Source organism: Moritella sp. 5, assembly GCF_018219455.1.
GTDB lineage: Bacteria > Pseudomonadota > Gammaproteobacteria > Enterobacterales > Moritellaceae > Moritella.
This window is the reverse complement of sequence record NZ_CP056122.1, coordinates 4,497,070-4,554,740: the sequence shown is the minus strand read 5'-3', so window position 1 is coordinate 4,554,740 and position 57,671 is coordinate 4,497,070. Positions and strand designations below refer to the sequence as shown.

Below are 57,671 nucleotides of genomic sequence, written 5' to 3'. Positions count from 1 at the left end.
TACTTTATTAATTGTCGCGGGATTAGGCTCATTATCAACACTGCCACGTACGGAGGATCCTAGGATCACGAACCGTAATGCCAGTGTGTTGACTATACTGCCTGGCGCGAGTGCTGAGCGTGTTGAAGCTATGGTAACTGAAAAAATTGAACAGAAGTTACGTAAACTTGCTGATATTAAGCATATTACGTCGACATCTAGAGCGGGAATTTCAATTGTACAGTTAGAATTACACGATACTAACTATGATCCTGTACCAGTGTGGTCTCGAGTTAGAGATCTGCTTAATGATGTAACAAGTGAGTTGCCGCCAGCAGCAATTGCACCACGTTTAGAAGACGATAGGGGTTATGCCTACACGCAGTTAATTGCAGTTAAATGGCAAGGAAATAGCGCTGTTGATTTAACTACATTAGGTCGTTACGGTAAAGAATTACAGAGTCAGTTAAAGGTTATTTCGGGTACTGATATTGTCAGTTTGTTTGGTCGTGGTGAAGAGCAAATATTGGTAGAAATAGATAAGCATTTAGCGGCTAATTTGTCCTTATCGACACAAGCTATTTCGAATATTATTTTAGCTGCTGATGCCAAGGTATCTGCGGGTAACATCATCAATGACTATAATCAAATGCAGATTGAAGTGGCTGGATCGTTTGACTCTGTCGATCGGATCCGTCACATCCCTCTGCTTAATGACAGTAAAGGTGGTGTGGTTCGTTTAGGTGATATTGCCAACGTTAGTAAAAAATTACAATGGCCAGCTCAAGAGGTTGCATTGGTTGATGGTCAATACGCCGTTGTTATATCGACTCGTATGTTACCTAACTTACGAATTGATAAGTGGAGTGAAAAAGTTGATGAGGTCGTAGCTGGATTTACTCAAAGACTGCCAACTTCATTAACTACTGAAGTGCTTTTTGATCAATCCACATATACAGAAGATAGGCTGCAAGACCTAGTGAGTAATATCCTCATTGGTTTTTCGATTATTGCTGTGGTGCTGTTAGTGACTTTAGGCTGGCGCGCAGCTTTAATTGTCACGTTATCTCTCCCTTTAACTGTATTGTTTACTTTGACCGTGATGAATTATTACGGATTACCTATTCATCAAATGTCTGTTACTGGCTTAGTTGTTGCTTTGGGCATTATGGTTGATAACGCGATTGTAATGGCTGATACCATCCAAAAACGTCGTCAACAGGGGTTGGCTGCCAGCGTTGCGGTGCAAGGTGCGATTAAGCATTTATGGTTACCTTTACTCGGCTCTACACTCACTACTATATTGGCTTTTATGCCAATTGTGATGATGCCTGGTCCTAGCGGTGAGTTTGTCGGTGGCATTGCCCTGAGTGTGATCTTTGCCTTAATCGGCTCGTATTTAGTTTCGCATACGATTGTAGCAGGACTCTCTGGTCGTTTCCTCGCGGGAAATTCACAAGGTAAATCAGCACGTACAGCGACGTGGTATAATAATGGCATTGAATTACCGGGTTTAGCACGGACTTTCCGCCAGTCACTAGTATTGGTATTGGCTAGACCTAAGCTCAGTATTGCTTTGGTATTTATCTTACCTTTGAGTGGTTTTATGTTGGCTAAACAGTTGGATGAACAGTTTTTTCCAGCTTCGGATCGTGACATGTTCCATATTGAATTATTTATGCCTGTACAAACCAGTATTGTTGCCACTGAAGCAGTGACTAAAACCATTAGCGAATTATTGGCAAAGCAACAAGGTATTAGTAAAGTACGTTGGTTTATTGGTAACAATGCCCCGTCTTTTTACTATAACTTGATGCCGAATAAAGATGGTGCGCAGTATTATGCCCAAGCTATGATTACTGGTGATAGTTTCCAACGTGTTAATGAGCTGATCCCTGAATTACAAATTTTGCTTGATGATGCGATCCCTGAAGCACAAATATTAGTGCGTAAATTAGAGCAAGGCCCTCCGTTTAAAGCCCCTATCGAATTACGCTTGTTTGGCCCTAATTTAGATACCTTGAAAGCCCTAGGGGATGAAGCAAGGCGGATCTTAATTGGTACTGAAAATGTGATCCATACGCGTGCAACAATCCAACCTGGGTTACCAAAAGTATGGTTAAAAATTAACGAAGATGTCAGTCAGCTAGCTGGTTTAACATTGACTGATGTGGCAACACAATTACAATCGACATTACATGGTACGGTAAATGGTTCTATTATCGAAGCAACGGAATCGATTCCAGTTCGCGTACGTATTGCCAATGATCAGCGCAGTAGCTTGTCTGACCTCGCTAACATTAGTCTTAGTTCTCCACAATCACACAGTAGCATCCCACTGGTGGCACTAACGGAGCTGGCATTAGAGCCGAGTCGTGGTGCTATTCCACATCGAGATGGTGTACGGGTTAATACTGTCGAGGGTTACTTAGTTGCGGGGACGCTTCCGTCGACTGTGCTCAATGAATTTTCGGACCGCTTAGCGAGTGAAAACTTTGTATTACCGCCGGGCTACAGTATGGAGTTTGGTGGCGAGTCAGCTAAACGTAATGAGGCTGTGGGTAAACTTTTAGCGAGTGTTGGCGTTATCATGATGTTACTTATTATTATTGTGGTACTGTCCTTTAACTCGTTCCGTTTGGGTGGTGTGATTGTATTATCCGCTATTCAATCGGTGGGACTGGGCTTACTCAGTGTGTACGTATTTAATTACCCGTTTGGTTTCACTGTTATTATTGGTTTACTTGGCTTGATGGGATTAGCGATTAATGCCGCAATTGTAATTTTGGCTGAATTAAAATCAGATCCGAAAGCGGTCGCTGGCGATACCGATGCCATTATTAAGGCCATCACCAGTTGTACTCGCCATATTACTTCAACGACGATCACTACGGTGGGGGGATTCTTACCATTAATCTTAGCGGGTGGTGGTTTCTGGCCGCCGTTTGCTATTGCCATCGCGGGTGGGACGGTATTAACGACTTTATTATCGTTTTATTTTGTACCTGCGATTTTCGTATTAATGAGTCGTAAAAGACCCTTTGAGGTAACGGCTGTCGCAGCTTAGTTGTAAAGGTAATTAAAGAATCGCCGTACAGGTTATTTGAGATATAAAAAATCCCCGTTACTGTATATGGCAGTAACGGGGATTTTTATTCAAACTGCTAACTTATTTAAATTGCTTTCGCGAAACGTTGTGCTGTGTATTTTGGATTCATTAAGTTTTCGATAGAGAAGATTTCATCTAACTCAGCTCCTGACAATAAGCCGCGCTCTAATACTACTTCACGTACACTCTTACCTGTTTCAGCACAGATTCGACCGATAGTATCGCCTTCATGATGACCAATGAATGGGTTTAAGTAAGTGATGATACCAATTGAATTGAGGACGAAGTCTTGGCATACCTTACGGTTAGCGGTAATGCCTTTGACACATTTATCTTGTAGTGAGAAACAGGCATTTTCTAATAATGTCAGTGATTCAAATAGGCATTGACCAATCACAGGTTCCATGACGTTTAATTGTAATTGACCGGCTTCTGCTGCCATAGTGATGGTAATGTCGTTACCACACACTTTAAATGCTACTTGGTTAACCACTTCTGGAATCACTGGGTTTACTTTTGCTGGCATGATTGAAGAACCTGCTTGCATTTCGGGTAGGTTAATTTCATTTAAACCAGTACGTGGGCCAGAAGACAGTAAACGTAGATCGTTACAAATCTTCGATAGTTTCACTGCGAAACGTTTTAATGCACTTGATAGCATCACATAAGCGCCACAGTCTGATGTTGCTTCCACTAAATCTTCTGCTGGCACAAATGGGTGACCGGTAATTTCAGCTAATTTTGCAATAGCTAACTCTGAATAACCTACAGGTGTATTTAAACCAGTACCAATTGCAGTCGCGCCTAGGTTAATTTCGAGCAGTAATTCTTGGCAACGTTTAATGCTTTTTATTTCTTCTCTGAGGGTAATGCCAAAAGCACGGAACTCTTGACCTAATGTCATCGGCACCGCGTCTTGTAATTGGGTACGACCCATTTTTAATACGTCATTAAACTCTTCTGCTTTGGTTAAGAAGGTTTCGCTTAATGAGGTTAGCGCAGCTAATACAGCGTTACTACGTTCAAACAAAGCAACGCGGAAACCAGTAGGATAGGCATCGTTGGTACTTTGACTTTTATTGACGTGATCATTTGGGTTGATGTGGCTATAAGCGCCCTTAGTATGCCCCATTTGCTCTAGTGCAATATTAGCTAATACTTCGTTGGTATTCATGTTTACCGATGTACCTGCGCCACCTTGGAATGCATCAATCGGGAATTGAGCGTAAAATTTATCAGTCGCCAGTAATGTGTCACAAGCATTCACAATTGCGTCACTAATGTGTGGTGGGATAGTGCCTAAGATACCATTGGCAAGTGCTGCTGCTTTCTTCGTTTTTACCATGCCACGTACAAATTCAGGACAGTCACCGATCTTCTCACTACTGATATGGAAGTTTTCCATCGCTCTTAATGTGTGAATACCGTAATAAGCTTTCGCGGGTATTTTTTTAACACCTAATAAGTCTGTTTCTAAACGGGTTTCTTGAGTAAAATCGGTTGCTAATACAGTCATTAGTACACTCTGCTATGTGATCAAAACGTAGGAAGGAAAATAAAAATCATGTGCGGATAATACGTTGTATTTTGTTAATAAAGTGGGCTTAGATCACCTTTTTCAACAAAGTTTTAAGAATGCTAAATATATTTTATTTTGGCCTAAGAAACAGCAAGTTTGTTGGATTATTAGTGAATATTCGTGCTGTAAATTTGGTGTTTATGGCTTGATTCATTAACACGGGAAAATTGGTGAACATGTATGCTGTTTAGCTGATTTCCATTGTCTCATTCACTGCGTTACTTTAGCTGAAATTCATTCTCTAATTTATCGCCTAATTCATTACGCAGCTCGATGCGTAATTGCTGGGCGTAATATAAAGCTAATAAACCGACTAAAACATTGGCGCTAGCGATACCAAAGAAAACACCTTTTTCACCATAATAAAAACCACCAAGACTCGATAGACTAATGATTAGCAGAGAGCGCAGCACGCTAAGACTCAGTGCTGGCATAGGTCGATTAAAGCCGTTTAAACTAGACGCGACCGCCATCATAATACCCTGCATAGCAAAAGTCGCAGGAATAATATAAAGGTATAACGATAAGTGGCTGATCACCGCCGCATCATCACTGAATAATGTCGCTATATAAGGGGCAGCTAAGGCAATGATTAGATAAATGCTTAATTGTGAAATTAGCGAGTAACGGATCGCCAGTTTGATCGCGGTTAAGCAACGCTGCGGATTCTTCGCTGACGAGTTTTGAGCGATGAAAGGCGAGAGCATCGAACTGACCGCAATCATGCCGATTAATAAAATCGCTTCCAGCCGTGTTCCTGCGCCATAAGCGGCCACAGCTGTGGTGCTAAACGCCGCTAATTGCCACATCACAAAGGCATTGTTTACTGGACTCAGCATATTGGTCAAAGAGGCTGGCAACCCTATCGCCGCAATCTTACGCCAATTTTTTAACATGTTGGCTAGGTTTGGTTTGGTTAATAGCAATAACTGTTCACGATAACGCAATAAGTAAATCGCCACTGCAAAGGTAATTAACCAGGATAAACCAGACGCAATAGCAGCGCCTTTTACACCGAGTTCAGGAAAAGGACCTATGCCAAAAATAAGTAATGGGTCGAGTATGCCATTCATAAAACCAGCAATGATCATGACTCTGCTTGGGGTTTTTGTATCACCAGTGGCGCGAATAGCGGCATTGCCAACCATAGGGATAACGAGGAAGGGGATCGCGACATACCAATAGAACATATAATCTTGAATGTAGACCATTAAAGTATCTGTCGCACCCAGCAACCGAAATAATGGTTCTATGCTGTTAATGCCAATAACAGCGACGGTTAATACAGTAGTAAGTGCTAACAATAGTCCGTCAGAGGTTAATCGCGCCGCATCTTGGTGCTGACCTTGACCTAATAAACGCGCTAAGCAAGCAGATAAACCCGTGCCTAAGCCCATGGCTAATGCGGAAACAAAAAAGGTGACAGGGAAAGTAAAACTGATCGCGGCTAAGGCTTGCGTACCCAGCAAGCTAACAAAGTAAGTGTCCACTAAGCTAAAGCCAAGTACAGCTAATAAACCATAGGCCATAGGTACTGCCATTTTTGTCATTACCTGAGAGACGGGTGCCGAGAGAAGGCCGTGTTTATCTTTCAATACTGATTACCTAAAATGTTCGCTAACGTGATGGCTAAAAAGTCACTGAGAAGGTTTATGGACTAAATTTAGTTCGGGTTATATTACGCGTTTCTTCGTCAACAAAAAGTTTTGTTTTATACTTTTACCTGACATTTACATTTATATTTATAGAAACAATCTAAATACGCTATGTTAGGTGTGAATTTATTAACTATTTTTCGCTTTTCCCTTGAGTTGGAAAGCAGTTGCCCCGATATATTACTCCATAGTCATGGTGTCGGTAAATAATCGGCCATTGATATTCGCAACATGTATTCTTTAGGAGATCTTTAAATGACAATTCGTCCACTACACGATCGCGTGATCGTTCGTCGCCAAGAACAAGAAACTAAATCAGCAGGCGGTATCGTACTTACTGGTGCATCTGCGACATTATCGACACGCGGTGAAGTTATTGCTGTTGGTAACGGCCGTTTATTAGATAGCGGTGAAGTACGCCCACTGGCTGTTAACGTTGGCGATACTGTTATTTTTAGTGAAGGCTATGGCGTTAAAACTGAAAAGCTAGAAGGCAAAGAAGTTTTAATCATGAGTGAAGCTGATATTTTAGCTATCGTTGAATAAATTTAAACATTTATTTTTGATAGACCTAATACCAAAAAATTAAAAGATTTTAAAAGGACAATTAAGATGGCTAAAGACGTAAAATTCGGCTTAGACGCACGCGATAAAATGCTTAACGGCGTAAACATTCTTGCGAATGCAGTAAAAGTAACATTAGGCCCTAAAGGTCGTAACGTTGTAATCGATAAAAGCTTCGGTGCACCACTGATCACTAAAGATGGTGTAACAGTAGCAAAAGAAATCGAGTTAGAAGACAAATTCGAAAATATGGGCGCACAAATGCTGAAAGAAGTTGCTTCTCAAGCAAATGAAGCGGCTGGTGACGGTACAACTACAGCAACAGTGCTTGCACAAGCAATCGTTAATGAAGGCCTAAAAGCCGTTGCTGCGGGCATGAACCCAATGGATCTGAAACGCGGTATTGACCAAGCGGTTAAAGCTGCAGTTACAGAACTAAAAGAACTGTCAGTACCTTGTTCAGATACGAAAGCAGTTGAACAAGTTGGTACTATCTCGGCAAACTCTGACGCAAGTGTAGGTAAAATCATTGCTGAAGCAATGGATCGTGTTGGTAAAGAAGGTGTTATTACGGTTGAAGACGGCCAAGCACTGGAAGACGAACTCGATGTTGTTGAAGGTATGCAGTTCGACCGTGGTTACCTATCACCTTACTTCGTAACAAACCAAGAAACGGGTAGCGTTGAATTAGAATCACCATTTATCTTATTAGTAGATAAGAAAGTGTCTAACATTCGTGAACTACTACCTGTACTTGAAGGCGTAGCTAAAGCATCTAAACCATTATTAATCATTGCTGAAGACCTTGAAGGCGAAGCACTGGCTACATTAGTAGTGAACAACATGCGTGGTATTGTTAAAGTTGCAGCTGTTAAAGCACCTGGCTTTGGCGACCGTCGTAAAGCAATGTTACAAGATATTGCAATGCTAACTGCTGGTACTGTTATCTCTGAAGAGATCGGTATGGAGCTAGAAAAAGCTACTGTTGCAGAACTTGGCCAAGCAAAGCGTATCATCATCACGAAAGATGAAACAACGATCATTGATGGTATCGGTGACGAAGCGACTATCCAAGGTCGTGTAGCTCAAATCCGTAAGCAAATCGAAGATTCGTCTTCAGATTACGATAAAGAGAAACTACAAGAGCGTGTTGCTAAACTTTCTGGCGGTGTTGCGGTAATTAAAGTTGGCGCAGCAACTGAAATCGAAATGAAAGAGAAAAAAGCCCGCGTTGATGATGCATTACATGCAACTCGCGCAGCGGTTGAAGAAGGCGTTGTAGCTGGTGGTGGTGTTGCACTTGTTCGCGCTGCTGCAGCAATCCAAGGTCTTGAAGGTGATAACCAAGATCAAACAGTCGGTATTAAAGTTGCACTAAGAGCAATGGAAGCACCATTACGTCAAATCGTGCAAAATGCTGGTGATGAAGCATCTGTTGTGGCAAACAACGTTCGTGAAGGCGAAGGTAGCTACGGTTACAACGCTGGTTCAGGTGAATATGGCGACATGATTGCGATGGGCATCTTAGATCCAACTAAAGTAACACGTTCAGCACTACAGTTTGCTGCATCTGTTGCGGGTCTTATGATCACGACTGAAGCAATGATCACTGACGTACCTGTTGATGCATCAGGACCATCTATGCCTGATATGGGCGGAATGGGTGGAATGGGCGGCATGATGTAATCGCAAATTAGCGACTACATCTCTGTCTTTAGTGGTTAAACGCTAAGCCTCAGAACAATGAAAAAGCCTTAACTTGATATTTTATATCGTGGTTAAGGCTTTTTTTGTGGCTGCAGTGCAAAGATTTTATTCGGCTTAGTTGTTATCATTCAACGCACTTAATCTTAATCCCTGACCGTAAAGGAATATCATGACGTTTTCAAAACCGTTTACCGCACGCTTAACCGCTGTTTCTGTCGCGTTATTATTAGCTGGCTGTGCTCAAACATCACAACCTGACGATGTATTTAACCTGACTGTTGCCCATATCAATGATACCCATTCCAACTTCGATCCTGTGAAGTCGAGTTTTACTGCGAATGGCGACAGGGTTTATAACGAATTTGGTGGTCATCCTCGTTTAAAAACCATGTCTGATGAGTATAAGCAGGAAGCAGAGCAAAATGATGAAAGCTTTTTGTTCTTACATGGCGGTGATGCGTGGCAGGGCAGTGCGTACTTCAAGTTAAATGAAGGCGCGATGAATGCAGACATCTTAAGTATGTTTGGTATCGATGCAATGGCATTAGGTAATCATGAATTCGATCTTAACAATGCGAAACTTAATCAATTCATCAGTGACATTAATTTTCCGGTATTAGCAGCAAATGTCGATACCAGTGAGGATGCAGATTTAAAAGACCAAACCAATTTACGTCCTTTCATGGTGTATGCGTTTGATGGTAATAAAAAGACGGCGTTGACGGATTTAGATAACCTACCTACAGATAAAGACTTGGTGGCGGTATTTGGTTTAGCACTGGATAACATGGCTAATATTGCACCGAATACGGGTGATGTTAAATTCTTAAATATGGTGACTTCTGCACAAGCGACCGTTGATATGTTGAAAGCGAAAGGCGTGAACAATATTATCGCCTTAACGCACATTGGCAATGCGGTAGACGTCGATGTAGCAAGTAAAGTAAACGGCATTGACTTGATAGTAGGTGGTCACTCACATACGTTGTTAGGTGATTTCACTAACCTTGGATTACACAATAACGGCACGTATGCGCAGATGGTGAAAAACCCAGATAATATGGGTCAAACCTGTGTGGTACAAGCGGGTGAATATGCACAAGCAATTGGTCGTTTACAAGTAAGTTTTAATCAACAAGGTGACATCGTTAACTGTAATGGCCATAACGTATTACTGAGCAATGATGAATTCTATTCACAGCCATCACGACAAGCGAGTGAAAAGTTTGATACAGCAGCGACGCAAGGTGTGGTTGAGTTTATTGATCAAGCAGACAACATCACAATCACCGCTGAAGAAGCGGCAATGCGTAAACGTATTGATGTGAACTACAAGCCAGCTGTTGATAACGCTTACGGTAAAACCATTGCTCAAGTACCAGTAGAATTAAAACATGAACGTCGTCCTGGCGATCGTGGCAGTGATAAACATGGTTCTGATGTAGCGCCTATTTTAGCTGAAGGCCAGTACTTCTGGGCAAATACAGCCGAAGTTCAAAAAGTAACAGGGATGAAAGTTGATTTTGCTTTAATCGGTGCTGGTGGTATTCGTACTAACATTGAAGCGGGTGAGTACCGTGCGGGCAACGTGTCGTTAGAAATGCTGCCATTTTCTAATTTTATGTCTGTAGTACCTGTGTCGGGTAAAGTGATTAAAACATTAATTAACGACACGGTCAGTGCAACACTTGCTGCTGGTTCACACGCAGGTAAATTCCCTTATGGCGGTCACATCCGTTATAGCTACACAGAAACAGTCGCTAACAAAGCGGGTAAAGTTGATTTTGTGGAAGTGATGAGTGGTACAACTGATGCGCCGTCATGGACTGCGATTGAAGATAGCAAAACTTATAATGTTGCGTTAAACAACTACAACGCGACGGGTAACGACGGTTGGACTCCGTTCTATGAAGCACAAAAGAACAGCTCTAAGCGTGTTGATTTGGCGTACGTTGATGGCAAGCTAACTGGTTTTAAAGTGAAGAATATTGCAAAGCTTGGTAAGAAATACAAAGTAAATTACCAAGGTGAAGCGCCAAACTGTAAAGCGGCGAACACTGTGTGTAATACCGATGCACAAGCGGTCATTGATTACATCAGTAGTGAACGTAATACATTAACGCCACTTAACTATGAAGTAGTGACGTTTAATCGCGCACAGTAGTGTACTAATCGCGACAGCTTAAGCAAACTGAATAGTCCTGCAAATTAATCGAATCCTCAGCCTTACTGACGAGACTGAGGATTTTTTTATCTTCAATGGTGCAATTAAAGAGTATCGAGAGTTGGATAGTCAGTGTAACCAAGTGTGTTACCACCAAACAGAGTCGCGCCGTCTAAGTCAGCGAGTTCATTGTTGTTCTTTAAACGTGAAACCAAGTCTGGATTTGACACGAATGGACGACCGAAGGCTACTAGGTCAGCGTAACCTTGGCTTAGTATTTCATTTGCACGTTCTTGCGTGTAGCTACCCGCGACAATGATGGTGTTAGTGAAAATTTGTCGCAACTCAATACGAAAGCTCTCAGGGATAACGGGTGCATCATCCCAATCTGCTTCTGATAAGTGCATGTAAGCGATATCACGCGCTTGTAATGCTTTTGATGCATTAAGGATTGTTGGAACGATATCTGGGCAGTCCATATCTTTAAATGTGATGAATGGAGCAAGGCGAACCCCCACCTTATCTGCACCGATTGCTTCAATTACAGCATCAACAACTTCAAGTAAGAAGCGGAGACGGTTCTCACGCGTGCCGCCATAGTTATCAGTACGCTTGTTTGAGTTTGTGCGAAGGAATTGGTCGATCAGGTAACCATTACCACCGTGGATCTCAACCCCATCAAAACCCGCTTCTACAGCGCGTTTTGCAGCGTAAGCAAAATCGCTAATAACGCGATTTATGTCGGCTTGATTCATCGCTCGGGGTTGAATGCAATCAACCATGTTGCCGTTACCTTGGTCATCAGAAATCCAAACTTTAGTTTCAACTGGTGCTAGGGCTGAAGGTGCGATAGGTAGTTCACCTTTCTGGAATGTAGGGTGAGAAACGCGACCCACATGCCATAGTTGGCAAAACATAGCGGCACCTTGGTCGTGTGCAGCTTTAGTTATTGGTTGCCAGCCTTTTACTTGTTCGTCGGTGTAAACACCTGGAGTGAATGAGTAACCCTGAGAATCATCTGAAATTTGAGTCGCTTCAGAAATGATTAAACCAGCAGTTGCACGTTGCTTGTAGTATGTTGCCATCATTTCATTTGGTATGTTACCTGGTTGACTTGTGCGAGCGCGGGTCATTGGAGCCATGACCACTCGGTTTTGTAAATCCAAATCTTTTAAGTTTGTTTTCTGAAATAATTTACTCATCGGTGTTTCCATGATTTTTCCTTAGTAAGTCGAAATGACTATTAATGATTAAGGCGAGTTAAGTTGGAGGACAGCGGCTGCAGCGTAAAGGAACATGCCTGGACCCGTATTGCTTCCGTTAATGATTGTTATTATATTCCTTCGTTTAATTTTGATAATTGGATAAAATGTGAAATCATTATTCGGATAAACTGAATAATAGGGGGGTAGATGGATAAATTTTCTGATATGACCATGTTTGTGAGCATTGTTAAACACCATGGGCTCGCTGCAGCGGGTCGTGATCTAGGTCTTTCTCCTGCGACAATGACTGCTAGACTTCAGGCTCTTGAAGAAAGGTATGGTGTGAAGCTACTTAACCGAAGCACAAGGCATGTGTCGTTGACGGATTCTGGTGAGCTTTATCATAAAGCCTGTATTGAGATATTAGAGAATGTAAGTGAAACCGAAAACCTTATCCTAAATGGTGTAAAAGAAGTGAAAGGTTCACTAAAAATCTCAGCGCCAAAGGACATAGGTAAGCAATACATTCTGCCTATATTGTCTGAGTTCTGTAAGCAATATCCAGATGTGGTGCCGTATCTATATCTGAACGATGATGTTTCTAATATTGCAGAATCGGGTATCGATATTGTTATTCGGTATGGAGAGCTTGCTGACAGTAGTTTGATATCTCGACGACTATCATCCAGTCAACGAGTGCTATGCGCATCGCCAGAATACCTCGCAAAGCACGGCACGCCATTAACGCCACAGGACTTGGTTAATCATGATTGTCTCGCAATGATCCGTAGTCATGAGGAACTGAAAACATGGCACTTTCAAGATCAAGACAAGAAGAACGCGATCACTGTTATCCCTAAGCGATTCTCAGATGATGGTGAAGTGATTCGATATTGGGCATTAGAGGGGGCGGGGATAGCGCTTAAATCTATTCTAGATGTGCAAGATGATATTCATAATTTACGCCTTGTTACCGTGCTTAATGGCTATATGACGAATTTTAATACATCAACTTCAGTATCAAGCGCAGATTTAAATGTGGTGTATATTAGTAAGAAGTACCAACCGAAACGAATTAGACTATTTTTGGACTTTTTGTTTGATAGATTCAGCGGTATGACTAAAAAGCAGTAGGTACGGATCCTACTGCTATGCCATGTTGATTTAATGACAAATTATTGTTGTAAATTAACCATTACACGACCGCGCACTTTACCTGCCATTAGATCATGCGCTGTTGCTACAGCTTCATCTAAGCTGATCTCTGTGCCAATAGACGTAAAGTCATCGTCTGTTAATAAATCGGCTAAACGTGCCCATGCTTCTTCTCTGTCTGCAAGTGGACGCATAACACTGTCGATCCCCGCTAACGTAATACCACGTAAAATAAAGGGTGCTACGCTTGCAGGAAAATCCATGCCTTGTGCTAAACCACAGGCTGTCACCACTCCACCGTACTTAAGACCTGCACATACATTGGTAAGTGTATGGCTACCAACAGAATCAACCGCAGCTGCCCAACGTTCTTTAACCATTGGACGGCCTGGTTCTGACAGTGTATTACGATCGATGATCTCAGCTGCGCCTAATGCCTTTAGGTAATCGGCTTCTTCTGGACGACCGGTCGATGCAATAACGCGATAACCCAGTTTTGCTAATAAGGTAATAGCAAAGCTACCAACACCACCATTTGCGCCTGTTACTAAAACATCGCCTTTTTCGGGGGTAATACCGTGACGCTCTAACGCAATCACAGATAACATGGCTGTATAACCTGCTGTTCCGATCGCCATTGCTTGCTTTGCAGATAGTCCTGCAGGCAGTTTGATTAACCAATCGCTATTGAGACGGGCTTTTTCGGCAAGGCCACCCCAATGCTTTTCGCCCACGCCAAAACCATTCAGTAATACTTGATCACCAGCTTGGAATTTGTCGCTATCGCTTTGGGTGACAGTACCGACTAAATCGATACCCGGTACCATAGGGAAGCTGCGCACGACAGGACCTTTACCTGTGATTGCTAAACCGTCTTTAAAGTTAAGTGTGCTGTAAGCCACATCAATACTCACATCACCTTCAGGCAGTTTTGATTCATCAATTGATTGTACTGACGCTGTATATTGGTCGTTATTTTTTTCGATTAAGATACCTTTAAACATGGTCCACTCCTAATATAGACTGGTCGTCTATTTAAATATAAAAAATTTTATAACATTGAAATTGTATTGGAAATTAATGCCTTGATCGTTATTTTAGAATAAAGGCACATATGATTATTTTAGCTGGTGGCAATACTGGTAATAAACGTCGCGATATATAAATCCAACGGTTGCACTGACTGTACGAGTCGCGCACGCATTACCGCACCTTCCCAACCAATCCAGAAGTATTCAGCTTGCTGTACGCAATTGATGTTCTGCTTGATGTCGCCTTGTTGCTGGGCAGTTTCTAAACACGCTTGCATCTTGGTTTGCCAAACAGCAAAAATGTCTTGCAGCACTAAGCGATAGCTTTGCGGTAAAATAGCCACTTCTTGGCCTAAATTACCAACCAAACAACCACGTTTAAACTCAAATTTAACAATGCCTTGTTTGGCTTCATCTGCGAATTTAACAATGCGTTCTAGCGGTGCGATTGATTCATCAAGCAGGCATTTATCAAGTTTTGCTGCGAAGTAGCTGGCGTAGTTATCAATGATCGCCTGACCAAAATCTTCTTTACTTTTAAAGTAATAATAAAAAGATCCTTTTGGTACACCGACTTTTTTTAAGATGCCATCGATCCCTGCTGCTGCAAAGCCACTTTCCGTTAATACTTCGACACCACTGCGAATTAGCAGGGCACGGGTATCACTATTTTCACGAGTTACTTTGGGTGGCCGACCTCGACGAGGTTTGGGCTTATTACTTGTCATATTTTCCATTATTTAATTATAGACCGACCGTCTATTTAATTGCAATGCGTAGATATAAAAAAGATCCTTGAATAGGATCTTTATTGATTTTGATCAGAAAACAAAAAAGACAGCCGAAGCTGTCTTTTTAATGCAAAGTTGAACTGCTTAATGAAAAGCTGAACTACTTAATACAAAGATTAATTAAGCTTCAATTAGAAGCTGTAGTTCATTTGTGCTGAGTAGATCCACGCATCACCACTTGAAGTTAATGTTATTGTTGAAGCTGGGTCTGCTTCTGCTAAGCGTTCATCAAAGGTGATTTCTTTACCAGCAACCAATGCTGCTGCTAAGTCAAACGAAAGTGCTTTTGTCGCTTTATAAGTTAGACCAGCTGTATACCACTGGCGATCTGTATCTGGGATACTAAGCGTTGCTTCACCAGCTTGTTCATCAAATGCATAACCCGCACGTAATGTCACAGCTTCAGAAAGGTAGTACTCACCACCAATCGCGTAACGACTTGAGTCTTTATAGTCTTCTTTTTTCTCTAGACAAACGCCCTTACTGCCACCCGAAGCTGTTGAATCACAACCTGCACTTTCAGCAATAATATCACCAAAGTCAGACCATGTGCTGTACTGCCAGCTATATGAAACTGCGAATTTATCAGTTAGTTTATGGTAACCAGAAACTTCTAAAATGGAAGGTAGATTAATATCTAACGTGCCATCAACAGGTCTAGTTACACCCATTAAATGAGCATTACCCGCTGGTCCTCCTGTACCTGTGTACTCACCTTTTAATTCTGTTTTAACTTTTGATTTGTAGCTAATACCGAAACGGTTATTTTCATTGACTTCATATAGTGCACCAAGATTCCAGCCGTAGCCATAACCATCACCTTCCATCTTCGCTGCGTTTGTACTAGGTGGAATAGTTTTACCTCCTAAAGCACCAATATTTCTTTCTAATTCAGCTGTTGCATATACAACGCTTACACCTGCACCTAGGCTTAGTTGCTCATTTACACGATAAGAAATATTAGGGTTAAAGTTAACAGTCATAATGCTTGTCTTACCAGCTGCAGCACCAGCCATATAGTCATTAGAATATTCAGTACCAGTACCGTAATTTGAATAGATAGCTAAACCTGCAGCGAACTTATCGTTAATAGGCTGAATGTAATACATTGCTGGTACAATTTGTGAGGGTGCAATATCTTCAGCGTCAAAATATTCCTTAGGAAGTGGGCCTAAATTACTCTGTCCTTCAATATCAACATCTGGTGATACATAAGAAGCCACAACAGATAGTTGTGCTTTATCAAAAGTTGCCATCAACGCAGGGTTACGTGCAAGTGATGCTGCATTATCGCCGATTGCTGCTTCACCAGCGAATGCGCGGCCTAGGCCAGACGCTGAATGTTCACTAACCTGGAAACCAGCAGCCTGAACTTGGCTTGCTGCAAGTAATGCTGTAACTGCTAGAGCAACTTTATTAATTCTCATGTAAACCACCATATAAAATTAGAATTTATGAATGCGATATGTCTGTTCAAAAAAATGAACTTTTTAAATACCCTTAAAACGTGTACTGAAATCTAATTCTTTCGTATTAGATCGTAAAGGTATTTTATCAATCTTTATGACAGCTTGTTGGTTTATCTAATACTTTTTCAAGTTAACAATAATTTCACTTTACGTTACTTTACTTTACATTTAATGGTTAAGTTATTGTTATTAATGGTTAAGTGTGGAGTTGTTAGTCATTTTCAAATCATGAAAAAAAACACATCTGATCTGTTTGCAAATATTAAAATTATTACTATGTAATACTCCATATCGTAGAGCTAAGACTCTATAAAATAGCGTTTTTTTTGGTCGTTATAACAAAAAAGTATATATTTAGAGGTATTTATATTGTTTATTATTGATTTTTTTAACTCTATATTTTATTTATTGCATCTTTATTTGAAGATATCACTTGTTCTAGATAGGATTTTTAGCTTTTATTTGGCTGGTTTTATTGAGGTTAGTCTTTATGCTAGAGGTGGGGGAGTTTCAAGTAGAGGATAATTTTACTTTGTTTTACAGCGCTAAAAAGCGGCTGATGCCGCTTTTGGTTTTAGAGGATGTGATGTAGCTACTCTCCAATATTACTTGGTGTGCTTTTCTTCTCTTTTAATTGCTCAGAGAATTGACCAAGTACATTATGCATTTGCTGTAATTTACCTAGGAATGCAGCGATAGCTACGTCAAACCCTTCTTCATCTGTTTTTGGTAACGCTTGCTGATCTTCAACTAATTCTTCCATATAAGGTAAGAATCGGTTTGAATTCGCTTTGAAGCCACTGTCTGAAGCAAAGATAGCGCTAAACTTTCCTATTTTTCGTTTGCTTAATAACGTTAAAAATTCATCTGCCTCGATAGCTGGGTGGTAAAAGCTTTTTAGCTGTGCAGTTAGCTGTTCATGAAGTTCTTGATTTGTCATAGCGCCGGTATTCTTATCGATAAAAGGGTCGGTATTATATACCTAAGTCACTTCAAGATGCTATATCAGAGACTCGCTTGAATATAGGCATCTTAACTCGATTGGGTGTTATATTTTTCTGTTGATGAAGTTAGGTTATGCTAGTTAATTGATATTCTAAATATGATCTAGCTCAATTTAGCTAGATTTAGAACTGAAAATCATGCTTTAATACTCGGTCAACGGAATGATTTAGCAAGACTCACATCTGCTTAGTTGTATCAGTTAACTGCTGTGCTGACAGTTGTTAACTGATACATTTATGAGGACGTAATAAGATGAAAAAAATTCTTGTGATCGGAGGCGGTGCTGGTGGCCTTGAGCTTGCTACGCAACTGGGTCGTAAATTAGGTAAAAAAGGGAAAGCGAGCATTACGCTGGTGGACCGTAACAAAACCCATTTATGGAAACCGTTGTTACATGAAGTGGCGACTGGTTCACTTGATACCGGTATTGATGCGCTTAGTTATGCTGCACATGCGAAGAACCAAGGTTTTGATTTTCAATTAGGTAATTTTTCAGGTTTAGACCGTGACACGAAAACAGTCACAATTGCACCTTTATATAATGATAGTGATGAATTACTGATTGCTGAGCGTACCTTGCAATACGATTACTTAGTATTAGCTATTGGTAGTATGTGTAATGACTTTAATACTAAAGGTGTTAAAGAGAACTGTATTTTCTTAGACAGTCCTGATCAAGCACATCGTTTTCACAAAGCATTACTAAATCAATTTTTATTGCATGGCGCAAACAAAGCTAAAGATGCAAAAGTAAATATTGCAATTGTGGGTGCTGGTGCGACTGGTGTCGAGCTTTCTGCTGAGCTACACAATACCGCATCACAATTATCGGCTTATGGTTTTACTAATGTAAACCAAGAATCGTTAAATGTAACCTTAGTTGAAGCGGGTAAGAGTATTTTACCTGCATTACCGTCACGTATTTCCGCTGCAGCACATCATGAGCTAACTAAAATTGGTGTCGATGTACGTACCGAAACCATGGTGACGGAAGCGAATAGTGAAGGCTTGGTAACGAAAGATGGTGACACTATTCCTGCATCATTGATGGTATGGGCTGCAGGTATTAAAGCGCCTGATTTTATGAAAGACATTGCTGGGCTAGAAACGAATCGTATTAACCAGATTGTGGTTAAAGATAGTTTACAAGCAAGCCGTGATGATAGTATTTTTGTTATTGGTGATTTAGCCTCTTGTGCACAAGCTAATGGTTCATTTGTACCGCCGCGTGCCCAAGCTGCACATCAAATGGCAACTATTGCGTTTAAAAATATCATGACGTTAATACAAGGTGGCTCAACACTCAAACCTTTCGTTTATCATGACCATGGCTCATTAGTATCGTTAAGTAGCTTTAGTACTGTGGGTAGCCTGATGGGGAACCTAACTAAAGGTAGTATGATGGTTGAAGGTCGTATTGCGAGAATGGTGTATATTTCGTTGTACCGCATGCATCAAATTGCGTTGCACGGTTATGTTAAAACCGGACTGATGATGTTGGTTGGTAGTTTGAACCGGGTATTACGTCCAACGTTGAAACTGCATTAACCGCGACTAGGCTAAGGTTTAGAGAGTTAAAAGGAATGGCCTAGTGGTCATTCCTTTTTTGTTACCTCATATTTATTCGACAAGCTGTTTTTGACCGTATTCGTTAACCGGATTGGCTAAACTGTTTGTGTTAAGTTAAATAGAAATGGGTGTTTTGCTTTTCTCTCCACCGATCTCACGGACTAACTTGGGCACTAAAAAACCTGGTAAGCGTAATAACAGTTCATTCATCAATTCGATCGCTTTCTCTTCTGGCACATCAAAATGAGTAGCCCCTTCGACTTTATCGAGCAGATGTAAATAGTATGGCTGAATACGGTTATCAAAAAGGCGTTCGTGTAATTCCACTAAATCATCAGCATTGTCATTAATGTCCGCTAATAATACCGCTTGGTTATATAAACTGATACCGGCAGTGGTGAGTTTAGCTAACGCTGCGGGCAATTCAGCAGCTAATTCATTGGGGTGGTTAATGTGTAGTACTACACTGCAACGCAAATTAGATTTTTTTAGTAGCGTAACAAACTCATCGGTAACCCTGCTTGGCATCACCACGGGTAAACGCGTATGTATGCGTAGACGTTTAAGATGTGGGATCTGTTCTAATTGTTCAACTAGCCAACCAAGTTGCTCATCGTTTGCCATCAGTGGATCTCCACCACTAAAAATAACTTCGATGATCTCGGGTTTAGAGCGGATATAGTCTATTGCTTGTTGCCATTCGTGTTTGTTATTACTATTGTCTTGATAAGGAAAGTGACGGCGAAAACAATAGCGACAGTTGATCGCGCAACCGCCACGGACAATAAAGAGCACACGGTTAGTGTATTTGTGCAGTAACCCAGGAACGACAGATTCATGTTCATCAAGCGGATCTTTAATGAATCCGGCCTTTTGGATGAACTCTTGCTGTTTGGGCATTACTTGCAAAAATAGCGGGTCTTTTGGGTTACCTTTTTCCATACGATTTACAAACGATTGCGGTACGCGCATAGGGAATAACTGCCTTGCCGCAAAATCTGATTGGAAAGATACCTCGGGAAGTTCTAGTATAAAAAGTAGCTTTCTGGGATCTGAAATGGCACTTGCTAAGTCTTTTTTCCAATTTTCCTGCATCTTTGCTCCATTTCGGGTTATCATTTGCGGCATTATTGAACTCTAATTATTGAAATCTATTTTTTCATGAGGATAACATGGCAACATACAAAACCAGTGACTTTAAAGGCGGCTTAAAATTCATGCTTGATAATGAGCCTTGCTCTATCATCGAACATGATCATGTAAAACCAGGCAAAGGCCAAGCATTTCACCGTGTTAAAGTTCGTCGTTTAATTTCTGGTAAAATTTTAGAAAAAACATTTAAGTCTGGTGAAACGGTTGAAGCAGCAGACGTAATGGAATCAGAATTAGCGTATCTATATAACGATGGTGAATACTTCCATTTTATGAACAATGACTCGTTTGAGCAAGTTGAAGCTGACGCAAAAGCGGTTGGTGATACAGCTAAATGGCTTGTTGAACAAGATATCTGCGTTATTACTACGTGGAACGATAACCCAATTGCTGTTACACCACCAAACTTTGTTGAATTGGAAGTAACAGAAACAGATCCTGGCCTAAAAGGCGATACACAGGGTACGGGTGGTAAACCTGCAACATTAACTACAGGTGCCGTTGTGCGTGTTCCTTTATTCATCCAAATCGGTGAAGTAGTGAAAGTTGATACACGTACTGGCGAATATGTTGGCCGTGTAAAATAAGTTGATTTTACGCTAACCTAATTAGCGTTTATGAACGATAAAATGCCAGTCTTTGACTGGCATTTTAGTTTTTGGCAAACCAGTAAATAATGATTTAGATACATAGCGTTATAATATTAATTAAAGTAAGTCGGCCGTTTTTAATTAGTGTTATGCAGATGATAAATAGCTTTAACGTTTTAGGTAATGACAACCGGAGTAAATATGAGTGACGTAAATTGGCAACCGAGTGCAAGTTTTACTGCCCTGCGTGCGAGAGCGAAAGTATTAAATACTATCCGTGAGTTTTTTGCGCAACGAGATGTGTTAGAAGTTGATACACCAGCGATGAGTCAAGCCGCTGTTACCGATGTACATTTAGATGCATTTAGCACGGTATTTGTTGGTCCTGGTTACAGCCAAGGTCTGACCTTATATTTGCAAACATCACCTGAATTTCACATGAAGAGATTGCTAGCAGCAGGCAGTGGTTGTATCTATCAAATAAGTAAATCGTTTCGTAATGAAGAAGCTGGCCGTCACCATAATCCCGAATTCAGCATGCTAGAGTGGTATCGCATTGATTTTGACCATTTTCAATTGATGGATGAAATGTCTGAGCTACTAACCCTAGTATTAGGTTCTGGTAAAGAGCAGCGCTTCACTTATCAAAATGCATTTAAGCAATTCTTACAGTTAGATCCGTTAACCGCGTCGATGGATGAATTACGTCAAGCGGCAAAACCGTACGGGGTTTATGACGTGTTAGAGAATGAACCTGATCGAGATACTATCTTACAGTTATTATTCTATGTGGGCGTAGAGAGCCAAATTGGCCAGGATGTACCGTGTTTTATTTATGACTTCCCTGCATCGCAGGCGGCATTGGCCCGTATTAGCCCACAAGACACTCGTGTAGCAGAGCGCTTTGAAGTGTATTTTAAAGGAATTGAGCTTGCGAATGGATTCCATGAGTTAGCGGATGCAAAAGAACAGTTATCGCGTTTTACTGCAGACAATAGCAAGCGTAAAACGATGGATTTACCAGAGCAGCCTATCGACCATTATTTAATTGATGCACTCACCGCTGGTTTTCCTGACTGCGCAGGCGTCGCATTAGGTATTGATAGGTTGGTGATGTTAGCGACAGATGCTAATAGCCTTAATGACGTAATCGCTTTTCCAACACCGCGCGCATAATTTGTGTTTAAAAGCTGAAAGGGTGAGTTGTTCTATTGTTTGAATTTAAGAAACATTCACTCTTTCAACTGTAGATTAAGCCTATCTTAAGCTACCTTTTTTCATACTCATTACATGGCCGCTATCACTTACTTTTATGCCATGTTTTACATTCAGGTCCAATTGTTGTAGCGCGATGCGAATATTATGCTCTTTAAACACTTGATTGATACGGGTATTAAGTGCGTGCGTCATCGTTAAACGATGGCCCATTTCGGCGACATAACAACGTACTTCAAAGCATAATGAATGTTGGCCAAACTCAATAAAGAATACTTCTGGCCCTGGATTTTCAAGACTTAAGCTATTTTCTTCGGCACAATCTAATAGCAGTTTGGTGACCAGCTCAATATCCGAATTAAATTCCACCCTGATATGAATGATCACACGGGTAATAGAATCGGACAGTGACCAGTTAATAAATTGTTCAGTAATAAAGGCTTTATTCGGTACGATAATTTCCTTTCTATCCCAATCGACAATCGTTGTTGCTCGGGTCTGAATTTTACTGATACTGCCGGTTAATTCACGGATTGTGACGGTATCACCAATACGGATCGGTTTTTCAAATAAGATAATCAGACCGGATACGAAGTTGGCAAAAATTTCTTGTAAACCAAACCCCAAACCGACGGTTAATGCTGCCACTAACCATTGTGTTTTTGCCCAATCGACACCTAAAAAGTTAAAACCGACGACAAAACCAATTGAGATCGTCATATATTTGGCTAACGTGGTGATCGCAAAACCTGTACCTGGGCTAAGATCTAGATGTTGCAAAATAAGCAGTTCTAGCGCACCCGATAAATTACGTACCAATACCAGCGTTAGTACAAAAATAGTGATGGCTAATAGGCAGCTCTTTAAGGTAATCGGATCGATATATTCAACCCCATTTAGGGTATTGGCTGCGTCCCAAAGCGTGATGGTATCAAGGAAGGTAAAGGCACTTTGAATTTCAGACCAAAATAGTGCATTTAGTGCGATGAATAATAAAGTTAACAAAGTACGTAATAAGCCGAGTGATTGTGCACTGATTTGATCCAGATCGATCTCGGGTTCTTCGATATCAAAATGGCTTTCTTGACTGGTATTTTGCTCACCCTTTTCAACTTCTTTCGCACGTTGAGCAATAATATCGATACGTTTGGCTTTAGCTCGCTCAAAGGCCAGGCGACGTTTTTGTAAGTGCATACCGCGGCGGATCAAATAATAAGTGAGTAAGAAGAACACCCCCATTAATAAGGATGACTCCATCTGCTTTAGCAATACTTGCGCCGTATAGAGGTAGCCCATGAGTGCGATGATGGCTGACGCGATTGGTGCCATGATAAAGACAGTCCAAATAGAGTGGTGGACAATGTGCGGTTTGCCATTATTTTTTTTCTTATACGTTAGCGGTAATTTTTCGCGATATAAGCGGTAGTAGAACTGCGTTAATGCACAGCAAGTAATGATAAAGGCAAGACGACCTAGCGATCCATCATAGGCTTGTTCTGGATACTGGTAACAAAGCACTTGGATGATGTAAGAAGGCCAAGAAATAAAAAATAGTACCTGATAATAACCCCAAATTTTGACTATTAGTGCTTTATCTATTTTAAGGTGAATTTGCAGTAAGCCCTTATGGCGAGTGAGGTTGCGCATAAACAGGTATATCACTAACAAAAATAGCGAGTCTTGTAATGCGTGGCCGATATTGACTGCAAAGGGGAATTCCCATGCGCTAATGAGCAGCTCTGTAATAATAAACAGTGAAAGTGGCAAGAGCAGCGCATCGGCGAATGAATACGCGAGATTCCGTAAGGTATAAGAAAACTTATCCCTTGTTACTTTACCAACCTTTGGATATATTTCGGCTATATGTTTGGTAAAATATTTATTCAGAGGAGCGTGTAAATAAATGAGACCGAGAATGAATAACAGCGCCAAACTTAACGTTGCTAAAGGTACAGAGAGTATGGCTTGTGGGATCGTGATACTGTTATCGATCGAGGCGATCCAAAGCATACTGGCCAAAAGTTCTGAAATTGTTTGAGTATTTATGAATGGAGAGCTCGGTACCCAGAATAAATGCTCATCAGCTTGCTGTTTAATTTGCACTAATGTGCTATTCATCTTGCTGTAACTGACTTTTAATTTCGTTTGCTCGTAGATGTGGTTATCTGAACTTGAAATAAGTTGGCTGAGTAACAGGCGACGTAATTCAATAAATCGTAATAAACTTTCATGTTCTACAGGCGTGAGTGCTTTTGTTGTTAGCGGTAGACTGTCTAATTGTGTCAGCATTTTTTTATAGCGAAAGCGTGCTAGGCGGCTTTCAACAATTTCATTTTCGAGTTTTTTTAGTGGTGGCTCACTCGGTAAGCTACTTACTTGAGCCCGTAAGTTTTCACCAAACGCAGAGCTGATTTTTAACCATTCTACTTGCTCATTAAAATTAGTGAGTGTTGTAGTGAGTGCATCTACTTGCTGTGTTACTGCTTGCTGTTTACGTTGAATAATTTCATTTTTAGCCGAAACGGTTGCAAGTTCTTTAGATAGCTCTTGATTTATTTCGAGTTGCAGCTGCAAAAATGGAGAACTGATCTGTGACGAGTCATTGATTTGTTTGCTACGCGCAATTGCGTCTTCGGTTTCTTTACGTAATATACTGTTACGTATATCTGTCAGAGTCGATAAGTACTTACTTACATCTTTTTGCTTCAGCCGAATCAAACGACGATTGAGCTGTGCTAATTCACTGCGATTACTGGCACTGAGTTGTTCAAGCTCTAACATCTGAATTTGCGTTGATAGCGATGACTCTTTGATTTGTAGTGAAATGCGTAGTGCTTCTTGCTCACTATTTAAATTGCTGGAACCTGTACTAATAAGCTTATCAGATTCTTTTTGCGTATTGGTTAATTTTCTACGTAAGTGCTCGATATCAGTCTGAAATGAACTGATCCTAATTCCGATGGTAGTGAGTTCGCTACTACGCGTCTGCTGTTGTTGTTTTAAATCGGTAAGATTGGAATTTTGTTTGGCAATTTCTTGTTCGACTTTATTTAATGACCAGTCGCTTGGATCGGTAAATGTTGCGGGTATATGGTCTGCAATTCGAGCTTTTAATGTTTGTGATGTCACTGGAAAGTCATCAATGATTTTTTGATAACTAACGGCTGTTTGACGGGCATTGGTATCTTCGGTGAGATCTTTTAAGGCTTGTTGATAGTATTTGAGCTGTAATTTAACCGAAGGTGTAGGCTCTAGTTCTTCAAGCTGAGATATGGTGTTGTTAAGCTGTGCCTCACCATAACTAAGTTGTGCATAAACTGGAGTAATAAATAATGAAAATAGAATAAGTAAAATTACATAATTTTTAGTCATCATAATATTTCATAAGCACAATTAATAATGTCATTTAATCTCGGTTTATCCGTTTTTACACTATATTAATTGGCCTATTTCTTTCCTGCATTCCATGTTTCAAAGAGGGCGGCTGAGACTACTAATACTCCTCCCGTGATGGTTGCAGCATTGGGAATTTCACCTAAAAAAGGGATCGCGAGCAAACTACCGTAAAGCGGTTGCAAACAGGAGATAAGGCCAACTGTTTTTGCTTTAAGGTAACGTAATGCTGTCACTAGCAGTGTGTGTGGCATTGCTGTGAAGCAAACTCCTAACACAACTAATCACGTCCAACTGTCATTATTTATATCCGCTAAGTCTACACTCAAAAATGGTGAAAGCATACATGCGGTTAATAATGTTTGATAAAACATTGTGTGAGGGCCACTGTAATGCGATAGCTTACGCTTGTAGAGAATATTTCTTAAAGTAAACAGAAATGCAGAGCTAATACCACTAATAATACCGAGTGTTACATCGTTCTCTAAAGACAGTTCTGGGACTAATAAGCTGATCCCGATTAATACAATCAATGCTGATATAATATCGCGACCTTGTATTTTCTCTTGATTAAACAAGGGCTCTAAAAATACTGTCATTACAGGATAAGTGTAGAAGGCAATAAGGCCTATCGCAATGGTCGACAATTGCATGCCTAAAAAGAATGTTACCCAGTGGGTGCCTACTAGTGCGGCTAATACTACTGCCCAGCCATAATCACTTAACTTATTTAATCGCAATGGTTGCTTGGTTATTTTTAATAATAAACACAGCACAGTGCTGGCAATAACGCAGCGAATAATAGTGATATCAAGTGCACTTAATGGAATTAGCTTAGAAAATAATGTGGTGCCGCCAAGTAATAGCGTTGCTGAGTGTAGAGCCCAAAGCCCTCGTTTACCTTGTTCCATTAAATGCTTACATCCTTGTAATGGTTCGCCAAATCAATTGGCTGTATTCATATTGATTGAGTGATCATAACCTTTGTATAGTAATAATGGCATTGTTGTGGCTATTAATAATATTGAATATACAGGATTAGGTTGGTTATTACGGGGGGGGAATGTTACTCATTAAAACTATTACGTTTATAATGAGTAACATTATCCTAGCTATTAGGCTTAGGTTATCTTATTTGCTCTTGATACGGGCAAATGCTTCACCCATTACTGTTGCTGTTGTTGGTTGTAGTTCATCAACAAATTCAACGGCATCTTTGGCAAATACTGCAACGATCGTTGAGCCGAGTTTAAAACGACCCATTTCTTCGCCTTTTTCGATAACAATTGGCGCTTGATTTTCATATGTCCAACGTACGATCTCTTTATTCTTTGATGGTGCGATGGTGCCGTGCCAAATGGTTTCAATTGAGGCTACGATCGTTGCGCCAACTAATACCATTGCAAATGGACCCACCTCGGTATCAAAGATAGCGATAGCACGTTCGTTACGTGCAAATAAATTTGGTACATTTTGTGCTGTGAGTGGATTAACTGAAAACAGATCGCCCGGTGCAAAAATCATTTCTTTTAACGTACCCTTAATTGGCATATGGATACGATGGTAATCACGCGGCGATAAATATACCGTGGCAAAATCACCATCTTCGAATTTGTTTGCAAGTTGACGATCGCCACCAAGTAGTTCGCACAAACTGTAATCATGGCCTTTAGCTTGAACAATACGACCTTGTGTAATTGGACCTGCTTGGCTTACAGCGCCATCAACAGGCTGACATAACATGTTATCGTCAGTATTGATTGGACGTACGCCTTCTTTAAGTTCACGGGTAAAGAACTCGTTGAATGTTTGGAAGTGTGCTGGATCTGAGTGTTTTGCTTCATCCATGTTTACATTGTAACGCTTGATAAACCAGCTGATCACATTTGTTGTTACTTTACCGTGAGCACCATTGGCAAATAAACCAATAAGACGAGATAACCCGTGTTGAGGAAAGCAGTATTGGGCAATAACTTTAAGCTTGTCTAGCACCTTAGAGCCTCTTAAATAATTGAATAAGTTAGAATTAACGCTATTGTAACAAGTTTGGATATTGTTGTCATAAATAGCGTCATGCGTTTAATAAGATAATGGTTACCTTGCGATGTAGACGAGCAAGATAACCAATCGTCATTTTTAGTTATATAACTAATTGTATACGAATTATTTTCGCACTGGGATATGGCGAGTAGGGCGATTATCTAACATTGTTTCTAAAATGCGGAGATAATTATCAAAGCGCACTTTTTTGATTTTGCCTTTTGCTACGGCTTCTTGCAGTGCACAGCCGGGATCATTCTTGTGTTTACAATCACGGAAGCGACATTCACCTAAGACGTCTCTAAACTCGATAAAACCGTTAGCGATCTCTTCAGGTTTCATGTGCCATAGCGAGAATTCACGTACCCCAGGTGAGTCAATAAGATCACCACCTGATGGGAAATGATATAAACGTGCAGTGGTTGTGGTGTGGGTACCAAGACCTGATTTTTCAGATACATCACCCACATCGACATTTAATTCGGGCATGAGGGCATTAACCAGTGATGATTTCCCCACGCCTGATTGACCCACAAAGATAGTGGTATTATCTTTCAGTAGATCTTGTAATTCACCTAACCCCTTACCTTCGATAGATGATACTTGCCATACTTCGTAGCCAATATCACGGTAAGTTTGTAGTTGCTGGTTAATCGCGAATAATTCATTGGTGCTTAATAAATCGATCTTATTTAATAAGATTACTGGGCGAATTTTTACATCTTCGGCAGCAACAATATAACGGTCGATAATATTGGTTGAGAATTCTGGTACTACAGAAGATACGATCACAATCTGATCAATATTGGCTGCGATAGGTTTAATACCGTCATAAAAATCGGGACGGGTTAATACGGTTCTGCGTTCGTGTACAGCTTCAATAATGCCAGAAATACCTTGTAGCTGTTCATTACCTAAGCGCCAAACGACACGGTCACCTGTTACTAAGCTCGCAATAGAACGACGTAGATTACAGCGGTGAATAACACCATTCTCATCTTCTACATCAGCATGTTGACCAAAGCGGCTAATTACCACACCTTCTTGCTTTTGCCCGAGAAGAGCATCATCCCATTCTCGTGTATCTTGCTTTTCTAAACGTTTAGTCTGGTTGCTACGTACGCGACGTATTTGACCTTGGGTTAAATGTTTCTTTTTAGCCACGGGTAATTTAATTCCTGAGTTGTAACAAGCGTATTGTAGTACAGCTGTTGCTGAACATCGCATTTCGAGGTCGATTGAGTATAATAACCTTAAATATACGATTAAACGACAACTATTAGGATCCCCTCTATGCAACTTGCCGACAAAGCAGCGCAATTTAATGAAAATAATTTAGTTTGGATTGACCTAGAAATGACAGGGCTTGATCCAGAAAAATGTCTGATCATTGAGATTGCTACTATCGTCACTGATAGTGAATTAAATATTCTTGCAGAAGGACCTGTACTCGCTATTCATCAAGATAAAGCGGAACTTGATAAGATGGATGAGTGGTGTACAACTCACCATACTAATTCAGGTCTTGTTGAACGTGTATTAGCAAGTAAAGTCACTGAAAAAGAGGCTGTTGAGCAAACATTAGCATTCTTATATCAGTGGGTACCGGCGGGTAAATCACCATTATGTGGTAACAGCATTGGCCAAGACCGTCGTTTCTTAGTGAAATATATGACGGGCTTAAATGATTACTTCCATTACCGTAATGTGGATGTAAGTACGATTAAAGAATTAGGTCGTCGTTGGTGCCCTGAGATTGTATCGAGTTTCCATAAGGAAGGTTTGCATTTAGCATTGGATGATATTCGTGAATCAATCGGTGAATTACAGCATTATCGTCAACATATGTTTAAAATTTAAGCAGTGAAACGACTGGTTGGATAAATTTACGACCTCATAGTCGAAACATTCGGCAATATCAGGTTTTTTTATAATAAAGCTTTGGTCTACGCTTGCAAAAACCAGTCGGTTCTATATAATTCGGCACCTAAGATGAGATGCGGTACTAGCTCAGTTGGTAGAGCGCAACCTTGCCAAGGTTGAGGTCAAGAGTTCGAGCCTCTTGTACCGCTCCAATCTTTTCTTAGAATACCAAATAGAATACCGAAGCGGTACTAGCTCAGTTGGTAGAGCGCAACCTTGCCAAGGTTGAGGTCAAGAGTTCGAGCCTCTTGTACCGCTCCAAATTCAGATTTGTTTGAATGTTAATTCACTCGAATAAATCGAATAGTTACTGAAACTTTAAATCAGACAGATGCGGTACTAGCTCAGTTGGTAGAGCGCAACCTTGCCAAGGTTGAGGTCAAGAGTTCGAGCCTCTTGTACCGCTCCAATTTTCTTATCACACCAATGATGAGGAAATAAGTTGAGAAACTATAAATCAAAATGAAGCGGTACTAGCTCAGTTGGTAGAGCGCAACCTTGCCAAGGTTGAGGTCAAGAGTTCGAGCCTCTTGTACCGCTCCAATTTTCTTGTCACACCAATGATGAGGAAATAAGTTGAGAAACTATAAATCAAAATGAAGCGGTACTAGCTCAGTTGGTAGAGCGCAACCTTGCCAAGGTTGAGGTCAAGAGTTCGAGCCTCTTGTACCGCTCCAATCTCTCTTTTCATACGAATGATTAGACAGATACAGTTCCTGAAACTTTAAATCAGACCGAAGCGGTACTAGCTCAGTTGGTAGAGCGCAACCTTGCCAAGGTTGAGGTCAAGAGTTCGAGCCTCTTGTACCGCTCCAAATTCAGATTTATTTGAATGTTCATTCACTCGAGTAAATCGAATAGTTACTGAAACTTTAAATCAGACAGATGCGGTACTAGCTCAGTTGGTAGAGCGCAACCTTGCCAAGGTTGAGGTCAAGAGTTCGAGCCTCTTGTACCGCTCCAATCTCTCTTTTCACACCAATGATTAGACAGATACAGTTCCTGAAACTTTAAATCAGACCGAAGCGGTACTAGCTCAGTTGGTAGAGCGCAACCTTGCCAAGGTTGAGGTCAAGAGTTCGAGCCTCTTGTACCGCTCCAATCTCTCTTTTCATACGAATGATTAGACAGATACAGTTCCTGAAACTTTAAATCAGACCGAAGCGGTACTAGCTCAGTTGGTAGAGCGCAACCTTGCCAAGGTTGAGGTCAAGAGTTCGAGCCTCTTGTACCGCTCCAATCTCTCTTTTCATACGAATGATTAGACAGATACAGTTCCTGAAACTTTAAATCAGACCGAAGCGGTACTAGCTCAGTTGGTAGAGCGCAACCTTGCCAAGGTTGAGGTCAAGAGTTCGAGCCTCTTGTACCGCTCCAATTTCTTTTCTTTATATATCCCCTTATACTATCTTCCTTTATTTTACTTCTTAGTTCATTTATTTTAAAATCTACAAATCTACAAATCTACAAATCTACAAATCTACAAATCTACAAATCTATCGCTGCTAATTTTATTCTATGTCATTTAGACCAATTGCACTTATGAATTAAATGTTATAGTTGTCGGTCACTTAGTGCAGAAATTTAACTAAGCATTCGTTCTGAAACCAATGATAATGTCGAGGATTGACATGAAAGCCGATAATAAACTCAGTAAAATCGTTAAAAAAGTAACGTTACTTCCAAAATCTTGCCACGCGCCTGCGTTGTCGTTGGTCTTTGGGAAAGTAATTAAATTTGCTGGTACGTCAAAAGTACGTGTCGAAAAATTAGACTTTTCTGGTTCTAAACTTAGCTTGAAGAACCGTAAGCGCGTTCAGAATCATATTGGTGGTGTTCATGCCGCTGCAATGGCGTTACTTGGCGAGTCCGCGACGGGTTTTTTAATTGGTATGCATGTACCTGACAATCGTATTCCATTATTAAAAAATATGAATATTGATTATGTTCGTCGTGCTGCGGGTGATCTTACTGCGGTGGCAACATTAAGTGATGAGCAAATAAATTATATTCGTGAAACAGAGAAAGGTGATATCTCGGTACCTGTTGTTATCACGGACAGTGAAGGTAATGAGCCGATCAATGCTGAATTTATTTGGGCTTGGGTACCGAAAAGACGTTAACTTGTCATCATTCTTCTTTGTTATTGTTAGCTATCGCTATTTTATTACTATTTATTATATAAAATAATTTATGGGTTAATTTAACTATATAATTATAGGTACTTTTTTAGACCGGAAGCTCTATTCTTTGTTGTTGCTGCTTATATTGCTGAAAGAACTTGATTTTTACCCTTAACAAGAACATTGTGTAGCTCGTAAAAACAATCTTCAGTCAATCTTATCAAATTTACTTCCATTAGAGGTGTAGCATGTCGGTGTACGGTACCTTATGTTTTCTCGCAGCAATTGCCATTTTCATTGCATTTATTAATAGCAAAATTGGTAAAATGCAAACAACAATTGCGATAACAGCGGGATCAATAATACTGTCTTTAGGTATTGTGATTGCAGGCCAAAGCGGCTGGTTTCATTTAGAGGCAATCGCAACAGAGCAATTAAATAGTATCAACTTCGAAAGCTTCTTATTAAAAGGTATCCTAGGTTTCCTATTGTTTGCTGGCGGTTTAGGCATTAAATTGGCAAACATGAAAGATCAGAAATGGGAAATTACAGTCTTAGCGCTTGTTGCCACTTTATTCTCAACGGGCTTTGTTGGTGGGGTGTTATGGGGGTTTTGTCAGTTAGTTGGGATCCCATTGGACTTCATTTACTGTCTACTTTTTGGTGCGCTAATTTCTCCTACGGATCCGATTGCTGTTCTGGCGATTGTTAAGAACCTGGACGCTCCACAGCGTATTTCAACGCAAATCGAAGGTGAGTCATTATTTAATGATGGTTTTGGTTTAGTGATCTTCATGACGCTATTTACGGTGGCATTTGGCTCTGAAGCGCCAACAGTAAGCAGTGTGACTCAACTATTCTTGCATGAAGCGATTGGTGGCATTATTTATGGACTTGTGCTTGGTTTAGTATTCCATTATTTAATTAGTTCAACGAATGATCACTCAATGGAATTATTACTGACCATTGCTATCCCTACTGCAGGTTATGTATTTGCAGATGTGATCGATGTTTCTGGTCCGTTGGCGATGGTTGTTGCCGGTATTATGATTGGTAACTGGACGCGTCAAAAAGGCTTTTCGCCAGAAAGTGAATATCATTTGGATCACTTTTGGGAGTTGGTAGATGAATTCTTAAATGGCATTCTATTCTTGCTGATTGGTATGGCTATGTTGTTGTTTAGCTTCCATAAAGAAGATTGGATCTTGATGGTTTTTGCTATTCCATTAGTATTGTTAGCACGTTATTTGAGTGTTAAATTCTCTTATTTATTTTTCAATCGATTCCGTAGTTACAACCCATTATCCGTTAAGATCCTGACGTGGGGAGGCTTACGTGGTGGCTTGGCATTAGCGATGGCGCTGGCGATTCCTGCTGGTGTGTTTGTTATTCCAGAGAAAAATATCGATGTACGAGAAATTATTCTGGTGATGACTTACTCGGTTGTAGTGTTCTCGATTTTGGTGCAAGGCTCAAGCATTACTGGCTTGATCCATAAAGCTAAAGCGTGGGAAGCAGAGCAGCTTGTTAAGAAAGCGGATAAATAATTGTTAACCCTTTTGTAAGCTGTAAATTGAAATTGTGAATAGAAAGCGTGTAGGGGATTGTCCTCTACACGCTTTTTCTATTTATTAGCTAGCTATTAATCATGCATCGCGTGGCAGTGCTTTTTCAACCATGCGGATTAACTTATCCTTGGTCTTATCGATCTGCAATATCGGAATGATGTTGTCTGCTTTGGCTTGCTGTTGTTGCAGTGCCCAAGTGATATGTTCTTGCACCATCTCCGTTGTTTCTACAAACTTAGTTTCTAAAGCCTCGACAATTGCTGCGGAATAAGCTGCATTGCCTAGTGCTACTGAAATATTTCGTAACCAACGTTCATGACCAATACGACGAATCGGTGAGCCTTCCGTTTGTTTAAGGAAATAGGCTTCATTCCAGGCATACAGCGTCAATAACTCTGGCGAGTGCAGATTTGATCTTGGGTGAAAATCTTGCTCACCGGTAATTGCGGCAAATCTATTCCACGGACAGATCAACTGGCAATCGTCACAACCGTAGATGCGATTACCAATTAAGGGTCTAAATTGCTCAGGTATCGCCCCAAACAGCTCAATGGTGAGATAAGAAATGCAACGATTAGCATCGACACTGTAAGGTTCGACAATCGCTTGTGTTGGACAAATCTGTAAACACGCAGTACATTTACCACATTGATTTTCAATAGGTTTATCAATTGGTAACGGTAGGTTTATTAATATTTCACCAAGGAAAAACCACGAGCCTGCTTCCTTGTTTAAGATCAGAGAATTTTTACCTGTCCAGCCTAATCCGGCTTTTTCGGCCAAAGGTCGTTCGAGTAAAGGGCCTGTATCAACGAAGGGGCGAGCATCGAGCGTTTCACAATGTTCACTGATTTTTTGACCTAAATGTTTAAGGCGTTTTCGGATGATTTTATGATAATCACGACCCAGTGCATAGCGGCTAATATAACCCTTATTTTTTTGTTTTAAGGTTGTCGCCATTAATGCGTCGGGTGGTAAATAATCCATGCGCACGGAGATCACGCGAATGGTGCCTGGGTAGAGTTCTTCAGGGTGAGTACGCATGGTTCCGTAACGCGACATATAATCCATGTCGGCATGATAGCCATTATCTAACCAGGTTTGGAAATGTGGCTCGTAGGTCGATAAATCGGTATCTGCAATACCGACTTGTTGGAAACCAAGTTCTGCACCCCAGACTTTAATTTGCTGTGTAAGTTGTTGAAAGTCTATCGGAGGCATGATTTATTATCTGTCTATGAGTAAATTGAGGTAAAGTTTATCATATTGTGGTTTTCTTTGGGCTCGACAGTTTGTAGAATCTACATACCCGTACATTTTATAAGAGGCTGTCTTACGAAAGACAGATCTTGTTGTACAGATATGGGATAATGTAGTAGCACTGCTCAATATAGCGTTCTATTTTAATGTTTAAGGTACTCAAATTAGATGACAAATACAGTAAAAATTTTATTAGCTGATGAATCAGAAACCGTTGCTTTTGGTGCGAGCCTTGCACGTTTATGCGATAGCGCAACGACCATTTTTTTACATGGTGATTTAGGCGCTGGTAAAACGACATTAACCCGTGGTTTTGTGCAAGCACTGGGTCATCAAGGGAATGTTAAAAGCCCTACTTATACATTAGTTGAACCATATGAATTAGCTGATTGGAATGTGTATCATTTTGATCTCTATCGTTTAGCTGATCCTGAAGAATTAGAATTCATGGGGATTCGTGATTATTTTGATGATAATTGCCTGTGTTTAATTGAGTGGCCGCAGCGTGGTGAAGGTTTCTTACCTGCTGAAGATTTACAGATTACGCTGACTTATGTCGGAGAGCAGCGTGAAGTTGTGGTTGAAGGCCTGAGTGAGTTAGGCGTAACACTCGTTAATAAATTAGCTAATATAAATATAGGATAATAATGTTTAAACGGATTTTACTATTAAGCATCATTTACTTGTGCTTTATGCCATTAAGTTATGCTGCTAATACGGTGTATGCTATCCGGATTGTTGAGCATGCTGATAAAACAAGAATTGTTTTTGACCTGGCAAAAAAACCGTTATTTAACCTTTATGACCGTCACAAAAAGACACAGATCGTGGTGGATTTTGCTGGTACGCGTAATAAGGTTAATGTGAGTCAGCTAGCAAGGTTAAGCAGTAATATTACTCGTGTAGAACAAACCAAGTCGGCTAAATCTAGCGATTTACGTCTTATTTTTCATCTTGCCCAACCTATCAAGTATCGATTCTTTGAACTCGCGGGTAATAAAACCGCCAGAAATAGACTAGTTATTGATTTACCTGTTAAGCCGACACAGTCCGCAAAGTCCGTTATCAAACAAAAAAGTCCGGTTGTCGTTAAAAAAATAACGAAAAAACCAGTTGTTAGGCATCCAAAAAGAGATGTCGTGATCGCGATAGATGCCGGACATGGTGGTAAAGACCCTGGATCTATCGGTTTCAAAAAGTTTGTTGAAAAAGACATTACCTTAGCCATTGCGAAAAAAACAGTGGCAATTTTAAACCAGAAGAAAGGCATTAAAGCCGTTTTGATCCGTAAAGACGATCGTTATATTTCGTTAAATGAACGTTCTGCGATTGCGCGTAAATATAAAGCGGAGTTATTAGTGTCTGTGCATGCTGATGGTTTTACTTCATCAAAGCCATCGGGCGCATCAACGTTAATTTTATCGCAAGGTCGTGCGAATTATGAATTCAAGAAAAAGTTACGTGACGATAATGTCAACGGATTGTTAGGTGGCGTAGGTGATGCGATCAAAAATAGTAACGGTGCAGATGACCTACAATATACGTTTCTCGACCTCGGTAGGCAATATTCACAAGGAGCAGGTTATAACATTGCGTCATTAATTCATCACGAGTTAGCGAAAGTAACTGAAATGCATAAATCTAAACCGTACGAGCAAAGCTTGGCTGTATTGAAGTCATTGGATATTCCGTCGTTATTAGTGGAAACTGGTTTTGTTACCAACTATCGAGAAGGTAAAAAGTTAACTACAAGCCGTCACCAGTATAAAATTGCGAACGCGATTGCACAAGGTAGTTACTTGTATTTCCGTAATTCGCCACCAAAAGATACGTATTTGGCCTATATGCGAAATAGCATTCACGTGGTTAAAAAAGGTGACTCACTTTCTGTTATTGCCCGCAGTTATGGCACGACAGAATCGCGCATTAAACAAGTAAATAACTTAACTAAAAGTACCATATTTATTGGTCAAAAACTAAAAATCCCAACGAGTTAGGTGTGCCATGACAATTCAAATATTACCACCTCGATTAGCTAACCAAATTGCTGCTGGTGAAGTGGTTGAACGTCCTTCATCGGTCGTAAAAGAGCTTATTGAGAACAGCATTGATGCTGGCGCGACGCGTATTGATATTGATATTGAGAAAGGTGGCGCAAAGCTGATCCGACTTCGTGATAATGGTACTGGAGTGGAGAAGGACCAGCTTGGTTTGGCATTAAGCCGTCATGCTACCAGTAAGCTGGCTACGTTAGATGATCTTGAGTCGATAGATAGTCTTGGTTTTCGTGGTGAAGCATTAGCGAGTATCAGTTCGGTTTCTCGACTTACATTTACCTCTCGAACCAAAGCGCAAACCGAAGCATGGCAAGCCTATGCTGAAGGTCGGGATATGCAGGTTCAAATAAAGCCAGCTGCACACCCGATTGGCACGACGGTTGAAGTGATCGATTTGTTTTTTAATACGCCTGCTCGTCGCAAATTTTTACGTACCGATAAAACAGAATTTAATCATATTGATGAATTGGTGAAACGTATTGCGCTAAGTCGCTTTGATTTACAGATCACGCTGAAGCATAACGGCAAAGTGATTCGCAGTTATCGTCCCGCGAGTAGTATTGAACAACAAGAACGTCGTGTTGCCAGTATTACTAGCACCAACTTCATGGCGAATTGCATGGCATTGCACTGCGAACACAGTGATATAAAATTGTGGGGCTGGATCGGTTTACCGCATGATAATGCACCAATGGATGTGCAATACAGTTACGTTAATGGTCGTATGATGCGAGATAAGCTGATCAACCATGCATTACGTCAAGCTTATGAAGAAGCGACGGGTATCGCTGCGCCGCCTGCGTACGTATTGTTTATTGAAGTGTCTGTGCGTGAAGTCGATGTGAATGTACATCCTGCTAAACATGAAGTCCGCTTTCATCAAGCGCGTTTAGTGCATGATTTCATCTTTCAAGGTGTTTTTAAAGCTATTACTGAAGGTGTCAGTCCATCGATACCAGCGGCTGAGTTACCTGTTCAGGAACCGATTAGTTATCCTGGACAAGCACCTATCACCAGCAGTAGCAATGCCAGTGTTAACGAGCAGACTACTGGTCATGGTGTCGCGCATGGGGGAATTGTTGATAGCGTGGTTACCCCTGCATATAGTGATGCTATGCCGATGCAAAAGCAGCATGGTTATGGCGTTACAGATACGAGTCAGGGGAGTACAAGTGCAACGTCGTCGAGTTATGGTCAGCAGCGTCAATATATGCCTGATAAGCCTTCAGCTGGTGCTATCAAGCAATACAATCACTTGTTACAACCCAGCAAGGCTGAAATAACTGATCTGCAGCAAGCCGCAAGGAACACAGCGACTACAAATGTTAATCAAGGGCGTCAAGTTGGGACGCATACTCAGTCAAACGAGCAACATACAGTGCGAGTTAAATTACTCAGTTTAGTCGCAGATAATTACTTGTTATTGCAAGATGATGATGCACTCTTGCTCGCCGATGTACTAGCAATGTGGCAGATTAATTGCAAGATGCAGTTGCTAGCAACATGGGAACAAGGGGTTATATCACAACCTTTGTTATTGCCAATATCGATTAAGTTAGACAAAAATTTTGTCGAAACAGCAAAAAATCAGCAAAATTTGCTTAATCGTCTTGGTTTAGAGTTGAATTATAGCAATGCCGCCACCATTATCGTTAGAAAGGTGCCAGCACAATTACGCCAAGCGAATTTATCCGCTGTGTTACCTGAGTTGTTGCAACAGATAGTCCATCTATCCGAAAAGGCTACTGCCTCAGATGTTGCCCCCTTGTGCCATTGGCTTGCAATACAAGGTAGTCACGGATTGACCAAATTTACTTGGGAACAAGCGACTCAAATATATAGCCAATTTATCGAACAAGATAGCTGTGTACAACAGCAATATAGTTCTAAATTATTTGAGGAACTTGACTATATGTCTGTAATAGAGAGATTTAACTGTGACTCAACAGCAAACTAAATCATTACCGAAAGCTATCTTTTTAATGGGGCCTACGGCGTCAGGTAAAACGGATCTTGCTATTGAGTTAACAAAACAGCTGCCGTGTGAAATTATTAGTGTTGATTCGGCATTAATTTATAAAGACATGAATATCGGCAGTGCGAAACCAACGGCGGAAGAGCTTGCACAAGCGCCACACCGTTTGATTGATATTATTGATCCTGCAATGAGTTATTCAGCAGCTGATTTTCGTGCTGATGCTTTAAAACATATGCAATCGATCACAGAAGCAGGAAAAATACCGCTACTTGTTGGCGGGACTATGCTTTATTTTAAAGTACTGCTTGAAGGCTTATCGCCGGTACCAACATCGGTGCCTGAAATTAGACTGGCTATTGAAGCGGAAGCAAAACTACGTGGCTGGGAATCATTACATCAAGAGTTATCTTTGTATGATCCCGAGTCAGCAGCGCGTTTACATAAGAATGATGCACAACGCGTTTGCCGTGCGATTGAAGTTTATCGATTAACGGGTAAATCATTAACTGAATTAACTCAACGAAAAGGCGAAGCACTGCCTTATGACGTAGCACAATTTGCCATTGCACCATCAGATAAAGCCGTATTACACGAGCGTATCGAACGGCGTTTTAAATTGATGATTGAGGCGGGTTTTGAAGCGGAAGTACAAGCTTTGTATCAACGTGATGACCTGCATCTTGATTTACCGTCGATGCGTTGTGTCGGTTATCGTCAGATGTGGGAATACCTAGATGGCAACATGGATCATGATGAGATGGTGTTTCGCGGTGTAGTAGCAACAAGACAATTGGCAAAGCGTCAAATGACGTGGTTAAAAAGTTGGAACGATCTAACGTGGTTAGACTCCAAAGCAGATGACAATTTAGAAAAAGTTTTATTATCAGTTGGCTAGAGCCTATTTTTAAGTTGTATACTGATAATTATCGGTTATATTTTTCATTATAATAAAAATCTAATTTTTAAAAGGAAACTATTGATGGCTAAGGGACAATCATTACAGGACCCGTTTTTGAATGCATTACGTCGCGAACGGATTCCTGTCGCAATTTATTTAGTTAACGGTATTAAGCTACAAGGCCAAATCGAGTCATTTGACCAATTTGTTATTTTACTAAAAAATACCGTGAGTCAAATGGTATACAAACATGCTATTTCAACGGTTGTACCGGCTCGTCCGTTACAACATGGTATTCAAGCTGACGGTGAAAGTGATAAATAATTCTTTGAAATTTAAACTAAAAAATCTTGTGAGTCATATACTCATAGGGAGTCGTGAAGTTGTTTGATCGCCATGAAGCAGGTGAACGTGCCATATTAGTGCACGTTAACTTTAATGATGAGGGCAACCGAGAAGATCTGCATGAATTAGAAATGCTGGTTTCCTCTGCAGGTGTAGACGCGTTATCTGTGGTAACAGGTTCGCGTTCAAGACCACACCCTAAATATTTTGTTGGTTCAGGTAAAGCAGAAGAAATTGCAGAAGCAGTAAAGCTTTATCAAGCAGATATTGTTATCTTTAACCATGCCTTAGCACCACGTCAAGAGCGTAACTTAGAAGCGTTAATTGAATGTCGTGTTGTTGACCGTACAGGCCTGATTTTAGATATATTCTCTCAACGTGCTCGTACTCATGAAGGTAAATTACAAGTTGAATTAGCGCAACTGCGCCACATGTCAACCCGATTAATTCGTGGTTGGACGCATTTAGAACGCCAGAAAGGCGGTATCGGTATGCGTGGTCCAGGTGAAACTCAGCTTGAAACGGATCGCCGTTTATTACGCGTACGTATAGACAGTATTTTACGTCGTTTAGACAAAGTGGTAACCAAGCGTGATCAAGGTCGTCGCTCACGTAAGCGTCGTGAAATACCGACAATTTCGTTAGTAGGTTATACCAATGCAGGTAAATCAACGCTGTTTAATCGTTTAACCGATTCTGAAGTGTACGCTGCCGATCAATTGTTTGCGACGTTAGACCCAACACTACGCCGTATTGCGGTTGCTGATGTTGGTGAGGTGGTTTTAGCTGATACAGTTGGCTTTATTCGTCACTTACCACATGATTTGGTCGCTGCTTTTAAGGCCACATTGACGGAAACGCGAGAAGCGGATCTACTTTTACATGTAATTGATTGTGCAGATGAAAATATGCACGGTAATATTATAGAAGTAAATTCGGTATTAACCGAAATTCATGCGGGTGAAGTGCCTGTTTTAATGGTATATAACAAAGTCGATAAGCTTGATGATGGTCGTTGTCGTATTGATTATGATGATGACGGTAAGCCGGTTAATGTATGGCTATCTGCAATGTCAGGCGAAGGTACAGAGTTTTTATATCAAGCATTAACGGAGTTACTGGCAAGTACCATGAAAGTGGTCAAGTTACAGTTACCCGCAATGCAGGGTAATGTAGTAAGCCATCTATATAATCTCGATTGTATTGAGCATGAGGCGTTTGCTGAAAATGGTGACTGGCTACTCGACATTAGAATGACTATGATTGATTGGCAACGTTTGAAAAAACACAAATGTAATAACATTGAAGATTTTATCCTTCAGCACTAGGCTGATATCATTAATATTTTCCCGAAACTATCTGGTAATGGAGATGCAAATGGCTTGGAATGAGCCCGGAAATGGCGGTAATAAAGATCGCGACCCTTGGGGACAAAAAGGTAAAGAGCAGGGACCCCCTGATCTTGACGAAGTATTTAAAAAGCTAACCAGCAAGTTTGGTGGCGGTAAAGGCGGTAAGTTCTCTGGCGGTGCTAACTTTAATAAAGTTGGTGTATCTCTAGTGCTTGGTGTACTTGCCGTGATCTGGGTGGTCAGTGGTTTCTATACGATCAAAGAAGCTGAACGTGGCGTGGTATTACGTTTAGGTCAGTATTCAAAAACGGTAGAACCGGGTTTATCTTGGTTACCGACGTTTATTGATCGTGTGATCCCTGTTGACGTTAAGAGCATTCGCTCTATGCCTGCTTCTGGTTCAATGTTAACCAAAGATGAAAACGTGGTTGACGTAAAAATGGATATTCAATATCGCGTTATTAATTCGCGTGAATATCTATTTAGCGTAACAAATCCGGATGACAGCTTACATCAAGCGATTGACAGTGCATTACGTTTCGTTATCGGTCATACGACAATGGATGATGTGATCACAACGGGTCGTGAAGTTGTACGCCAAAGTACCCGTGAAAACATTGAAGCTATTATTGATGAGTATCACATGGGTATTGAACTTGTTGATGTCAACTTCTTGTCTGCACGTCCACCGGAAGCAGTTAAAGATGCATTCGATGATGCGATTGCTGCACAAGAAGATGAACAACGTTATATCCGTGAAGCCGAGGCTTATGCGCGTGCAATTGAACCAACAGCACGTGGTAAAGTGAAACGTATTGAACAAGAAGCACAAGCCTACCAACAGCAAATTGTGTTAAAAGCACAAGGTGAAGTAGCACGTTTCGAAAGTCTATTGCCACAGTATCAGCTTGCACCGGAAGTAACGCGTCAACGTTTATATCTAGAAACAATGGAAGCGGTTTATTCAAATACAACGAAAGTTGTGGTTGATACTAAAGGTACTGGCAACATGCTATATCTACCATTAGATAAGATCATGAATGCTAATGCCGCTGATACTAAACCGACTCGTGCGGCAAACACAGTACCAGCACCGCAACAACCAGCGAAATCAAATAACCGTTATCAGTATCCAGATACGAATAGTAGTAATGTTCGTCCTGATCGTTTTAACACAGGGAGAAACTAAGCTATGAATCAATTAAAAGCAGTTATTTTAGTACTTGTGCTATTACTTGGTTTCTCGTCTTTCTTTGTGGTAAACGAAGGTGAACGTGCGCTAGTAGTTCGTTTTGGTAAAGTACTTAAAACAGGTGATGAAGCGAAGGTTTATCTTCCGGGCCTTAACTTTAAAGCACCCTTTATCGATTCAATTCGTGTATTAAGCTCTCGTTTACAAACGCTTGATGGTAACGCTGACCGTTTTGTTACTTCTGAGAAGAAAGATTTAATTATCGATTCTTACGTGAAATGGCGTATTGAAGACTTTGAGAAGTTTTACCTTGCAACGAATGGCGGTAACTTCTTACAAGCAGAGTCTTTATTACAACGTAAAATTACCAATGGCCTACGTAATGAAATTGGTAACCGTACTATTAAAGATATCGTTTCTGGCCAACGTGGCGAAGTAATGGAAACGGCATTGAAACGTATGGCTCGTTCATCTGAGCTAGGTATCCTAGTTGAAGACGTACGAATTAAGCAAATCAATCTACCGGAGGAAGTTAGTAACAGTATCTTCCAACGTATGAGTGCAGAGCGTCATGCTGTAGCGAAAGAACACCGTTCGCAAGGTTATGAACAAGCTGAGATCTTAAAAGCAGAAGTGGATGCGAAAGTAACCGTAATGCTTGCTGATGCAAATCGTCAAGCACGTGAACTACGTGGTAAAGGTGATGCAGACGCAGCGAAGATTTATGCTGATACGTACAATAAAGATGCCGAGTTCTATGGTTTCTTACGTAGTCTGCAAGCTTACTCTAAGAGCTTTAGCAATAAGTCTGATGTATTAGTTATTTCACCAGAGAGTGATTTCTTCAATTACATGAAAGGCTCTGCTATAAAATAGCGATTACTTGTCAATAAATAACAAAAAGGCCGTTGCTATCTTGGATAGTAGCGGCCTTTTTTATTGTGTTAACTTATTGCTATAACATGCTTGTTGACTGTCATTATCCTATGGTTACTTATGAATAATGGGCTTCAATTTCTTCGAGTACTTGTAAAGTCCAAGTGGCAATGCGTTCATCAGTCAGATCGTATTGGCTGTCTTCATCGAGTGCTAAGCCTAAAAATTGACTCTCGTCTTCTGTTAATGCTTTTGAAGCCACGAATTCGTAACCTTTATTTGGCCACTGGCCGATGAAGTTAATACCTTTGCCCTGCAGCTCGTCAAATAACATACCCATTGCATCCAGGAACCATTCGCTATAGTTAACCTGATCGCCAAGACCAAATAGCGCTACAGTTTTACCCGCCAGGCTAATACCTGCAATATCAGACCACAGATCACCCCAGTCTTCCTGAAGTTCGCCATAATCCCAAGTAGAAATACCAAATAGAACGACGTCATAGGTTTCTATATCAGTAAAACCCGAGTCTTTTATGTCATGTAAGTCGACAAGTTCTGCACCAATTTCAGCTTGGATCTTTTCCGCAGCGATGGTGGTATAAAAAGTAGTGGAGCCGTAATATAAACCGATTTTCATTATCTACATCCAAAGACAGTGTTGCTAATCATACTATGTGTTAATAAATACTATGTGTGAATCATGTTCTGAGCGATCAGTTGCTCATCGGTACGCATAGTAACATGAGATAATTGTACTATAATTCATGTTTATTTATACAGTGTTGTTATACTGGTGAAACAGTGATGACAATTGTAATCGTACTTGTACTTTTAATCGTAATAGCAGCATAGGGCATTCGCTTGGAAAAGATTGAAATAATAGAACAGTTTTTAGATATTATGTGGCATGAACGTGGATTATCAGATAATACCCTGACCTCTTATCGTAATGATTTAAGCCAATATCATCACTGGTTAGCGCAACACAAGCAGCAAATATTAACCGTTGATAGTATTGAAATTCAATCGTTTATGGCTAGTCGTTTTGATTTGGGCTACAAAGCCAGTAGTACCGCGCGCCAGCTGAGTGCGATCCGTCGCTTCTATCAATATCTCTATCGTGAGCAGATACGCGATGATGATCCGACCGCTTTACTCATTAGCCCAAAACTACCGCAGCGTTTACCGGATGATTTATCAGAAGCGGAAGTGGATGCACTATTGGCTGCACCCACATTGGACGATCCGATCCAATTACGTGATAAAGCCATGATGGAACTGCTATATGCAACAGGATTACGGGTATCTGAATTAGTTGGCTTGAGCATGGAATCTGTGAGCTTACGTCAAGGGTTAGTTCGGGTGACGGGTAAGGGTGGTAAGGAACGTTTGGTGCCTATGGGCGAAGAAGCTGTGTATTGGACCGAGCGCTTTATTGCCGAAGGTCGCGCAACCTTATTAAAAGGATTAACGTCCGATGTGGTGTTTCCTTCCAGACGTGGTAACTTTATGACTAGGCAGACCTTCTGGCATCGTCTTAAACATTACTCGCAAGTTGCAGGTATTACTACGCATTTATCACCGCACACTTTGCGGCATGCGTTTGCTACCCATTTGTTGAACTATGGCGCCGATCTACGTGTAGTTCAAATGTTACTTGGTCATAGCGATTTATCAACGACACAAATTTATACGCATGTGGCAACAGCACGATTAGAGCAACTGCATAGTGAGCACCATCCTCGAGCGTAATAACGCTGGTGACACGGCATTAGCAAGGATTAAGGCTAGTGATAAATAATGAATTCTGTTAATTTATCGAGTATAGAGATCCATTAAGGATAAGAGCGGAGAACATATGTTAAAGAAAGTAATGATTACAGCCGTTGCTGTAGGTTTAGTAGGGAGCTTTATACTTGGGATTGATGGTAGTCCTGATCAGGCGTTAATTACGACACCGACGGTTCATACTGAACAATCTACCAATGTCGTATTATCAGCTGATCACCAAGATATTTCACGCTTATTAGCTGAAAAACTTAACTTTAAAGTATCGAGTGTAAGTGACAGTGCTATTCCCGGTTTATTTGAAGTCGCTACCGATCAAGGTATTTTCTATGTTAATGCAGATGCTTCGAACCTTATCCAAGGCACTCTTTACCAAGTTAATGATAACGGGGTTACGGATCTTACCGAACAAGCAATGGGTAAAGTTCGCCAGCAAGCAATAAAAGAATTCGCAGGTGATACCATTAATTACCTTGCTGAAAATGAAAAGTACAGCATTACGGTATTCACGGATATTAACTGCGGTTACTGTCGTAAATTACATAACGAAGTCGCGCAACTGAATCAGCTTGGTATTAGTGTTAAATATTTAGCATTCCCACGTGGGGGGATCAACTCTAAGACTTATCAAGATATGGCGTCAATTTGGTGTGCCAAAGACAGTGCGCAAGCGATGAACAACGCAAAACGTGGTAGTAAAATAATTCCTGAAGTATGTACAAATACAGTTGCACAGCAATATGAACTTGGTCGACGTTTAGGTGTGACGGGTACGCCTGCAATTGTTTTGGAAAACGGACAAATGCAACCGGGTTACGTGCCTGCTGAGCAGCTTCTTAGTATGCTAAAAAATATGGATAAATCTTGAAAAAACAAATTAAACGCCGCGATAATGTAGGTAGTGACGGTATATCTGCAGCTGTGCCTGCATTATTACGCCAAATTTATGCCAGTCGTGGTGTGAAGTCAGATCAAGAATTAGAGAAAGGCGCTAAAAACTTATTACGTCCAAATCAACTTAAAGGTATGACTGCTGCGTGTGATTTATTAGTCAGCGCGTTAGAACAAAATCAACGTATTATCATTGTTGGTGATTTTGATGCCGATGGCGCAACGAGTACCGCATTATCGATGCTTGGTTTTAAAATGCTAGGCTATCGTAATGTTGATTTTTTAGTCCCTAATCGCTTTGAATTTGGTTATGGCTTAAGTCCTGAAATTGTTGATCTTGCTGCAGCAAATGGCGCGCAATTGATCATGACCGTGGATAACGGTATTTCTAGTATTGCGGGTGTTGCTGCCGCAAAAGCGCTAGGCATTAAAGTGCTCGTGACCGATCACCATCTGCCGGGTAACGAAATACCGAATGCTGATGCTATTGTTAATCCTAATCAACATAGCTGTACATTCCCAAGTAAAAATCTTGCTGGCGTAGGTGTTGCCTTTTACGTCATGTTGGCATTGCGTAGCGCGCTGCGTGAACAAGATTGGTTTGCTAAGCAAGGTTTAACAGAACCTAATTTAGCCTGCCTGCTGGATATTGTTGCGCTGGGTACGGTTGCCGACGTTGTCCCATTAGATGCTAATAACCGTATTCTAGTACATCAAGGCCTACAGCGTATCCGCGCCGATAAATGTCGGCCCGGCATTAAAGCTTTGATCGAAATTGCCAATCGTAATCAAGCACAGCTTTGCGCAAGTGATCTCGGTTTTGCATTAGGGCCAAGATTAAATGCAGCGGGGCGCTTAGATGATATGTCTGTTGGCGTAGCAACGCTGTTGTGTGAAGATCTTAATAACGCGCGTCGTTTTGCTGGCGAACTTGATAGCCTGAATGAAGAGCGTAAAGAAATTGAGAATTCGATGCAGCAAGAAGCACTGGTTATCTTAAAAAGTGTTGATTTTGATGCAGGACAAGTACCTTACGGGATTTGCCTATTTCAAGATGATTGGCATCAAGGTGTGGTTGGTTTAGTTGCATCTCGAATTAAAGAGCGTTTTCACCGCCCTGTTATCGCTTTTGCTGATGCAGGCGAAGGGGAAATAAAAGGTTCTGCACGTTCAATACCTGGCTTGCACTTACGTGATGTTTTAGAGTTACTTGATATTCGTAATCCGGGTATGATCTTGAAATTCGGTGGGCATGCGATGGCGGCTGGTTTGTCTTTACGTCTTGATTGTTATGATGAATTTGCGAAACAGTTTAACGCCTTAGTGCAGGAGCTATTAACGGAAGAGCAGTTAACTGGTGTGGTATTAAGTGATGGTGAACTACCGAGTGATCAACTGTCATTGCCAACAGCAGAACTAATCAAAGAAGCTGCACCCTGGGGCCAGATGTTCCCAGAACCGATCTTTGATGGTATTTTTAAATTACGTGAGCAACGCCTTGTGGGTAAAAAACATTTAAAAATGATGTTGGAACCTGAAAGTGGTGGACCCCTAGTGGATGCGATTGCTTTTAATGTTGATTTAGAGGTATGGCCTGATGCTTCTGTGCAGAAGATTGAGCTAGCCTACAAGCTTGATGTGAACGAGTTCCGTGGTAAGCGCAGTTTGCAGTTTATGGTTGAGCATTTACAGCCATTACGTTAATCGGAATTTTTCCGAAACTCACGTTGATAGCTTTTAGCAATCGAATGTTTAGTTTTAATCGTCTTTAACTATTTGTCGTTTGTCATTATAGTTATTACCTCTTCTACAGCAATCCTGCTTTAAGATAAGGATATAGACCATGACTATGCAACGCGTAATGAATGAAATGAAAATTAATGCTCCAAGTATTCCCTGTGGTACGTCACTGGTCGCCGTGGTTGATTTGTTTGCTAAACACCAAATTAATGCAGTGCCCGTGGTTAACTCGACGAATGAAGTGATTGGCTTTGTTTCTGAATCAGATTGCTTACAAGCGCTTATTAGCGGCAGTTACCACTGTGATAAACCTGCGATTGTGAACGATGTGATGAGCAAAAATGTCGTTAGCGTATCGCCACAAGACAGTATTATTGATATTGCAATTCGCATGAAAAAAGACAATTTGAGTGTTTACCCTGTTGTTGAAGATCGCAAGTTGGTCGGTATCATTCGTCGTGGTGATATTCTGCAAGTATTAGCAGAAAATAATAACCAATGTAGTCAAGTCAGCTAATCTCCTTGGTTGCCATTATTTTCAAGCCATGCTCCAGTAGCGTGGCTTTTTGCTATTTTACTGCCGTCATATTTTCCCTCGTTTTTATTTATCGCCATTTATTTCTATTTATTTTCTTATATTATCGATTAATTTGCTGTTTTCTTAATCTTCCTCTGTATATCCGTGAGTGAATTCGGTAAAATTTGCTGTTGTATAAAATCCCATAGTTAGAACTATATACTTAGCAGCATGCTGATGAACATACCGATATTCGCATGTATCATGCTAAGTACAACTAGAGTAGAGCAGAATCATGTTTGAAGTAAATCCAGTACTGAATAAATTAAAGGAGCTAGGCGAACGTGCTGAGCTGCTTCGGGGGTACCTTTGACTACGATGCAAGTAAAGAGCGTCTAGAAGAGGTATCTGCGGAATTAGAGTCATCGGAAGTATGGAGTGACCCTAAATATGCCCAAGAATTAGGTAAAGAACGCGCGTCATTAGAATTGATCGTAAAGACGATTGATGATCTCGACACGGGTTGTGATGACGTTGAAGGTTTGGTTGAACTGGCAGTTGAAGCTGAAGACGAAGAAACATTTGCTGAAGCACAACATGAAATTTTAGGTTTAGAAGCACAACTCGCTAAACTTGAGTTTCGTCGTATGTTTTCTGGCAAACATGATGCAAATGATTGTTATCTTGATATCCAATCTGGCTCCGGTGGTACTGAAGCACAAGATTGGGCAAACATGCTATTGCGTATGTTCTTACGATGGGGTGAGGCACACAAATTTAAAGTTGAGCTGATCGAAGTTTCAGCTGGCGATGTAGCCGGAATCAAAGGTGCCACTATCCGTTTAGGTGGTGAATATGCTTATGGTTGGTTACGTACCGAAACAGGTGTACACCGTTTAGTGCGTAAATCGCCGTTTGATTCAAGTGGCCGTCGTCATACTTCGTTTGCATCGATATTTGTATATCCAGAAATTGATGACAGCATCGAGATTGATTTGAATCCATCTGATTTACGTATTGACGTTTACCGTGCTTCGGGCGCAGGTGGTCAGCACGTAAATACCACAGAATCAGCGGTACGTATTACTCACTTACCAACCAATCTTGTTGTACAATGCCAAAATGATCGCTCTCAGCACAAGAACAAAGATGCGGCGATGAAACAAATGCGTGCGAAGTTGTTTGAATATGAAATGCAAAAACAAAACGCTGAAAAACAAATAGCAGAAGACGCTAAATCAGATATCGGTTGGGGCAGTCAAATCCGTTCTTACGTACTGGATGACTCACGCGTAAAAGATTTACGTACAGGTGTTGAAACACGCAACACACAAGCCGTTTTAGACGGTGATTTAGACAAATTTATTGAAGCCAGCCTGAAATCAGGCCTGTAAAAAAATAGGGTTAAACAATGACTGAACAGTTACAAGATGAAAACAAACTGATTGCAGAACGTCGCGCGAAACTAGATCATATCCGCACAAACTGTAAAGCAAATGGCCACCCTAATGACTTCCGTGTAAAACATAAGTCGGCAGATTTACAGGCTGAATTTGGCGAAAAGTCAAAAGAAGAGCTGATTGAAATGCAGCATGTGGTAAGCATCGCGGGTCGTATCATGGCTAAACGTGGTCCTTTCCTTGCTATCCAAGATACATCTGGTCGCATTCAAGCATACGCATCGAAAGACGTGCAAAAAGCACAAAAAGCTGACCTTGGTGGTTTAGATATTGGTGATATCGTTGGTATTACTGGCGCACTAAACAAATCAGGTAAAGGCGATCTTTACGTTGAAATGACTGACTACGTGCTATTAACTAAAGCACTACGTCCATTACCAGAAAAATTCCATGGTCTAACTGACCAAGAAATGCGTTACCGTCAACGTTATGTTGATCTGATCGTAAATGCTGAATCGCGTAATGCATTCATCGTCCGTTCTAAGCTGGTAACTGCTATCCGTAACTTCATGGTATCAAAAGATTACATGGAAGTTGAAACGCCAATGATGCATGTGATTCCAGGTGGCGCAACAGCGCGTCCATTTATCACGCACCATAACGCACTTGATCAAGCAATGTATCTACGTGTAGCACCAGAACTATACCTTAAGCGTTTAGTGGTTGGTGGTTTTGATCGTGTATTCGAAATTAACCGTAACTTCCGTAACGAAGGTCTATCACCTCGTCACAATCCTGAATTCACTATGATGGAATTCTACCAAGCTTATGCTGATTACAATGACTTGATGGATTTCACTGAAGAAATGCTAAGCACAGTAGCAGTTGAAGTACTTGGTGCTACGTCTATGCCTTACGGTGATGATACTGTTGAATTTGGTGGCAAATACACACGTATTAGCATGCTAGATGCAATCAAACAGTACAACCCTGAGCATGAAGTTATTCAAGCACTAACTAACGAAGGTGTTCAAGATCGTGAGTTAATGGTTTCTATTGCTAAATCACTGAACATGAAGATAGAGAAATTCTGGACTTGTGGTCAATTACTGGAAGAGATCTTTGGTGAAACTGCTGAACCACAACTGATTCAGCCTACATTCATCACTGGCTACCCAGCTGATATTTCGCCACTAGCACGTCGTAGCGATGATAATCCATTCTTCACTGACCGTTTTGAGTTCTTCATCGGTGGCCGTGAAGTTGCAAATGGTTTCTCAGAGCTTAACGATGCGCAAGACCAAGACGAACGTTTCAAAGCACAAGTTAATGCAAAAGATGCGGGTGATGATGAAGCGATGTATTACGATGCAGATTACATCACTGCACTAGAGCACGGTTTACCACCAACAGCAGGTCAAGGTATTGGTATCGACCGTTTAGCTATGTTATTTACCAATACACATACTATTCGTGACGTTATCTTATTTCCTGCTATGCGTCCGCAAGCAAATAGCTAATTAGTGGCATCAATAATGATGCTTTAATTAATGAATATAAAAGCCCTGTGAGAGAAATCTCACAGGGCTTTTTACTAAGTGTATGTTTTACGGCGGCTTTCTATTGGAAAGTTAGAATCATCTCCCGTTATTCCTGCTTCAGCCCATTCACTTCTTTCTATTTCTTGAATATAGACTGTTATTTTATCAAGCGGTGCACCAGTCACTTCATGTGTTGTTTTGGTTAGTTCCTGCAGTAACTTTTTTTTCATTTCTTTATCGTCACTTTTCCACGTCGTTACATTGATAATTGGCATAGGTTAGTCCTCTGTTACTGATTTGATTTATTAAATGTTGTCACGGCATTACGATAAGCCGTTATCGCATTCATACAGGCTGGAACTCCGGCATAAATGGCCATTTGTATGACTATTTCAAGTAACTCTTTCTCTGTCACACCGACATTCAAAGACGCCCTCATATGCAGCTCAAGCTGTGGTTGAGCGTTACCCGAGGTGATTAAGGACGCGACGGTTATCATTTCTCGTGTTTTAATATCAAGCCCTGGCCTGCCAACGACATCTGCAAAAGCATAATTAACAATTAGCTTGGGAAGCTCATCATCTAATTCCCCTAACTTTGAGATGACTTGATCAGCTAGGCCAGGCTGCAAGGTATTCATTATCTCTTTACCGTACTCTGATATATCGGTTGTGTGTGCACTCATAGGTTATCTCCAACTAGTTGTGAAGGAGCATCATTGATATTGCTCGGAATAATTGAAATCATAAATAGCGATATAACGATCGCGGTACCTGAAAAACTCATTAATACAGTGAAATCAAAGTTTGCCATTATCCATGCGCCAAATAGCGCGCCTGTACCTATAGCACTGTTAAATATGGCGACATAAATGGCTGACGCTGGAAATGCATCCTCTTGGGCAATGCGTAACACCCAAGTTTGGAAACCAACAAAAATACCAGAAACGGATATACCCCAAAATATAATTAACGCAAAAATAGCGGTTTGGTTAAGTGAGCTAGAAAAAATACCGAGAATAAGTAAGCTTACGGCAACCATGGCAACGGATAATAAGATTAATGGTTTAAGATATCGGTCAATGAACATACCTGTAATGAAGTTACCCATTAATCCAGCAATACCGAATGTAAATAGTGCGATGGAAATGAAGTTATCGCTAATCGCCTTTGACGCATGTAAGTAGGGTTCAATAAACGTAAACGCGCTAAAATGTGCTGTGATTGCCAATAATGTCGCAATATAAATTTTAGATAATACCGGATTGCTAATGACATCTTTTAAGACTGAAATACCGATAGCATGTTGTGATTTAATATTTGGAACTAACAGTAATATCCCCAAAAGTGAAAAAACACTTAAAGCAGAAATTATCCAAAATGCCATTTGCCAGCTTAAGTTGGTACCGATGACGTTAGCAATCGGAATACCGAAAACACTCGCTGCTGACACACCACCAAAAACAATGGATGTGGCAAGTCCAACATGGCGGGCAGGCACCAGAGACATAGCAAGCGCGCCTATCATTGCCCAAAATGCACCATGAGCAAGAGCACCAATGACTCTGGCTGCGACGAACCAGTAATAGTCAGTCGTTACCGCACATAAGATATTTGAAATAAGTAAAATAAGCATCAGTGTGATAAGTAATGTTTTTTTCGGTAGGTTCCCCAAAAATGCAGAAGATAAAAGCGCACTTATTGCCCCTATCCATGCATAAAATGTCACTGTGAGCCCAATCATTGATTCTGATTGTTGTAGTCCTTCAGCCATTGGTGTTAATAAGCCAATAGGGGCGAGTTCTGCGGTAACAATAGTAAATGTAGCGATCGCTAATATGATGATTGATAGCCACATTTTTAAGTTCGATGTTTCTAAAGAACTGTTCGTTTCTGTGTTGTTCATTATATTCCCCTACTATCCATTTGAGATCTAGTTTGTCACCTAAAGGTATTTGGTCATATAGTATGACTTCGTACTATATGACTATTGCATATCGTGAATCGCAAAGTCCAGCTTTATGGAGTGATTATATTAATAACAAATAATTATGTTTAAAATTGGTGTTTATTTGGTTGTATCTACCAATTTAGGAGTGCGTCGTTATATGGTTACTGCAGGTGATTAGATTGAAAATAGCAGTTAATTACACTTTAAATCAATGAGTTGATGTTTAAGAGTAAAACAATGTACCTTTGGCGATACTGTTTTACTCTTTACATAATAAGCTTACTTAAAGATTATTGCTTATCTTGGTTAGAATTGATTTGAATGCGGCTTTTTCATCTTCATCTAATGACTTGGTTAAGCTTGCTAACCAATTAAGTTGAGATGTTACTGCTTGATCTAAGATCGTTTGGCCTTCAGCTGTTAATTTTACCGTCAACGAACGTCGATCTGTTTTTGATGCTTCTCGTACTGCGAAACCACGTTTTTCAAGCGAGTCTATCGTTGAAGTGATTGATGCTCTCGTTAAACCCGTTAAGCTTGAAATTTCGTGAGGTGCTGCAGATTCTTTATCATTAATCATCAGCATTGAAACAAAACGACCTTCAAGTAACTCAAACTGATTAAGGTTGTTAACGCAAGTATTTGTTAATTCATTACTAAGCGTAAAAAATTGGCCCAGTAAAGCAATGGCTTCACTATCTACGTCTCTCTTTTTAGCTTCTTTGCAGAGCGTTACATATTTAGGGTTCATTAATTTGACCTCACTGTTCATTATATCGTCCTAATATATTAATTCATCATATTGTTTGGTACCTTATTATATGTCAATTAATTGTATGGTTGGTAAATATAGTCGTCCTTTTCCATCTAACCTCCGTTATTTTGTGTTGAATTCTTGGAAAGAAGCCCCTGTCAATTTTAGCTGTGCATGAATGTCTCCGCCGAGTCCATAAATACCAATAGCGCCGCCATTAGAACATTGACTACTCATGTATAAAACGACAATGTTGATAATGCGATTACCTCCCTCTATTGGAAAGGGGTTTTGCATTATTGATTTAAATATCGCACAACCATACTCATCACTTACAAAGCAGTGGGGAACACCCAAAGGACCTGGCCTTGTTGGATTTAATGGATTAAGATCGTGTTCTCTAAGCGCCATCACTGTGTATAAACTGTTTGGTATTAGATGCTTGAAACGGATACTGAACTTAGCATCACGTTGGTTACCCAATGCCTCAACGGTTAAGTGACCTTCCGCTTTTACCCATTGGTTTAGTGTGATTGGCTGAGCGTTTTGACGACTATGTTCAAGTTCAAAATCAGGCACTGCGTCGTGTAGCGGTAAGCTGGCACGTATCACGTCTTTGCTATCCGCATTTTGCTGGGGCGCAAAGCACATCTCGTAATTATTACAGGGCAGTGGCAACGGTAGTGTGTACAAAGGTTGATCCCCGTATTCACCTAGGTCGGTTAAGTCGAGTTCGGAGACAATATCGTACTCCGCTAAGGAACCGAAGTGGGGGAGTTCAGAGTGCGGGGAGACAATGGCTGCTCCCCATGTTGCTGAAACTTGGTGATCTCCAATCCGTTTGTTAATCATGCCGATCACCACAAAGTTTCCCTCTTGATCCCAGACTTCACTCGGTGGGTAGAGCGGTCCTTGTGTTGTTACTCTTAATGCATATTGTCGTTTCATCACCTGCCCCTTGTTACGATAAGAACAGGTAAGTGCATTGGTAATATCTACACTTACCTGCCTGCTATGTCATGTAGCAACAACACAGTTATGTAATAAAAAAAGTTATGGAATAAAAAGTTATGCCGCAACAAAAATACGAGTATAAAGACCATCAGCACCACCAGTGATGTATTGATCACCGGCCTCTTTGACTATCTGTTGGTATTTCGGTGTTAGGAATATATCAGCCATGTATTGGTTACTGTCTCCGTTGAAGCCGGATAAGAACATGACCCCTGGTTGGGTGCTAAATAGCGTTCGATAAGCAAGGAAGCAATCAATCTGTGAAGCGCCACGTACAACTTCAAAGATAGTATCTTCACGCCAATTCAGATAAGCGTCTTTTACAGATAATGGCACTTCAATGTAGCGTAATTGCAACTTCTCTGTAGTTGGTAGCGCGGTGTCAATTGGTTTGACAGTGTCTTCAAGTTGAAAGACTTGTTGACGAATATCACTACTTAATAAAGGTGATAGCTCGGTCATGAATGCTTCACGTTGGATCATTAATTTTTCGAGGTCACTGAATTTTTCAACAGCAATAAGTTCTAAAAAATGGTTTTTGTTTTCTTCTAAGTAGTAACATTTTCGCACAGAACCGGATGGTAAATCTGTATTGCCTGCGTTGGACCAAATATCCCATGCTGCAGTGGATTTTGAATTTAGGGCAATAACTTCTGAGCTAATAATTAGGTTGTTTTTCATAACGATTTCCTTCAAAAATGAGTAAAGTATGGTTGAAAATTAAATCATTATTCGGTGAGCGCATAACTACGCATAGCTTGCTCGGTATAGCGAGTTCCTTGGACATGAAAATTAGCACTCAGTGAGTTCAGTAAATTCATCTCGTCCGCACTAAGCGTTACTTGCATTGCGTTGATATTTTGTTGTAAATATTTTTGTTGTTTGGTTCCCGGTATTGGGATCACCGCCGGAGATTTATGCATTAACCAAGCAAGTGCTAGTTGTGCTGGAGTGCTGGATTTTGCTTGTGCTAATTCAGTTAATGCTGTGGTTAATTTGTTATTATGATTAAGATTTTCATCACTAAATCGGGGTAATGTACGGCGAAAGTCATCATGGTCTAATTTATCTAGGGTATTTAATTCGCCACTTAATAACCCTCGACTGATAGGACTATATGCAATAAATGTAATCCCTAATTCACGACATGTATCGAGAACACCATCGCTTTCGACACCACGGCTGAGTAATGAGTATTCCGATTGGACGGCACTGATCCCATGTTTACCTTTTGTTATATCTAATAAACATTGGTGGGCGTAGCGAATATACTCAGCGTTGGCTTCAGAGAGCCCTACTGCTTTAATTTTACCTGCTTTTAGCAGTGATGCCATTGCCGACATCGCGACGAAAATGGCGTCTGGATTATCAATCACCCGATGTAAATAATACAGATCTATAGTGGTATTTAAACGCGCAATACTGGCCTCACAGCATGCAAAAATATATTCACGACTATTATCAACACCACGTTTTTGCAAATCGTGTTCGTCACGAATAATGCCACATTTGGTGGCTATCACAACTTGTGTTCGGTCGGGGAGAGTCGCGATGAATTCCCCCAGTAATATTTCATTGCGGCCATAACCGTAGATATCGGCTGTATCAAAGAAATTAACCCCAGAAGACACAGCATTCTGCAATAGCTGTTTACTGTGGTTATCATCGCTTTGACCGTAAAACTCTGACATTCCCATACAGCCTAAGCCTTGAGGAGTGACGCTAAGGTTACTATTACCTATTGTTAACATGTTCATACTGGCTCCTTGATATATTTGATTTGTTCCCAGTGATTTTGCTCGGCAATGTCTATTAGTTCTGGGCAATTAGCGACAACGATAGGGTGTCCAACCATCTTGAGCATAGCGAGGTCACTGATATGATCGCCAAATGCGTAACAATCCTTTGGGTCAACACCTGTTGTAGTTAGCAGCGAGTGAATCAAGCGTGCTTTGTTATTACCTATTGCTTGTTGTGATAACTGCCCTGATATCACATCGTCATTCACGATAAGCTCTGCACACAAAATAGTATTTACATTGAGTGCTTGGGCAAGTGGTTCTAAGCAAGGACGGAATGAACCGGATATAAAGACAATGTCATAACCGTCATTATTTAACTTTATTAAGCGGTCTACGCTTGGTTGAATGAAAAAATCCTTTTGTTGTTTGCGTTGTACATACCATTCATGACCTTTTAGCATCAGTTGTTGATAGCTTTCTCCACGATAAAGGCGGTAATACAGGCTATTTATTTTGTCGCGACTGACGCCTAATTTGGCTAATACTTTACACATCGACCAATACATCTGATATTGAACTTTACCTAAGTAACCTCTTTTACGTTCTAGATAAAAACGCAGAAAATCGAACATACTCTTACGGTTTATGATGGTTTCATCGACGTCAAAGAATGCAATTTTTTGAACATTTTCAATCTTGCTATTAGGCATATTTAAGCTCCTGTTCCGCCTCGCAGGTTTCTGCAATTACATCACAGGTTGCTTCGGCCATTGCGTTTTCTTTTGCGGCTATATAGTTTTGGTCATAAGCGGTGAAGTCGATTGATACCTCGGCCATCTCAATGTCATTTTGGAAGAATGTAGTCATACTTTCTGCATGCATTGAACCACTTTTTTTATGCTCTATGTTGGACGCGATGAAGCGTATATCAGCATTGGCGGGAAACATGAAATTTTTAAAGGCGATATTGATATTGTGTAATACGAAGTAAGCATTACCTTTAATCCCATCCTTAAGTAAGTAATTCTCACTGACCGATAGCATCATTTGGCGAGCGGCTTCGACGAGTATCATGCCCTGAATGTGTTGACCTGTGGTGTGGTCGCCTAGTTCTTCGCAATCACTTTGTAGATGTAGTTCGCTGGTGAAGCAACTCGCACCTAGATTGAGTGGCGGTGAGATCATGACATTCGAGGAATAATGTTTATGCACTTTACGCTGATGTTCAGCGTCATCTTGATAGGCGAGTAATTTGGTGTCGTTGAAAATAAATTTGCCTTTATGTTTCGAGGCCGCAATGGCTTGAACAATTTCGGTAAGCTCTGTGTTAGAAATGCCTTGGCCAATACGTAAGTAAAACTGGTCTACGAACTCTGTGTCTAAGGTT

Annotated in this window: 47 protein-coding genes, 10 tRNA genes and 1 pseudogene (2 of these 58 only partly in view); 35 read left to right on the top strand and 23 right to left on the bottom strand. The window is 40.7% G+C overall.

Annotated elements, in window-relative coordinates; all coding sequences use genetic code 11:
- On the top strand, positions 1-3,046 hold the 3' portion of the coding sequence (locus HWV01_RS20335) for an efflux RND transporter permease subunit (protein ID WP_211673236.1). It extends 47 nt beyond the left edge of the window; 3,046 of the gene's 3,093 nt are visible here — the last part of the coding sequence; its start codon lies off the left edge, out of view; it ends in the stop codon at positions 3,044-3,046.
- Positions 3,047-3,152: 106 nt separating this feature from the next.
- Here HWV01_RS20335 and aspA read toward each other — a convergent pair whose 3' ends face one another.
- Positions 3,153-4,604 carry an aspartate ammonia-lyase gene (aspA, locus tag HWV01_RS20330; protein WP_211673235.1) on the bottom strand — a complete coding sequence of 484 codons (1,452 nt, stop codon included), beginning with the start codon at positions 4,602-4,604 and terminating at the stop codon, positions 3,153-3,155.
- A gap of 281 nt (positions 4,605-4,885) precedes the next feature.
- Positions 4,886-6,262, bottom strand: coding sequence for an MATE family efflux transporter (locus HWV01_RS20325; protein ID WP_249185389.1), 1,377 nt, complete (start codon positions 6,260-6,262; stop codon positions 4,886-4,888).
- Positions 6,263-6,577: 315 nt separating this feature from the next.
- On the opposite strand from HWV01_RS20325, the gene HWV01_RS20320 reads away from it, so the two are divergent.
- The 3 genes from HWV01_RS20320 (at position 6,578) to HWV01_RS20310 (ending at position 10,757) form a co-directional block, all read left to right on the top strand.
- A complete protein-coding gene (locus tag HWV01_RS20320) occupies positions 6,578-6,868 on the top strand; it encodes a co-chaperone GroES (RefSeq protein ID WP_045108838.1) in 291 nt (96 codons plus the stop codon).
- 66 nt (positions 6,869-6,934) lie between these two features.
- On the top strand, positions 6,935-8,572 hold the full coding sequence (gene groL, locus HWV01_RS20315) for a chaperonin GroEL (protein WP_211673234.1): 1,638 nt from the start codon (positions 6,935-6,937) through the stop codon (positions 8,570-8,572).
- 190 nt (positions 8,573-8,762) lie between these two features.
- The gene (locus HWV01_RS20310; RefSeq protein ID WP_211673233.1) at positions 8,763-10,757 is read left to right on the top strand and encodes a bifunctional UDP-sugar hydrolase/5'-nucleotidase; all 1,995 of its coding nucleotides are present in this window, start codon (positions 8,763-8,765) and stop codon (positions 10,755-10,757) included.
- A 104-nt stretch (positions 10,758-10,861) separates the two neighbouring features.
- Here HWV01_RS20310 and HWV01_RS20305 read toward each other — a convergent pair whose 3' ends face one another.
- A complete protein-coding gene (locus HWV01_RS20305; protein WP_211673232.1) occupies positions 10,862-11,959 on the bottom strand; it encodes an alkene reductase in 1,098 nt (365 codons plus the stop codon).
- Between the two features lie 210 nt (positions 11,960-12,169).
- Here HWV01_RS20305 and HWV01_RS20300 point away from each other — a divergent pair, with 210 nt between their 5' ends.
- Positions 12,170-13,096 (top strand): LysR family transcriptional regulator, encoded by a 927-nt coding sequence (locus HWV01_RS20300; RefSeq protein WP_211673231.1) that lies wholly within the window; start codon positions 12,170-12,172, stop codon positions 13,094-13,096.
- A gap of 41 nt (positions 13,097-13,137) precedes the next feature.
- On the opposite strand, the gene HWV01_RS20295 is transcribed toward HWV01_RS20300, so the two are convergent.
- The 4 genes from HWV01_RS20295 to HWV01_RS20280 form a co-directional block, all read right to left on the bottom strand.
- The gene (locus HWV01_RS20295; RefSeq protein WP_211673230.1) at positions 13,138-14,121 is read right to left on the bottom strand and encodes an MDR family oxidoreductase; all 984 of its coding nucleotides are present in this window, start codon (positions 14,119-14,121) and stop codon (positions 13,138-13,140) included.
- 119 nt (positions 14,122-14,240) lie between these two features.
- Positions 14,241-14,876: a TetR/AcrR family transcriptional regulator gene (locus HWV01_RS20290; RefSeq protein ID WP_211673229.1), complete on the bottom strand. Its 636-nt coding sequence runs from the start codon at positions 14,874-14,876 to the stop codon at positions 14,241-14,243.
- A gap of 194 nt (positions 14,877-15,070) precedes the next feature.
- Positions 15,071-16,366 carry an outer membrane protein transport protein gene (locus tag HWV01_RS20285; protein ID WP_211673228.1) on the bottom strand — a complete coding sequence of 432 codons (1,296 nt, stop codon included), beginning with the start codon at positions 16,364-16,366 and terminating at the stop codon, positions 15,071-15,073.
- 634 nt (positions 16,367-17,000) lie between these two features.
- A complete protein-coding gene (locus HWV01_RS20280) occupies positions 17,001-17,348 on the bottom strand; it encodes a hypothetical protein (protein ID WP_211673227.1) in 348 nt (115 codons plus the stop codon).
- Between the two features lie 317 nt (positions 17,349-17,665).
- Between HWV01_RS20280 and HWV01_RS20275 the strand changes: the two genes are divergently transcribed.
- The gene (locus HWV01_RS20275; protein ID WP_211673226.1) at positions 17,666-18,961 is read left to right on the top strand and encodes an NAD(P)/FAD-dependent oxidoreductase; all 1,296 of its coding nucleotides are present in this window, start codon (positions 17,666-17,668) and stop codon (positions 18,959-18,961) included.
- A gap of 135 nt (positions 18,962-19,096) precedes the next feature.
- Here HWV01_RS20275 and epmB read toward each other — a convergent pair whose 3' ends face one another.
- Positions 19,097-20,110, bottom strand: a complete 1,014-nt coding sequence (gene epmB / locus HWV01_RS20270) for an EF-P beta-lysylation protein EpmB (RefSeq protein WP_211673225.1) — start codon at positions 20,108-20,110, stop codon at positions 19,097-19,099.
- 44 nt (positions 20,111-20,154) lie between these two features.
- Between epmB and efp the strand changes: the two genes are divergently transcribed.
- Together efp and epmA are read left to right on the top strand one after the other, a co-directional pair.
- The gene (gene efp / locus HWV01_RS20265) at positions 20,155-20,721 is read left to right on the top strand and encodes an elongation factor P (RefSeq protein ID WP_211673224.1); all 567 of its coding nucleotides are present in this window, start codon (positions 20,155-20,157) and stop codon (positions 20,719-20,721) included.
- 204 nt (positions 20,722-20,925) lie between these two features.
- On the top strand, positions 20,926-21,900 hold the full coding sequence (epmA, locus tag HWV01_RS20260; protein WP_211673223.1) for an elongation factor P--(R)-beta-lysine ligase: 975 nt from the start codon (positions 20,926-20,928) through the stop codon (positions 21,898-21,900).
- Positions 21,901-21,981: 81 nt separating this feature from the next.
- Here epmA and mscM read toward each other — a convergent pair whose 3' ends face one another.
- From mscM to rsgA, 4 genes and pseudogenes are all read right to left on the bottom strand, one after another.
- The gene (mscM, locus tag HWV01_RS20255; RefSeq protein ID WP_211673222.1) at positions 21,982-25,314 is read right to left on the bottom strand and encodes a miniconductance mechanosensitive channel MscM; all 3,333 of its coding nucleotides are present in this window, start codon (positions 25,312-25,314) and stop codon (positions 21,982-21,984) included.
- A gap of 71 nt (positions 25,315-25,385) precedes the next feature.
- Positions 25,386-26,243 (bottom strand): annotated as a pseudogene (locus HWV01_RS20250) (DMT family transporter).
- 220 nt (positions 26,244-26,463) lie between these two features.
- The gene (gene asd, locus HWV01_RS20245) at positions 26,464-27,324 is read right to left on the bottom strand and encodes an archaetidylserine decarboxylase (protein ID WP_211673221.1); all 861 of its coding nucleotides are present in this window, start codon (positions 27,322-27,324) and stop codon (positions 26,464-26,466) included.
- Positions 27,325-27,495: 171 nt separating this feature from the next.
- Entirely contained in the window at positions 27,496-28,536 is a 1,041-nt protein-coding gene (gene rsgA / locus HWV01_RS20240; RefSeq protein WP_211673220.1) for a small ribosomal subunit biogenesis GTPase RsgA, read from the bottom strand.
- 129 nt (positions 28,537-28,665) lie between these two features.
- Between rsgA and orn the strand changes: the two genes are divergently transcribed.
- The 13 genes from orn to HWV01_RS20175 all read left to right on the top strand — a co-directional run bounded on the left by orn (position 28,666) and on the right by HWV01_RS20175 (position 32,965).
- A complete protein-coding gene (gene orn, locus HWV01_RS20235) occupies positions 28,666-29,232 on the top strand; it encodes an oligoribonuclease (protein ID WP_211673219.1) in 567 nt (188 codons plus the stop codon).
- 139 nt (positions 29,233-29,371) lie between these two features.
- Positions 29,372-29,447, top strand: a tRNA-Gly gene (locus HWV01_RS20230).
- A gap of 33 nt (positions 29,448-29,480) precedes the next feature.
- Positions 29,481-29,556, top strand: a tRNA-Gly gene (locus tag HWV01_RS20225).
- Positions 29,557-29,628: 72 nt separating this feature from the next.
- Positions 29,629-29,704 (top strand) — tRNA-Gly (locus tag HWV01_RS20220).
- A gap of 58 nt (positions 29,705-29,762) precedes the next feature.
- A tRNA-Gly gene (locus HWV01_RS20215) sits at positions 29,763-29,838 on the top strand.
- A 58-nt stretch (positions 29,839-29,896) separates the two neighbouring features.
- A tRNA-Gly gene (locus tag HWV01_RS20210) sits at positions 29,897-29,972 on the top strand.
- 62 nt (positions 29,973-30,034) lie between these two features.
- Positions 30,035-30,110 (top strand) — tRNA-Gly (locus tag HWV01_RS20205).
- A 72-nt stretch (positions 30,111-30,182) separates the two neighbouring features.
- Positions 30,183-30,258, top strand: a tRNA-Gly gene (locus tag HWV01_RS20200).
- A 62-nt stretch (positions 30,259-30,320) separates the two neighbouring features.
- Positions 30,321-30,396 (top strand) — tRNA-Gly (locus HWV01_RS20195).
- Between the two features lie 62 nt (positions 30,397-30,458).
- Positions 30,459-30,534, top strand: a tRNA-Gly gene (locus HWV01_RS20190).
- A 62-nt stretch (positions 30,535-30,596) separates the two neighbouring features.
- Positions 30,597-30,672, top strand: a tRNA-Gly gene (locus tag HWV01_RS20185).
- Between the two features lie 254 nt (positions 30,673-30,926).
- Positions 30,927-31,418 carry a DUF4442 domain-containing protein gene (locus HWV01_RS20180; protein ID WP_211673218.1) on the top strand — a complete coding sequence of 164 codons (492 nt, stop codon included), beginning with the start codon at positions 30,927-30,929 and terminating at the stop codon, positions 31,416-31,418.
- Between the two features lie 248 nt (positions 31,419-31,666).
- On the top strand, positions 31,667-32,965 hold the full coding sequence (locus tag HWV01_RS20175) for a sodium:proton antiporter (protein WP_211673217.1): 1,299 nt from the start codon (positions 31,667-31,669) through the stop codon (positions 32,963-32,965).
- A gap of 99 nt (positions 32,966-33,064) precedes the next feature.
- Here HWV01_RS20175 and queG read toward each other — a convergent pair whose 3' ends face one another.
- Positions 33,065-34,207 carry a tRNA epoxyqueuosine(34) reductase QueG gene (gene queG / locus HWV01_RS20170; RefSeq protein ID WP_211673216.1) on the bottom strand — a complete coding sequence of 381 codons (1,143 nt, stop codon included), beginning with the start codon at positions 34,205-34,207 and terminating at the stop codon, positions 33,065-33,067.
- A 207-nt stretch (positions 34,208-34,414) separates the two neighbouring features.
- Between queG and tsaE the strand changes: the two genes are divergently transcribed.
- From tsaE to hflC, 8 genes are all read left to right on the top strand, one after another.
- Complete coding sequence (gene tsaE / locus HWV01_RS20165) at positions 34,415-34,891, top strand: tRNA (adenosine(37)-N6)-threonylcarbamoyltransferase complex ATPase subunit type 1 TsaE (protein ID WP_211673215.1); 477 nt, start codon at positions 34,415-34,417, stop codon at positions 34,889-34,891.
- Positions 34,892-34,893: 2 nt separating this feature from the next.
- A complete protein-coding gene (locus HWV01_RS20160; protein ID WP_211673214.1) occupies positions 34,894-36,243 on the top strand; it encodes an N-acetylmuramoyl-L-alanine amidase in 1,350 nt (449 codons plus the stop codon).
- Between the two features lie 7 nt (positions 36,244-36,250).
- On the top strand, positions 36,251-38,260 hold the full coding sequence (gene mutL / locus HWV01_RS20155) for a DNA mismatch repair endonuclease MutL (protein ID WP_211673213.1): 2,010 nt from the start codon (positions 36,251-36,253) through the stop codon (positions 38,258-38,260).
- Positions 38,241-39,176, top strand: coding sequence for a tRNA (adenosine(37)-N6)-dimethylallyltransferase MiaA (gene miaA / locus HWV01_RS20150; RefSeq protein ID WP_211673212.1), 936 nt, complete (start codon positions 38,241-38,243; stop codon positions 39,174-39,176). The genes mutL and miaA overlap by 20 nt, the downstream gene beginning before the upstream one ends.
- Positions 39,177-39,260: 84 nt before the next feature.
- Entirely contained in the window at positions 39,261-39,503 is a 243-nt protein-coding gene (gene hfq, locus HWV01_RS20145) for an RNA chaperone Hfq (protein WP_211673211.1), read from the top strand.
- 59 nt (positions 39,504-39,562) lie between these two features.
- The gene (gene hflX, locus HWV01_RS20140) at positions 39,563-40,852 is read left to right on the top strand and encodes a ribosome rescue GTPase HflX (RefSeq protein ID WP_211675927.1); all 1,290 of its coding nucleotides are present in this window, start codon (positions 39,563-39,565) and stop codon (positions 40,850-40,852) included.
- Between the two features lie 49 nt (positions 40,853-40,901).
- Positions 40,902-42,065, top strand: a complete 1,164-nt coding sequence (gene hflK / locus HWV01_RS20135) for an FtsH protease activity modulator HflK (RefSeq protein ID WP_211673210.1) — start codon at positions 40,902-40,904, stop codon at positions 42,063-42,065.
- 3 nt (positions 42,066-42,068) lie between these two features.
- Positions 42,069-42,944, top strand: a complete 876-nt coding sequence (gene hflC / locus HWV01_RS20130) for a protease modulator HflC (protein ID WP_211673209.1) — start codon at positions 42,069-42,071, stop codon at positions 42,942-42,944.
- Between the two features lie 118 nt (positions 42,945-43,062).
- Here the strand turns inward: hflC and fldB are convergent, their stop codons facing one another.
- Entirely contained in the window at positions 43,063-43,584 is a 522-nt protein-coding gene (gene fldB / locus HWV01_RS20125) for a flavodoxin FldB (protein WP_211673208.1), read from the bottom strand.
- Between the two features lie 224 nt (positions 43,585-43,808).
- On the opposite strand from fldB, the gene xerD reads away from it, so the two are divergent.
- The 6 genes from xerD to lysS all read left to right on the top strand — a co-directional run bounded on the left by xerD (position 43,809) and on the right by lysS (position 50,803).
- Positions 43,809-44,699: a site-specific tyrosine recombinase XerD gene (gene xerD, locus HWV01_RS20120; RefSeq protein ID WP_211673207.1), complete on the top strand. Its 891-nt coding sequence runs from the start codon at positions 43,809-43,811 to the stop codon at positions 44,697-44,699.
- Positions 44,700-44,805: 106 nt separating this feature from the next.
- Entirely contained in the window at positions 44,806-45,603 is a 798-nt protein-coding gene (gene dsbC / locus HWV01_RS20115) for a bifunctional protein-disulfide isomerase/oxidoreductase DsbC (RefSeq protein WP_211673206.1), read from the top strand.
- Complete coding sequence (recJ, locus tag HWV01_RS20110; protein ID WP_211673205.1) at positions 45,600-47,330, top strand: single-stranded-DNA-specific exonuclease RecJ; 1,731 nt, start codon at positions 45,600-45,602, stop codon at positions 47,328-47,330. The genes dsbC and recJ overlap by 4 nt, the downstream gene beginning before the upstream one ends.
- 139 nt (positions 47,331-47,469) lie before the next feature.
- The gene (locus tag HWV01_RS20105) at positions 47,470-47,883 is read left to right on the top strand and encodes a CBS domain-containing protein (protein ID WP_211673204.1); all 414 of its coding nucleotides are present in this window, start codon (positions 47,470-47,472) and stop codon (positions 47,881-47,883) included.
- Positions 47,884-48,178: 295 nt separating this feature from the next.
- A protein-coding gene (gene prfB / locus HWV01_RS20100) for a peptide chain release factor 2 (protein WP_211673203.1) occupies positions 48,179-49,277 on the top strand; the annotation gives its coding sequence in 2 pieces (ribosomal slippage) (positions 48,179-48,253 and positions 48,255-49,277; 1,098 coding nt in all).
- Positions 49,278-49,294: 17 nt separating this feature from the next.
- Positions 49,295-50,803 (top strand): lysine--tRNA ligase, encoded by a 1,509-nt coding sequence (gene lysS / locus HWV01_RS20095; RefSeq protein WP_211673202.1) that lies wholly within the window; start codon positions 49,295-49,297, stop codon positions 50,801-50,803.
- Between the two features lie 74 nt (positions 50,804-50,877).
- On the opposite strand, the gene HWV01_RS20090 is transcribed toward lysS, so the two are convergent.
- From HWV01_RS20090 to HWV01_RS20050, 9 genes are all read right to left on the bottom strand, one after another.
- Positions 50,878-51,099 carry a tautomerase family protein gene (locus tag HWV01_RS20090; RefSeq protein ID WP_211673201.1) on the bottom strand — a complete coding sequence of 74 codons (222 nt, stop codon included), beginning with the start codon at positions 51,097-51,099 and terminating at the stop codon, positions 50,878-50,880.
- A 14-nt stretch (positions 51,100-51,113) separates the two neighbouring features.
- Positions 51,114-51,509 carry a carboxymuconolactone decarboxylase family protein gene (locus tag HWV01_RS20085; protein ID WP_211673200.1) on the bottom strand — a complete coding sequence of 132 codons (396 nt, stop codon included), beginning with the start codon at positions 51,507-51,509 and terminating at the stop codon, positions 51,114-51,116.
- On the bottom strand, positions 51,506-52,729 hold the full coding sequence (locus HWV01_RS20080; RefSeq protein WP_211673199.1) for an MFS transporter: 1,224 nt from the start codon (positions 52,727-52,729) through the stop codon (positions 51,506-51,508). Before HWV01_RS20080 ends, HWV01_RS20085 begins: the two co-directional genes overlap by 4 nt.
- Before the next feature lie 328 nt (positions 52,730-53,057).
- Complete coding sequence (locus HWV01_RS20075; RefSeq protein WP_211673198.1) at positions 53,058-53,546, bottom strand: MarR family winged helix-turn-helix transcriptional regulator; 489 nt, start codon at positions 53,544-53,546, stop codon at positions 53,058-53,060.
- A 105-nt stretch (positions 53,547-53,651) separates the two neighbouring features.
- Positions 53,652-54,476, bottom strand: coding sequence for a hypothetical protein (locus HWV01_RS20070; RefSeq protein ID WP_211673197.1), 825 nt, complete (start codon positions 54,474-54,476; stop codon positions 53,652-53,654).
- A gap of 120 nt (positions 54,477-54,596) precedes the next feature.
- Positions 54,597-55,223 carry a hypothetical protein gene (locus HWV01_RS20065; protein WP_211673196.1) on the bottom strand — a complete coding sequence of 209 codons (627 nt, stop codon included), beginning with the start codon at positions 55,221-55,223 and terminating at the stop codon, positions 54,597-54,599.
- Between the two features lie 47 nt (positions 55,224-55,270).
- Positions 55,271-56,299: an aldo/keto reductase gene (locus HWV01_RS20060; protein ID WP_211673195.1), complete on the bottom strand. Its 1,029-nt coding sequence runs from the start codon at positions 56,297-56,299 to the stop codon at positions 55,271-55,273.
- Positions 56,296-56,994 (bottom strand): HAD-IB family hydrolase, encoded by a 699-nt coding sequence (locus tag HWV01_RS20055; protein ID WP_211673194.1) that lies wholly within the window; start codon positions 56,992-56,994, stop codon positions 56,296-56,298. The genes HWV01_RS20060 and HWV01_RS20055 overlap by 4 nt, the downstream gene beginning before the upstream one ends.
- Positions 56,987-57,671, bottom strand: partial view of an AfsA-related hotdog domain-containing protein gene (locus HWV01_RS20050; protein WP_211673193.1) — the 3' portion only. It continues 92 nt past the right edge of the window; 685 of the gene's 777 nt are visible here — the last part of the coding sequence; its start codon lies beyond the right edge, outside the window — the gene reads right to left on this strand; its stop codon occupies positions 56,987-56,989. The genes HWV01_RS20055 and HWV01_RS20050 overlap by 8 nt, the downstream gene beginning before the upstream one ends.

Excerpts from the sequence above, each read along its gene's own strand:
- aspA (WP_211673235.1), bottom strand. The coding sequence starts at position 4,604 with ATGACTGTATTAGCAACCGATTTTACTCAAGAAACCCGTTTAGAAACA.
- HWV01_RS20320 (WP_045108838.1), top strand. The coding sequence starts at position 6,578 with ATGACAATTCGTCCACTACACGATCGCGTGATCGTTCGTCGCCAAGAA.
- groL (WP_211673234.1), top strand. The coding sequence starts at position 6,935 with ATGGCTAAAGACGTAAAATTCGGCTTAGACGCACGCGATAAAATGCTT.
- HWV01_RS20310 (WP_211673233.1), top strand. The coding sequence starts at position 8,763 with ATGACGTTTTCAAAACCGTTTACCGCACGCTTAACCGCTGTTTCTGTC.
- HWV01_RS20305 (WP_211673232.1), bottom strand. The coding sequence starts at position 11,959 with ATGAGTAAATTATTTCAGAAAACAAACTTAAAAGATTTGGATTTACAA.
- HWV01_RS20300 (WP_211673231.1), top strand. The coding sequence starts at position 12,170 with ATGGATAAATTTTCTGATATGACCATGTTTGTGAGCATTGTTAAACAC.
- HWV01_RS20295 (WP_211673230.1), bottom strand. The coding sequence starts at position 14,121 with ATGTTTAAAGGTATCTTAATCGAAAAAAATAACGACCAATATACAGCG.
- HWV01_RS20290 (WP_211673229.1), bottom strand. The coding sequence starts at position 14,876 with ATGACAAGTAATAAGCCCAAACCTCGTCGAGGTCGGCCACCCAAAGTA.
- HWV01_RS20285 (WP_211673228.1), bottom strand. The coding sequence starts at position 16,366 with ATGAGAATTAATAAAGTTGCTCTAGCAGTTACAGCATTACTTGCAGCA.
- HWV01_RS20280 (WP_211673227.1), bottom strand. The coding sequence starts at position 17,348 with ATGACAAATCAAGAACTTCATGAACAGCTAACTGCACAGCTAAAAAGC.
- HWV01_RS20275 (WP_211673226.1), top strand. The coding sequence starts at position 17,666 with ATGAAAAAAATTCTTGTGATCGGAGGCGGTGCTGGTGGCCTTGAGCTT.
- epmB (WP_211673225.1), bottom strand. The coding sequence starts at position 20,110 with ATGCCGCAAATGATAACCCGAAATGGAGCAAAGATGCAGGAAAATTGG.
- efp (WP_211673224.1), top strand. The coding sequence starts at position 20,155 with ATGGCAACATACAAAACCAGTGACTTTAAAGGCGGCTTAAAATTCATG.
- epmA (WP_211673223.1), top strand. The coding sequence starts at position 20,926 with ATGAGTGACGTAAATTGGCAACCGAGTGCAAGTTTTACTGCCCTGCGT.
- mscM (WP_211673222.1), bottom strand. The coding sequence starts at position 25,314 with ATGATGACTAAAAATTATGTAATTTTACTTATTCTATTTTCATTATTT.
- orn (WP_211673219.1), top strand. The coding sequence starts at position 28,666 with ATGCAACTTGCCGACAAAGCAGCGCAATTTAATGAAAATAATTTAGTT.
- HWV01_RS20180 (WP_211673218.1), top strand. The coding sequence starts at position 30,927 with ATGAAAGCCGATAATAAACTCAGTAAAATCGTTAAAAAAGTAACGTTA.
- HWV01_RS20175 (WP_211673217.1), top strand. The coding sequence starts at position 31,667 with ATGTCGGTGTACGGTACCTTATGTTTTCTCGCAGCAATTGCCATTTTC.
- queG (WP_211673216.1), bottom strand. The coding sequence starts at position 34,207 with ATGCCTCCGATAGACTTTCAACAACTTACACAGCAAATTAAAGTCTGG.
- tsaE (WP_211673215.1), top strand. The coding sequence starts at position 34,415 with ATGACAAATACAGTAAAAATTTTATTAGCTGATGAATCAGAAACCGTT.
- HWV01_RS20160 (WP_211673214.1), top strand. The coding sequence starts at position 34,894 with ATGTTTAAACGGATTTTACTATTAAGCATCATTTACTTGTGCTTTATG.
- mutL (WP_211673213.1), top strand. The coding sequence starts at position 36,251 with ATGACAATTCAAATATTACCACCTCGATTAGCTAACCAAATTGCTGCT.
- hfq (WP_211673211.1), top strand. The coding sequence starts at position 39,261 with ATGGCTAAGGGACAATCATTACAGGACCCGTTTTTGAATGCATTACGT.
- hflK (WP_211673210.1), top strand. The coding sequence starts at position 40,902 with ATGGCTTGGAATGAGCCCGGAAATGGCGGTAATAAAGATCGCGACCCT.
- hflC (WP_211673209.1), top strand. The coding sequence starts at position 42,069 with ATGAATCAATTAAAAGCAGTTATTTTAGTACTTGTGCTATTACTTGGT.
- fldB (WP_211673208.1), bottom strand. The coding sequence starts at position 43,584 with ATGAAAATCGGTTTATATTACGGCTCCACTACTTTTTATACCACCATC.
- dsbC (WP_211673206.1), top strand. The coding sequence starts at position 44,806 with ATGTTAAAGAAAGTAATGATTACAGCCGTTGCTGTAGGTTTAGTAGGG.
- HWV01_RS20105 (WP_211673204.1), top strand. The coding sequence starts at position 47,470 with ATGACTATGCAACGCGTAATGAATGAAATGAAAATTAATGCTCCAAGT.
- lysS (WP_211673202.1), top strand. The coding sequence starts at position 49,295 with ATGACTGAACAGTTACAAGATGAAAACAAACTGATTGCAGAACGTCGC.
- HWV01_RS20090 (WP_211673201.1), bottom strand. The coding sequence starts at position 51,099 with ATGCCAATTATCAATGTAACGACGTGGAAAAGTGACGATAAAGAAATG.
- HWV01_RS20085 (WP_211673200.1), bottom strand. The coding sequence starts at position 51,509 with ATGAGTGCACACACAACCGATATATCAGAGTACGGTAAAGAGATAATG.
- HWV01_RS20080 (WP_211673199.1), bottom strand. The coding sequence starts at position 52,729 with ATGAACAACACAGAAACGAACAGTTCTTTAGAAACATCGAACTTAAAA.
- HWV01_RS20075 (WP_211673198.1), bottom strand. The coding sequence starts at position 53,546 with ATGAACAGTGAGGTCAAATTAATGAACCCTAAATATGTAACGCTCTGC.
- HWV01_RS20070 (WP_211673197.1), bottom strand. The coding sequence starts at position 54,476 with ATGAAACGACAATATGCATTAAGAGTAACAACACAAGGACCGCTCTAC.
- HWV01_RS20065 (WP_211673196.1), bottom strand. The coding sequence starts at position 55,223 with ATGAAAAACAACCTAATTATTAGCTCAGAAGTTATTGCCCTAAATTCA.
- HWV01_RS20060 (WP_211673195.1), bottom strand. The coding sequence starts at position 56,299 with ATGAACATGTTAACAATAGGTAATAGTAACCTTAGCGTCACTCCTCAA.
- HWV01_RS20055 (WP_211673194.1), bottom strand. The coding sequence starts at position 56,994 with ATGCCTAATAGCAAGATTGAAAATGTTCAAAAAATTGCATTCTTTGAC.